The organism is Streptomyces sp. NPDC051109, assembly GCF_044455885.1.
Lineage (GTDB): Bacteria > Actinomycetota > Actinomycetes > Streptomycetales > Streptomycetaceae > Streptomyces.
The window spans coordinates 1-57,671 of the sequence record NZ_JBITFF010000029.1; the positions used below are offsets into that span (position 1 = coordinate 1).

The following is a 57,671-nucleotide window of genomic DNA, read 5'->3' on the forward strand; positions in this document are numbered from 1 at the left end:
GTCGCAATCCACACCAGGCCAGAAGGCCCTCACCCATTTCAAGATCCCTCAGCGGAGACCTACATCACCCGTCCACAACCTCCCTGGACAGAACATCTAGGCCTCGCCCGGAGCGCGCAGCTCTCCTGTCCGGGCCACGCGGGAGTACCAGTGCGCACTCGATTTGGGTGTGCGCTCCAGGGTGTCGTAGTCGACGTGGATGGCGCCGAACCGCTTGGCGTAGCCGTAGGACCACTCGAAGTTGTCGAGCAGCGACCAGAGGAAGTAGCCGCGCACGTCCGCCCCGTCCGTGATCGCCCGGTGCACCGCGTCGAGGTGGGCGTGGACGTAGGCGGCGCGCTGCGGGTCGTGGACCGTGCCGTCGGGGCCGACCTCGTCCTCGTACGCCGCCCCGTTCTCGCTGACCAGGAGCGGCAGCCCGGGGTACCGGGCGGCGGTGCGGGTCAGCAGGTCGTACAGGGCGCTCGCGTCGACCGGCCAGCCCATCGCCGTACGTTCACCCGGCGCCCGGTGGAACGCCACGCCCTCCGCTCCGGGCCACGGCGAGTGCTCGCTGTTGCCGTGCCCGTCGTCCTGCGGCACGGCTTCGCCCTCCGCCGCCTGCGAGACGACCGTCGGGGTGTAGTAGTTCACGGCGAGCAGGTCCAGGGGCTGGTGCACCGTCGCGGTGTCGCCGTCCCGGACGAAGGGCCAGTCGGTCAGGTGTGCGGTGTCCGCGAGGAGGTCCTCGGGGTATTCGCCCTCCAGCATCGGTCCGAGCCAGATCCGGTTGCCGACGGCATCGACGCGCCGGGCCGCCTCCCGGTCGTCGGCTGTCGAGGTCAGCGGCCGCACCTCGTGGAGGTTGAGGGAGACCGCGACCCGACCGTCCCCGGGCAGCGCCGCCCGCAGGGCCTGGACGGCGAGGCCGTGACCGAGGTTGAGGTGATGGGCGGCGCGCAGGGCGGCGACCGGGTTCGTACGGCCGGGGGCGTGGACGCCGGAGGCGTAGCCGAGGAACGCGCTGCACCAGGGCTCGTTGAGGGTGATCCAATGCTTCACCCGGTCTCCGAGGGCGTCGGCCACCAGGCCCGTGTACTCGGCGAACCGCTCCGCGGTCGCGCGCTCGGGCCAGCCGCCCGCGTCCTCCAGATCCTGGGGGAGGTCCCAGTGGTAGAGGGTGAGGGCGGGTGTGACGCCGGTGGCGAGCAGTTCGTCGACGAGCCGGCGGTAGAAGTCCAGGCCCTTCTGGACGGCGGGGCCCCGGCCGGTCGGCTGAACGCGCGACCAGGAGACGGAGAACCGGTAGGCGCCCAGGCCGAGTTCCGACATGAGGCGGACGTCCTCGGGGAACCGGTGGTAGTGGTCCACGGCCACGTCACCGGTGTGGCCTTCGAAGACCTTGCCGGGGGTGTGGGAGAACGTGTCCCAGATGGACGGGGTCCGGCCGTCCTCTCGGGCGGCGCCCTCGATCTGGTACGCGGCGGTGGCCGTGCCCCACAGGAAGCCGGGAGGGAAGGTGCGGGTGGCCGTGAGTGGCCGGGTCTCGGACGCGGTCATGAGAGAGCGCTCCCAACGCGGGTTCGGATGAAGTGGTGCCGGAGAAATCGGGCCGGGCGAAGCGGTGGCGGAAGGCGGGGTGTGCGAACAGACCGGGGGGTCGGCCGTGCCCGACGGACGCCGTCAGTTCTTGACGGCGCCGGCGGTGATGCCGCCCACGATGTGCTTGCCGAGGACGGCGAAGACCAGCAGCAGCGGCAGCGTGGATATGAGCGCGCCGGTCAGAACGACGGCCTGGTCGACGGTGTGGTTTCCCGCGCCGAGGCCGGCCAGGGCGACCTGGAGGGTGGGGTTCCCGTCGGGGGTCAGTGCGATGAACGGCCAGAAGAAGTCGTTCCACGCCTGCACGAAGACGAGCATTCCCAGGACCGCCATCGCGGGCCGGGCGACCGGGAACACCACGTGCCAGATGATGCGCAGGCTGTGCGCGCCGTCCATCCGCGCCGCCTCCACCAGCTCCACGGGCAAGGCCTCGATGAGGTACTGGCGCATGAAGAACACGCCGAAGGCGGCGACCAGCGAGGGCAGGACGACCGACTGGAGCTGGTCGACCCAGCCGAGGTCGGTGATGATCTGGTAGAGCGGGATCACACTGAGCTGCGGCGGGATCGTCATGGTGGCCACCACGAGCGCCAGCAGCGCGCCCTTGCCCCTGAAGGCCAGTTTGGCGAAGGCGAAGCCGGCCAGGGTGGAGAACAGGACGGTGGACAGGGCCACGAGCCCGGCCACGATCGTCGTGTTGACCAGCGCCTCGCCCATGTCGACCTGGTTCCAGGCGAAGGAGAGGTTGTCGAACAGCCGGGGGCCGGGCAGGAGCGGGGCCGGAGCCTTGACCACGCGCTCGCCCGCATGGGAGGCGGCGACCAGGTTCCAGTACAGGGGGAAGAGGGAGACCAGGGCGGCGAGGCCGAGCAGGACGTAGGTCAGCGGTCCGGCGTGGTGCTGGCGGCCGGCCGACGGGCGAAGGCGCCTGGCACGCGGCGCCCCGGCGGCGGTCGTGTCGAGTGTGCGGCTCATGGGTTCAGCTCCCCGCCTTCGTGCGAATGCGCCCGGCGCGGTTGCGGTTGCGGTCGCCGTTGCGGCGGCTGCGGTTCGAGCGGGAGACCAGAGCTTGGAGGCCGCCGATGAGCAGGAGGAGCAGGAGCATGACCCAGGCGATGGCGGAGGCCTGGCCCAGCGCGCCGGTCACCCAGCCCTTCTCGTACATGAGCAGGCTCAGCGTCTGGAACTGGTTTCCGCTGCCGCCGCTGACGCCGACACTGCCGCCGAAGAGCATCGGCTCGCCGAAGAGCTGGGTGGCCCCGATGGTCGAGACGACGACCGTGAACAGGATCGTCGGCCGGATCGAGGGGATGGTCACGCTGAGGAACTGGCGCCAGCGCGAAGCCCCGTCCAACGCGGCCGCCTCGTAGAGGTCCTGGGGTACGGCCTGCATCGCGGCCAGGTAGATGAGGGCGTTGTAGCCGGTCCAGCGCCACGTCACGATCACCGAAATGGCGATCTGAGCAGGCCACTTGGAGGACTCCCAGGCGACCGGCTCGAAGCCGGCCCAGCCCAGCGCCGTGTTGATCAACCCGTAGTCGGTGTTGAACAGCTGCGCGAAGACGAGCGTCGCCGCCGCGATCGAGGTGGCGTACGGGGCGAGCACCGCCACGCGGAAGAAACCGCGGCCGTGGAGTTTGTAGTTGAGCAGGTGGGCCAGGCCGAGGGCCATCAGCAGCTGGGGAACGGTGGAGATCACGCCGATGGTGAAGGTGTTGGCGAGGGCGTTCCAGAAGAACTCGCTGCTCGCCAGGGAGGTGTAGTTCTCCAGACCCTTCCACTGCGCGCTGCCGCCGAGTTCCACCCGGTGGAGCGAGAGCCAGCCCGTGTAGATCAGGGGGAAGAGTCCGAAGGCCGCGAAGGTGAGGAAGAAGGGGGCGAGGAAGACGTAGGGGACCGCCTTCAGGTCCAGGCGGTAGAGCGTGCTGCGCAGTCCGCCCCGGCCGGAGGGCCGCTGCTCGCGGGAGCCGGGGCTGGGGGCCGGGGGCTGTGCGGCGGGCGGCGGGGAGCCGCCACTGGTCGCCCGTACGGAGGTGGCCACGGGGGCGTCCTTCCAGGTCGATGCGTGCGGTGGTGCGGTGGAGCGGTCGGCGACGGCCCGCCGCCACCCGCGGGGAGGCGGGTGGGAGGCGGGTGGGGGCGGGCCGCCGCGTGCCCCGCTACTTGTCGATCTTGTCGGCGACCAGCTTCCTGACGTTCTCCCAGGCCTTCGCCGGGTCGGTGCCGCGCTGCTCGATGTCGAGGATGCCGTTGTCGGTGAGGAAGGTCTTCACCTGGCCGTCCCAGCGGCTGATCGGGGCGGGCGTGATGCCGGCCGCGGCTTCCGAGTAGATCTTGCCGACCGGGGTGTCTCCGAAGTACGGCAGCTTCGCGTCCTGCACCGCCGGAGAGCTGAGGGTGTCCTTGGAGGAGGGGATGTTGCCGTTCACGGCGAAGACCTTGGCGTGCTGGGCCGGAGCGGTGAGCCAGGCGGCGAGTTCGGCCGCCTCCTTGGTGTGCTTCCCCGACTTCGGGACGGTGAGGAAGGAGCCGCCCCAGTTCCCGGCCACGGGCGGTGCGGCGATGTCCCACCTGCCCTGGTTCTCCGGGCCCGCCTGCTCCTTGATGATGCCCGTCATCCAGCTCGGGCAGGCCACGGTGGCGAACTTCGAGTTCTTGAAGGCCGCGTTCCAAGTGCCCTTCTCGTCGAACTGGCGCAGCTTCGCGGTCAGTTCGCCCTTCGCCGCCGCCACGGCGGTGTCCCAGGCCTTCTTCACGCCAGGACTGTTCTCGTAATCCAGCTCGCCCTTGGCGTTGGCGTACTGCACCGGCTCGCTGGAGATCACGGCGTTGAACAGGCCGCTCGCGGAGTCGTGGAAGGAGGTCCCCTCGGGAGCGCTCTTCTTGTACGCCTCGCCGGCCTGGATGAACTTCGCCCAGTCGCCCGCCCAGAGCTTGGCGACCTCCGTGCGATCGGTCGGCAGTCCGGCCTTGGCGAAGAGGTCCTTGTTGTAGCAGATGGCCATCGGGCCGATGTCCGTGCCGAGGCCGATGACCTTGCCGTCGCCCGTCGTGGCCTGCTTGACCTTCCAGTCCAGGAACGCGCCGAGGTCCGCGCCGCCCGTCTTGCCGAGGTCGGCCCACTTGCCGGCCATGGCGGGCCCGGTCGCCTCCGCGATGTAGCCGACCTCCAGGGCCTGGATGTCCGCGAGACCGCTGTCGCGGGAGAGTCGCAGCTTGAGGGTGTCCCAGTACTTCTGCCCGTCCGCGACGTTCGATTCTTCGATCTTGATGTTCGGGTGGGCCTTCTCGTACTCGGCGTAGAGCTTGGCCCCGGTCGCGTCGTCGTAGCCGAAGGAACCGAAGGTACCGATCCGCAGCGTGATCTGCTCGCCGCCGGCCGCGCCGTCGCCCTTGCTCTTGTTGCTGTCGCCGTCACCGCCGCAGCCGGTGAGCAGGGCCGTACCGGTCGCCAAGACGGCGACCGCGGCGACCGCGTTGATCACGGTGCGGCGTCCGCGTCCGCGTCTGCTGCTGGAAGTGCGCATTCCACTCTCCTCGTCCAAGGTGGTGCTCGTTGTGCGCCATGGGGTCCGGCGGGCTGTTCGCGGCTCGGCCAGGGCCCGCCCGGACCCTGATGTGAGGGCCGTTGTCGCACCCCTTGATGGGAGCGCTCCCACGTCGATGCCGGAAGGTTGCTGCCTGGCGGGTGCGGGTGTCAAGAGATGAACGCGAATTCATTACACGGGGCCTCGGACCCGGACTGCTTCCTTCTCCGGCGCGCTGCCCGCGTCAGGTGGTGAACGCGACGGTGGTGGCAGGAGGGGATGGGGAGTACTGTGGGAGCGCTCCCACCCCGAGTCGGCGTAACGTGTCCCACGGCTGCGGGGCGGGTGCACCGTCCTGCTTGCCTGATCAGCAAGCCGGGCCCGCGCCCGGTGCGGAGTGCGATGGCACACGAGGGGAGTTCAAGAGCGTGAGCGGACGGCAGAGCGGCAGCAGGCCCACTCTGGAAGAGGTCGCGGCCCTGGCCGGTGTCGGCCGGGGCACGGTCTCCCGGGTCATCAACGGTTCGCCGCGGGTGAGCGAGCGGGCCAAGGACGCCGTGGCCCGGGCCGTCGCAGAGCTGGGGTACGTGCCCAATCAGGCGGCCAGGGCGCTCGCCGGCAGTCGTACCGACGCGGTGGCCCTGGTCATTCCGGAGGCCGAGGCCCGGCTGTTCTCGGAGCCGTACTTCCTCGACCTGATCCGCGGGGTCAGCGCCGAGCTGGCCGAGGCGGACAAGCAGCTGCTGCTCACCCTCGTCCGGACCGAGGCCGAGCGGCAGCGGTTCGAGCACTACCTGGCGGCCCAGCGGGTCGACGGCGTGCTCCTGGCATCGGTCCACGGGAACGACCCGCTGCCCGACCGGATCGCGCGGCTGGGCCTGCCGGTCGTCATGAACGGGCGGCGTTCGGAGGCCGAGCCGGTGGCCTATGTGGACTCCGACAACATCGGTGCGGGACGGGCTGCCGTCGCCCACCTCGCGGGACGCGGCCGATCCAGGATCGCGACCATCAGCGGGCCGCTGGACATGTACGTGGCCCGCGCCCGTCTGGGCGGCTACCGCGCGGGTCTCGCCGAGGCCGGAATCAAGCCCGACGAGTCGCTCGTGGCGGCCGCGGACTTCACCGAGGAGGGCGGCCGGCTCGCGATGCGCGAGCTCCTGGAACGCGCCCCGGGCCTGGACGCCGTCTTCGCTGCCTCTGACGTGATGGCGGCCGGCGCGCGCGGCGTGCTGCGCGAGGCCGGCCGGCGGGTCCCCGAGGACGTCGCCCTCGTAGGGGTCGACGACTCCCCGGTGGCCCGTCTGATGGACCCGCCCCTGACCAGCGTGCGCCAGCCCATCGAGGAGATGGGCCGCACGATGACCCGGCTCCTGCTCCGGAAGATCGCGGAGGGGTCCCGAGCCGGTGCCGCCCCGAAGCAGGGCAACGGCGAGGAGCCGCGCCGTGTGCTCCCGACGGCACTGGTCGTGCGGGATTCCTCCTGAACCGCTTCGGGGGGCCGGCCGGGCAGCAGCCCCGCAGCACCTCGGTAGCAAGCGTCCTGCCCGAGCGGCGTCGTGGTGATCGACAAGGCGGTGTCCTCCGCGGCCGCGGTGACCTGGGCGGCCGGCCGGTCGTCCTGACGGCAGTTGGGCGTCAGAGGCGGACGAGGCCTCTCGGAGCCGGTTCCTTCCGAGGATGCCGAGGCCCGGAGCCCTGCGGAAGGGAACGCTTCCGCAGGGCTCCGGGCTCGTCAGCCGCCCTGCGTCACAGCGCCGGGTAGGCGTTCTTCATGAGCTCCTGGAACTGGGCGGAGAACCACTGGCCGGCGAGCGGTGCGTTCGGGAGGGCTCCCGACATGCTGTTGCCGTTGCGTACGTTGCCCGTGTAGGTGGGGTCGCACATCCGGTCGAAGCCCTTGCCCTCGTTGTTGGGGATCTCCTTGCTCGCCCCGTCGGACTCGCCCGGCGGCTTGATCCACACGTAGGCGTCGATGCCGGGGGCCGGGGCCGCCTGCGGTCGTTCGCCGAGTCCGGCGCCGGACTGGTTGCACCAGTTGCCGAGGTGGATGCGCCGGTCGTAGCGGCCGCCGTTGACGTAGGTGTCCACGCTCGTCAGCGCGCCGGGCCCGGTCGGCCGGGCCGTGCCGCCCCAGCCGTTGCGGGAGGTGTCGATGAGCATGCCGATGTTGGCGTCGAAGCCCAGGGAGACCAGCTTGGTCCGCATGCCCTGGGCATAGGACAGTTCGTCGGTGTAGCGGTTCCAGTCGACCCACTTCGACTGGCGCACGGAGGTGCCGTTGACGGAGTCGTCGATCTTGAAGTTGTCCTCCTTCAGGGCGCTGTAGTTGGCGGTGTTGACGACGAAGCCGTGCACGTTGGAGAGCGTGGAGCCCTCGGCGGTCGCGGCCTGCTTGAACATCTCGGCGGAGGCGCCGAGGTTGTCGTCCCAGCCGAGCCAGCCGTGATGGCCGGCGTCGACGTAGTTGTAGACGTTGGCGATCGACCCGAGCTTGTTCAGGGCGTAGCCGACGCCCTTGATGTAGTTGCCGTTGGTCTTCATGACGTCGCAGTTGGCGGTCGCGGTGGGGCGGCCGGAGACGTTGGTGACCAGGTTCGGCAGTGAGTCGATCTCGACGGTGGTGACGATGCGCAGCCCCGCATATTTGGGTTCGGCGAGGATCGCGGCGATCGGATCGATGTACTGGGTCTTGTACTTGTCGATCTCGGTGGGGCCCAGTTCGCCGTTGGAGGCGAGCGCGGAGCAGTCCCGTCCGGGCAGGTTGTAGATCACGAGCTGGACCACGAGTTCGCCGCTGCCCTTCTGTGTCAGGGCCGCGTTGAGGTGGTCGCGCAGGCCCATCGTGCCGCTCGTGCCCGTGACGAGGGCGATGCGGTCCAGCCATACGGCGGTGGGCTGGTTGGACACCCTGCTGCCGCCCGGCTCGGCGGCGGCATGGGCGGACCACTCGGGGTTCACGTACATCTTGGCGCCGGCGTAGGGGTTGTCGACCTTGCCGCCGGTGGGCGGAGGCGTGGTCGGCGGCGTCGTGGGCGGGGTCGTCGGGGGTGTGGTGGGGGGCTGGGTCGGGTCGGGGGCGCCGTTGCAGGTGACGCCGTTGAGCTTGAAGGTCGCTGGGACGGCGTTCGTGCCGGTGTGCGAACCGTTGAACCCGAAGGAGGTCGAACCGCCCGTGGCCAGCGACCCGTTGTAGGACATGCTCTTCGCGGTCACCGCGGCACCGGACTGGGTGATGGTGGCGTTCCAGCCCTGGGTGACCTGCTGGCCGTTCGCGTAGGACCACTCCAGGGTCCAGGAGGCGACCGGGTCGCCGGTGTTGGTGACGATCACGTTGGCACCGAAGCCGGTGTTCCACTGGTTCGAGATCTGGTACTCGACCTTGCAGCCGGCGGTGGCGGCGCCGGCGCCGGCGCCGGTACCGAACGCCGTGGCGGTGGCGCCGGCGGCCGTGACGAGACTGAGGGCCGCCAGTAAGGCGGTGCGGGGGATGGTGCGGCTCATTTCGTGGGTGCCTTTCAGTTCAGGGTGCGCAGGCGGTCGCGCACCCGGTGCCGAATGGGGGAGTGCCGTGGTGCGGAGGGTGTCGCCGTACGGAGCGGGTGCGGTCGTCGGAACCGGGCCGTGGCGCGGTCGATGGTCGCGTGTCCGCAGGTGTGCTCGCCGCTCTCGCCCGCGACCGGGGCCCGGTCCGCGGCCGAGGCGAGGGTGGGGAACGGGTCAGCCCCTGGCTCGGGTCGTTGCAGGCGATCCCGGGGACCGGCTCGGGTCGTTGTGGCGATCCCGGGGACCGGCAGGAGACTGCGGGCCCCGGTCGCATGCACGGCCCCCACCAGGTCCTGCGTGCCGGTGACCCCGTGGCCGATGCCGGCAGGTACCGCCGTCGCGCGAGGTCAGCGCCGCTCCGCCGAGCAGTGCTGACAGGCGCGGGGGTGTCGAGGAGCGAGTCCTGCAGCGAGGTGCGCCCTGACGGCGCGCCGACAGATGGAACCGCTCCCACTGGTTGGGGCCAGACCGTAGCTCCAAGTGCCGCCAAGGAAAAGAGGAGTTGAGTAAATTCCTCGCAGATTGCTTTCGACTCTTCACGCGTCTTGACGTCGTCGCGACCCGTCTGCACAGTGGGAGCGCTCCCACTGGTTCAGTGCTTGTGCCCTGCCGCTCCTCCCATCCCGTCTCCCCCGAGCCGCGAGGAGAACCCTCCGCATGTCGTCGCATCCCCCACCCGGATTCCACTTACGACGCAAACTGCTGACCGCGTCCGCCGCGGCCGTGGCCCTCTCCCTCCCCCTGGGCCTCTCGGCCGTCGGCGCCACCACCGCCGCGGCCGCAGCGGTGCAGTGCAGCGTCGACTACAAGACCAACGACTGGGGTTCGGGCTTCACCGCCGAACTCACCCTCACCAACCGGTCCGCGACCGCTCTCGACGGCTGGAACATCACCTACGACTACTCCGGCAACCAGCAGCTGACCAACGGCTGGAACGGCGTTTGGACCCAGTCCGGCAAGAGCGTCCGCGTCGCGGCCCCGGACTGGAGCAAGACCGTCGCCGCCGGTGCGGCCGTCACGGCCGGCGCCCAGTTCAGCTACAGCGGGACCAACGCCGCCCCGACTTCCTTCGCCGTCAACGGCACCCCGTGCACCGGCGCCCACCAGCCCCCGGTCGCCGTTCTGACCAGCCCCACCGCGGGCGCCGTCTACACGGCGGGTACTCCCGTCCCGCTAGCCGCCACCGCCGCCGCGGCCGACGGCGCCACCGTGGGCAAGGTCGAGTTCTACAGCGACACGATGCTCCTGGGCACGGACACCACGGCGCCCTTCACCCTGGATGCCACCGGCCTCGCGGCCGGTTCCCACTCCCTCTACGCGAAGGCCTACGACAGCCTCGGGGCCTCCGCCGAGTCGGCGCCCGTCGGCATCACCGTCGCCGCCGGCCCCGCGCTCGTCGCCACCCCCGCGCAGCTCTCCGTGCGCCGCGGTCAGACGGGCACCTTCGACCTGAAGCTCTCCCAGCAGCCGACCGCGAACGTCACGGTGGGCGTGGCCCGTACCTCGGGCAACACCGACCTCACCGCAACACCCGCCGCCCTCACCTTCACCCCGGCCAACTGGAGCACCGCCCAGAGGGTGACGGTCACCGCCGGGACCACCGGCAGCGGTTCCGCCGTCTTCACCATGACCGCCCCCGGCCACACGAAGGCCGAGGTGACGGTCGCCGAGCTGGCCGCCGACTCCACGTACGACGCCCGTTTCCTCGACCTCCACGGGAAGATCACCAACCCGGCCAACGGCTACTTCTCGCCCGAGGGCATCCCGTACCACTCGGTCGAGACGCTCATCGTGGAGGCCCCGGACCAGGGGCACGAGACGACCTCGGAGGCCTACAGCTACCTGATCTGGCTGCAGGCGATGTACGGGAAGATCACCGGGGACTGGACCAAGTTCAACGGTGCGTGGGAGACCATGGAGAAGTTCATGATCCCCACCCATGCCGACCAGCCGACGACCGGCTCCTACAACGCCTCCAAGCCCGCCACCTACGCACCCGAGCACGACCTCCCCTCGCAGTACCCGGCCAAGCTCGACGGAGGAGTCGCCCCCGGCGCGGACCCGATCGCCGGCGAGCTGAAGAGCGCGTACGGCACGGACGACATCTACGGCATGCACTGGCTCCAGGACGTCGACAACGTCTACGGCTACGGCAACGAGCCCGGAAAGTGCTCCGCGGGCCCGACCGCGACCGGGCCCTCGTACATCAACACCTTCCAGCGCGGACCCGAGGAATCGGTCTGGGAGACGGTGCCGCACCCCACCTGCGACAGGTTCGCCTACGGCGGCAAGAACGGCTACCTCGACCTCTTCACCGGGGACGCCTCCTACGCCAAGCAGTGGAAGTTCACCGATGCCCCGGACGCCGACGCGCGGGCGATCCAGGCCGCCTACTGGGCCGACGTCTGGGCCAAGGAACAGGGCAAGGGAACGCAGGTCACCGCGACCGTCTCCAAGGCGGCGAAGATGGGCGACTACCTGCGGTACTCCATGTTCGACAAGTACTTCAAGAAGGCCGGGAACTGCGTCGGCCCGACCGCCTGCCCCGCCGGCACCGGCAAGGACAGCGCGCACTACCTGATGTCCTGGTACTACGCCTGGGGCGGCGCCACCGACACCTCGGCCGGCTGGTCCTGGCGGATCGGCTCCAGCCACGCGCACAGCGGCTACCAGAACCCCCTCGCCGCCTACGCGCTCAGCGAGTACGCCCCGCTGAAGCCCAAGTCGCCGACCGGCGCCACCGACTGGGCGACCAGCCTCGACCGGCAGCTGGAGTTCTACCGCTGGCTCCAGTCCGACGAGGGCGCCATCGCGGGCGGCGCCACCAACAGCTGGCAGGGGCGCTACGCACAGCCCCCGGCCGGGACCCCCACTTTCCACGGCCTCTTCTACGACGAGAAGCCGGTCTACCAGGACCCGCCGTCCAACCAGTGGTTCGGCTTCCAGGCCTGGTCCATGGAGCGGGTCGCCGAGCTCTACGAGCAGACGGGCGACGCGGGCGCGAAGGCCCTGCTCGACAAGTGGGTCGGCTGGGCCCTGTCGAAGACCACGATCAACCCCGACGGCACCTACCGGATCCCCTCCACCCTCAAGTGGTCCGGTGCCCCCGACACCTGGAACGCCTCGGCGCCCGGCGCCAACGCGGGCCTGCACGTCACCGTAGCCGACTACACCGACGACGTGGGCGTGGCCGCCGCATACGCCAAAACCCTGACCTACTACGCCGCGAAATCCGGGAACGCCGAGGCCAAGCGGGTCGCCAAGGCACTGCTCGACGGCATGTGGGCCCACCACCAGGACCCGCTGGGCCTCTCCGTCCAGGAGACCCGGACCGACTACAAGCGCTTCAACGACCCGGTATACGTCCCCGGTACGTGGACCGGGGTGATGCCGAACGGCGACAAGGTCAACTCCTCGTCCACCTTCGCCTCGCTCCGCTCCTTCTACAAGGACGACCCGGCCTGGCCGAAGGTCGAGGCCTACCTCGCCGGCGGCGCCGCGCCCGTCTTCACCTACCACCGGTTCTGGGCCCAGGCGGACATCGCCCTGGCCATGGGCTCGTACGCGGAGCTGCTCGAATAACAGAGCGCCCCGCCCGGAGACGGCTCCGCGTACGACGAGGCCGGGCAGGCCCTCAGGGCCCGCCCGGCCTCCACGCGTCGCCGTGACGACAGCGCCGGTGGTTGACGGGGCCGGGCGTGCCGGTACACGGCCAAGGCGCCGGCGGACGTCAGGGAGAGGCTGCCGGTGCGTGGGCGGGCGGGGATGCCGCGGCCGAAGAAGGAGCGTGAGGCGCGGCCTACGTCGAACTACACGCGGCGCGGTTTCCGTATCAAGGACGGCCGTCTCCATCTGGCCGGCGGGAACGTGTTGAGCGTGGTGTGGTCGAGGGACCTGCCCGCGCTCCCGTCCGGCGTCCGCGTGTACCGGGATGCCGTCGGCCACTGGTACGCCACCTTTGTGATGCCGGCCGGGACGGAGCCGCTGCCCGCCACCGGACGTGTGATCGGCGTCGACTGGGGTGGGCGGGAGACCGCGACCACGACATCCGATGGACTGCGCGCAGTGCGGAGCGGGAGCCAAGCACGCACTCTCCCTCTCGACGAGAACGTATACGTGCACCGCGTGCGGAGCGGTGTCCTCCAGAGACAGGCGCTCCGCCCGCGTGTTGCTCGTCCGGGCCGGTCTCAACCCGCCTAGCGCTGACCTTGTAAGCCACCTGCAAGGTGCCAGGCGAAGTGAGCTGGGAATCCCCCGCCTTCAGGCGGGGGAGGTTTCAAAGTCCCAGTGCGAGCCGGTGGTATGCCTGGTTCCAGCGGAGATCGCGCCGGAACGTCTTCGGGGTGGTGGTCTCGTCGATGAGTGCGAGTTCCGTGCGGAGCATCTCGGCCAGGTCGTCGAGGTGGTCGGAGGTGAGGGCGGTGCTGAGGACGGTGTGGTGCGGGCCTCCGGCCGTCAGCCAGGATTCGGTGGAGGTCCGCAGGTCGGGGCGGGGCCGCCAGACCGCGCGGGCGACGGGCAGGGCGGGCAGCGGGTGAGGGGGTGCCACCACGTCGATGTCATTGGCGATCAGGCGGAAGCGGTCGCCGAGGTCGGCGAGCCCGACCACCACGGCCGGCCCGGGGGCCGCGTCGAACACCAGGCGCACCGGGTCCTCCCGCCCGCCGATGCCGAGGGGGTGGATCTGACAGCTGGGCCTGGCGGTCGCGATGGTGGGGCAGACTTCCAGCATGTGCGCACCGAGGATGAGCTCGTTGCCGGGCGTCATGTCGTAGGTGTAGTCCTCCATGAAGGACGTGCCGCCCGGGAGACCGGTGGCGGCCACCTTGAGGGCGCGCAGCAGGGTGGCGGTCTTCCAGTCGCCCTCTCCTCCGAAGCCGTAGCCCTGGGCCATGAGCCGCTGGACCGCGAGCCCGGGCAGCTGGCGCAGTCCGCCCAAGTCCTCGAAGTTGGTGGTGAAGGCCCCGAAGCCGCCCGTTTCGAGGAAGGTGCGCAGGCCGGCTTCGATGCGGGCCCCGTAACGCAGCGAGTCGTGCCGTTCGCCGCCCGGTCGCAGTTCCGGCGCCAGGTGGTACAGGTCCGCGTACTCCTCGACGAGGGAAGCCACCTCGCTCTCGTCCGCGCTGTCGACGACCTCCACCAGGTCGTTGACGCCGTACGTGTTGACGGAGACGCCGAAGCGCAACTGGGCCTCGACCTTGTCGCCCTCGGTGACGGCCACGTCGCGCATGTTGTCGCCGAAGCGGGCGACCTTGAGGGTGGCCAGTTCGGATCGCGCGGCGGCCGCCCGCGCCCAGATCGCGACGCGTGCGGTCGTGACCGGATCGCTGACGTGGCCGGCCACGGTCTTGCGGGGGACGCCGAGACGGGCTTGGACGTGCCCGAACTCGCGGTCCCCGTGGGCGGCTTGGTTGAGGTTCATGAAGTCCATGTCGATGGTTTCCCAGGGCAGGGCCACGTTCGACTGGGTGTGGAGGTGCAGCAACGGCTTGCGCAGCGCGTCCAGTCCGGCGATCCACATCTTGGCCGGCGAGAAGGTGTGCATCCAGGCGATGAGGCCGATGCACCGCTCGTCGGCGTTGGCGTCGAGGCATATCCGGCGGATGGCGTCGGCGTCGGTCAGGACCGGCTTCCATACGACACGTGCGGGAATGCCGGAGACGTCGGCGAGGGTGGTGGCGATCTGCAGGGACTGTTCGGCGACCTGCTTCAGGGTCTCCTCCCCGTACAGTCCTTGGCTGCCCGTGAGGAACCAGATTTCCTGGGCGGGAGATGTTCGGCTGGGCACATGGACTCCTGAAGGTGACGTCCCGCGACGGGGGTGAAGGCGGCGGGCGGGTGGGGAAGTGGTTGCGAACAGCGGGGCGGGGTCAGCCCCCGGTGTGGGCCGTGTGGCGGATGCTCCTCAGCCGGTGCAGCAGGCCGCCGACGGCGAAGTGGTCGTGCAGGAGCCGGTATTCGGAGAAGAGGGCGTCGTAGGCGTCGGCCCGGGAGGCGTCGGGCGTGTAGACGGCGGGCAGGCGGCGGCCCATGGCGGCGGTGGCCGTGCGCACGTCCGCGTGCGCGCCGGCGGCTACGGCGGCGTGGATGGCCGACCCGAGGGCGGGGCCCTGGTCGGACGCGGCCAGGGAGACGGGGCGGCGCAGCACGTCGGAGTAGATCTGCATCAGCAGTTCGTTCTTGGCCAGTCCGCCGGCGACGATGAACTCGTGCACCGGCACGCCGCCGGTCTCCAGGGCCTCCACGATGACGCGGGTGCCGAAAGCGGTGGCTTCGAGCAGCGCGCGGTAGACGTCCTCGGGGCGGGTCGCGAGGGTGAGGCCCACGATGACGCCGGAGAGGTGGTGGTCGACGAGGACCGAACGGTTGCCGTTCAACCAGTCGAGGGCGACCAGTCCGTGTCCGCCGACCGGCTGGCCGGCGGCTTTGCGGGTCAGCAGGGTGTGCAGGTCCTCGCCGCGGTCGGAGGCCTCGGTGAGGTAGTCCGACGGGACGCCTTGGTCCAGTACCCAGGCGAAGATGTCGCCGACCGCGCTCTGGCCGGCCTCGTAGCCGTAGGTCCCCTCGACGATCCCACCGGCCACCACACCGCAGATGCCGGGTACATCGGCGAGGACGGGGGCGTTCACGACGTGGCAGGTGGAGGTCCCCATGATGGCGAGCAGCTGCCCGTCCTCGACGGCCTGGGCCGCCGCCGCGGTGACATGGGCGTCGACGTTGCCCGCGGCCACGGCGATGCCGGGGCGCAGCCCCGTCCACGCTGCCGCCTCCGTACTGAGCGAGCCCACTCGTGAGCCCAGCGCGGAGAGGGGGAATTCGAGGCGGGTGCGCGCGAAGTCGGCGAACCGGGGGTTCAGCGCGGCCAGGTACTCCTCGCTCGGGTAGGCGCCGTCCTGGTGGATGCCCTTGTAGCCGGCCGTGCAGGCGTTGCGGGACTCGGATCCGGTGAGCTGCCACACGATCCAGTCGGCGGCCTCGATCCACCGTGCGCAGGCTTCGTAGACGAGCGGATCCTCCTCCAGGACCTGCAGGGCCTTCGCGAACTGCCACTCGGCGGAGATCCGGCCGCCGTAGCGGGCGATCCATTTCTCCCCGCGGGCGTGGGCGAGTTCGTTGATGCGGTCGGCATGCGGCTGGGCCGAGTGGTGCTTCCACAGCTTGGGCCACGCGTGCGGCCGCCCGGCGAGCTCGGTCTCGGCGAGGGGGGTCCCGTCAGCCAGCGTGGGCAGGACGGTGCAGGCGGTGAAGTCGGTGGCGATGCCGATCACCGCGGCGGGGTCGATCCCGGCCGCCGCCACGGCTTGCGGGACGGCGTGTCGCAGTACGTCCCGCCAGTCCTGCGGGTGTTGCAGGGCCCAGTCCGGAGGCAGGAGCGCACCACCGTGCGGCAGGTGGCGGTCGATGACGCCGTGCCGGTAGACGTGGACCGCCGCGGCCAGCTCCTGACCGTCGCGAACCCGCACCACCACGGCGCGGCCCGACAGCGTGCCGAAGTCGACGCCGACCGTGTACTGCTCCGATTCCTCGGAATACGGGGTGGGCGCGAGGGGACGGGGTGAGGTCAACGGAGTGCCTTTCGAAGGAGCCGCGGGGCGGCAGGCGGCGGCCCGGCAGGCGGCGTTGCCGCCCGCGATCGCGGCGGTCGGCCGGGTGGCGGGTGGTCCAATGCAATACATTGTGAGCGCTAACAATGTCGATAGGCAAGGGGCCTGCGCGGATCACGTTGAGCTCCATCGGCGCACTGGCCTCCGTATACGGCGGCCCGGATCGATCTGCCGTCGATGTGGCGCGGGTTGCGCCTCCCATCCGGGTGGTGAGGCCGGTGGCATCGCGAACGGATTGAAGCCCGCCTCGCTGCCGCACCCGGGGGTAACGGGGAGGTAACGTGCGCAAGGGGGTTGAGAACCTGGCTTGTTAGCGCTCACAATGCCACGGTGCCCCCTCAAGGGGGTCCCTCTCCTGCCGACCCGGACGCCGGCCCCCCGGCAGCCGTGCACCGCGGCACTCCTGGGACTCCTGGTCGGCAAAAGCCCGGCCCCGGCCGTGCGGCGCCTCTTCCTGTACACCCTGAAAGGACACCCGACATGGCTCGCAGAGCAGTTCTCGTCCTCACCGCAGCCCTTCTCACCTCCTCGTTGACCGCCTGCTCGACCAGCAGCCCCGCCTCCAGCTCCCCCTCGGAGGCCAAGGCGGGAGCCGGCAAGACGATCACGCTCGGCTTCGCCCAGGTCGGCGCCGAGAGCGGTTGGCGCACCGCCAACACCAAGTCCGTCCAGGAGGCGGCGAAGAAGGCCGGGATCACCCTCAAGTTCTCCGACGCGCAGCAGAAGCAGGAGAACCAGATCAAGGCGATCCGCAACTTCATCCAGCAGAAGGTCGACGTCATCGCCTTCTCGCCGGTCGTGGAGTCCGGCTGGGACACGGTGCTGAAGGAGGCCAAGGACGCGGGCATCCCGGTCATCCTCACCGACCGCGCCGTGGACACCAAGGACACCTCCCTCTACAAGACCTTCCTGGGCTCGGACTTCGTCAAGGAGGGCAAGTCCGCGGGCGAGTGGCTGACCGCCGCTTACGCGAACCAGCAGGGCCCGGTCAACATCGTCGAGCTCCAGGGCACCACGGGCTCCGCACCCGCCAACGACCGCAAGGCCGGCTTCGCCGACGCCATCCGCGCCGACGGCAAGTTCAAGATCGTCGCCTCGCAGACGGGCGACTTCACCCGCGCCAAGGGCAAGGAGGTCATGCAGGCGTTCCTGAAGTCCCAGAAGGACATCGACGTCCTCTACGCCCACAACGACGACATGGCCCTCGGCGCCATCCAGGCCATCGAGGAGTCCGGCAAGAAGCCCGGTACGGACATCAAGGTGATCTCGGTGGACGGGATCAAGGACGCCTTCGTCGCGATGACCGAGGGCAAGATCAACGTCGTGGTGGAGTGCAACCCGATGCTCGGTGACCAGCTGATGGAGCTGACCAAGAAGGTCGCGGCAGGGGAGAGCGTGCCGCCTCGCATCGAGACCCAGGAGGGTGTCTTCCCGCAGGACAAGGCCGCGGCCGCGCTGCCGTCCCGGAGCTACTGACGCAGCGGGTTCCGGTGCGGGAGGAAGCCCGGCCCCGGCCGTCTCTGCCGGCTCGGCAGACAAGATCGGAAAGTGACGACCCAGGTGCCTCCACCGTCGGCAGCCCGCTCCACCACCCCACCCATGAGAGGAGGGCGGATGGCATCCCCGTCCACCACCCCGCGGCCCACGGACGCGGGCGGACCGCGACCCGTCCTGGAAGCCCAGGGCATCCGCAAGCAGTTCCCGGGCGTGCTCGCCCTCGACGGAGTCGCCCTGCGGCTCTTCCCCGGTGAGGTCCACGGCCTGATGGGCGAGAACGGCGCCGGGAAGTCCACCTTGATCAAGGTGCTCACCGGTGTCCACCCCGCCGACGGCGGCACCCTCGTGGTCGACGGCCGGCCCCACGCGTTCGCGGACCCCCTCCAGGCGCAGCAGGCCGGAATCAGCACCGTCTACCAGGAGGTGAACCTCTGCCCGAACATCTCGGTCGCCGAGAACATCCTCATCGGGCGCGAACCGCGCCGGTTCGGCCTCATCCACTGGTCCGCGATGCGGCAGCGGGCGGCCGAGCTGCTGACGGAACTGGACCTCGACCTGGACGTCACCAGTCTGCTCGATTCGCATTCGCTGGCGGTACAGCAACTGGTCGCCATCGTCCGGGCGGTGGACGTCTCGGCGAAGGTGCTCGTGCTGGACGAACCCACCTCCAGCCTGGACCGCGAGGAGGTCGCCCAGCTCTTCACACTGGTGCGGCGCCTGCGGGACCGCGGTGTGGCCATCCTGTTCGTCACACACTTCCTCGACCAGGTATTCGACCTCTGCGACCGCGTCACCATCCTGCGCAACGGCCGACTGGAAGGCGAGTACCCCATCGGGGAACTGACGCCGGTGACGCTGGTACAGCGCATGATCGGCGGAGAACTGGCCACCCTCGACCAGCTGTCCGGCCGTGCCCACGCGGAAGCGGCCGTACGGGCGGCCGGCGTGCCGTTCCTCCGGGCGCGACAACTGACCCGCACGGGCTCGATCGAACCGTACGACCTCGACATCCACGCCGGCGAGGTCATCGGGCTGGCGGGGCTCCTGGGTTCGGGCCGCACCGAGGTGGCGCGCCTCCTGTTCGGCGCGGACGGCGCGGACGCCGGAGAGGTGAGCATCGAGGGCGAGAAGGTGGTCCTGCGCACCCCCCGCCACGCCATCGCCCGGGGCATCGCGTTCTGCTCCGAGAACCGCAAGTCCGAGGGGCTGGTGGGCGAGCTCACGGTTCGCGAGAACATCATCCTCGCCCTGCAGGCCGCCCGCGGCTGGACCAGGCCGCTGGCCCGGGCGAAGCAGGACGAACTGGCGCGACACTGGATCGAAGCCCTGGACATCCGGCCCGCCGACCCCGAAGCGCAGGTGCGCCACCTCAGCGGAGGCAACCAGCAGAAGGTGCTGCTCGCGCGTTGGCTGCTGACCGCCCCCCGGCTCCTGATCCTCGACGAACCCACCCGGGGCATCGACATCGGGGCCAAGGCGGAGATCCAGAAACTCGTGGCCCGCCTGGCGGGCGACGGCACCTCCGTGCTGTTCATCTCGGCGGAACTCGAAGAGGTCCTGCGCCTGAGCCACCGCATCGCCGTGCTCCGCGACCACCGCATGGTGGCCACCCTCGCGAACGACGACACCGTCACGCCCGAACGCCTCCTCACGACCATCGCCACCGGAACGGACTCATGACCACCCAGCCCGCCAAGTCCGAGGCGGCCGGAGGAATCGGGAGACGCCTGGCCGGCCACCGCCTGCTGTGGCCCGTGCTCGTCCTGCTCGCCCTGCTCCTCGGCAACCTCGCGTTCCACCACGACTTCTTCTCCGTCCGCATACGCGACGGCCACCTCTACGGCAGCCTCATCGACATCCTGCAGTTCGGCGCGCCCCTCATCCTGGTGGCGCTCGGCATGACCCTGGTCATCGCCACCCGCGGGATCGACCTCTCGGTGGGTTCCACCGTCGCCATCGCCGGCGCCCTCGCCTGCGGGCACATCTCCACTGCCGCGGATCCCGGCAGTGTCACCACCATGCTCACGGCCGTCGCCCTCGCGCTCGGCGTCGCCCTCGTGCTGGGCCTGGCCAACGGGTTCCTGGTGTCCGGGCTGGGAGTGCAGCCCATCGTGGCCACCTTGATCCTGATGGTCGCGGGCCGCGGTGTCGCCCAGCTGATCACCGACGGCCAGATCATCACGGTGACCAGCGCCCCGTACAAGATGATCGGAGGCGGCTACTGGCTGACGTTCCCGTTCGCCGTCCTCCTGGCAGCCGTCCTCGTCGCGCTCACCGCCTTCGTCACCCGCCGCAGCGCACTCGGCATGCTGATCGAGTCCGTCGGCGGCAATCCCGCCGCCAGCCGCCTGGTCGGCATCCGGGCCGGCGGTCTGCTCGCCCTGGTCTACGTCTTCAGCGCGCTGTGCGCCGCCGTCGCCGGGCTGATGATCAGCTCCAACGTCTCCAGCGCCGACGGCAACAACGCCGGCCTGTGGATCGAACTCGACGCGATCCTCGCCGTCGTCGTCGGAGGCACGGCCCTCACCGGAGGACGCTTCTCCGTCGGCGGCACCGTCCTGGGCGCCCTGATCATCCAGACCCTGTCCACCACCGTCTACACCCTCGGTGTCCCACCCGAGACCACCCTCGTCTTCAAGGCCTTCGTCGTCATCGCCGTCTGCCTCGTGCAGTCCCCGGTCTTCCGGGCCAAGGTCCTGCGCCGCAGCAGGACGACCACTCCCCGACCCCACACCGCAGCGGGCGCCGCCCCGCAGCAGCAGCAGGAGGCAGGCGCATGAGTACCGGCATCGCGAGCGCCGCCGCTGGGCTCACCCGCCCCTTCGCGACCGTGTCGCCGCGCACCCGCACCCGTATCCCACTGATCGTCACGGCCGTCCTGCTGGTCGTCATGTTCAGCGTCGGATCGGTGCGCTACGAGGGCTTCCTCTCCGCCCAGGTCGTGCTGAACCTGCTGATCGACAACGGATTCCTCCTGGTCGTCGCGGTCGGGGCGACCTTCGTCATCCTCACCGGCGGCATCGACCTGTCCGTCGGCTCCATGGTGGCCCTGTCGACCATGCTCACCGCCTGGCTGGTCGAGTCGCACGGCTGGCCGCTGGCCGGCGTCATCCCCCTCGTCCTGCTGGTCGGCGCCGCGAGCGGGACGCTCATGGGCTGGATCATCCACACCTTCGAGATCCAGCCGTTCATCGTGACCCTGGCGGGCATGTTCCTCGCCCGCGGGCTCTGCTACACGATCAGCACCGAATCCATCACGATCAGCGACCCCACCACGACCGGAATCGCGCAGACCCGGCTGTACGGCCCGGGGGGCCTGTTCGTCTCGATCCCGGTGGTCGTCGCCCTGGCCGTGCTGGTGATCGCCTTCGTCGTACTGCACCACACGCGCTTCGGTCGAAACGTGTACGCGCTGGGCGGCAACGAGTCCTCCGCACGCCTGATGGGTCTTCCGACCGGCTCCACCAAGATCGCCGTATACGCCGTCAGCGGCCTGTGCTCCGCACTCGGCGGCCTGCTGCTGACCTTCTACATGCTCTCCGGCTACGCCCTCCACGCCATGGGCATGGAACTCGACGCGATCGCCGCCACCGTGATCGGCGGCACGCTGCTGACCGGCGGTTCCGGCTTCGTCCTGGGCACCGCCCTCGGCGTGCTCGTCCTCGGCATGATCCAGACGGTCGTCAACTTCCAGGGCACGCTCAGCTCCTGGTGGACCCGGATCGTCATCGGCGCCCTGCTGCTCGTGTTCATCGTGCTGCAACGTCTGATGAGCGGCCACCGCACCACCACCGACTGACTCCGGCCAGGCCATCAGCCCGTGCCACCGCGGTCGCGCGCCGCGATCACAGCTCGCTTCCCGGCGCGCCCCCCGGTGGACCGATTTCCAGGGACAACCGTCATGGAACACGCATACGAATCCGTCTCCCAGGCCACCGAGCCCAGGCCGACTGCCGCCTGTCCGCGGACGGTCCGCCCCCTGCGCCTGGACGATGAAGGACCGGGGGAGAGGTGGCGGTTCGGCTTCCCCGGACGGGCCTGCGCGGAGGTCCACACGCGCGGCGCCCGCCTCCATTCCCTGATCCTGCCGGACCGCTGGGGCCACACCGCCGACGTGGTGCTCGCCGCCGCCCGCGACCCCGGCGCCTGCGAGGGCTCCGCACGCTACTTCGGCGCGACGGTGGGCCGTTACGCCAACCGGATCGCGCGCGGCCGACTCGTCGTCGACGGCGTCACCCACCGGCTCGCCACGCAGGAGACCGGGCACACGCTGCACGGCGGTCCCGACGGGTTCGACCAGCGCGTGTGGCGGTGCGAACCCTTCCACTCCGTGCACCGTACGGGTGTCCGTCTGTTCTTGCACAGCCCCGACGGGGACCAGGGATTCCCCGGCGCCCTCAACGTCCGCGTCACCTACACGCTGGACCGGGACGACAACCTGACCCTGTCGTACCAGGCGGTCGCCGACGCGCCGACGACCGTCAACCTCACCAACCACGCCTACTGGAACCTCGAAGGGGAGGGGCGCGGCAACGTCCTGGCCCACCATCTCCAGGTCGAGGCCTCCCGCTACACCCCCGTCGACAGCGAGCTGATCCCCGACGGCCCCCACCGCTCGGTCGGCGGCACCCCGTTCGACCTTCGCAGGCCCCGGCGGCTCTCCGACGTACTGACCCGTGCGGATGCGCAACTGGCCCTCGCCGGTGGCGGCTTCGACCACAACTGGGTCCTCGACGGCGCCCGGCGAGCCCGTCCCCGCAAGGCCGCCGTGTTGTACGCCCCCGCATCCGGCCGCCGGATGGAGGTGCTCACCACGGAACCGGGCGTCCAGGTCTACACCGCCCAAGGCCTGACCGGTGACATCACGGGCAAGGCAGGCAAGCCCTACCAGGCCTACGCGGGGGTCGCGCTGGAAACCCAGCACTTCCCCGACTCGCCCAACCGCCCCGACTACCCGACGGTCCTGCTGCGCCCGGGCGAGCTGTACCGGTCCACCACGATCCACAGTTTCACCACGGTCCCCGCCTGAGAGGGGCGGCGCCGGCCGTCGCCGCCGTCCGGTGCCGCAGGAGCACCGGGCGGCGGTCTTCGTGCCCGCGGCGCCCTCCCCCGTACGAGGAGCCCCCGGGGCCCGGCTTCCCGTGAGAGGGGCCGACGGCCGGGCGGGCGGGGGTCATGTGGCGGTCATTTGCCGGAGGGAGTGATCCTGCGGGCGGTGCTGGCGCGCACGATGAGCTCGGGCGCCACCACCAGGTGCGTCGACTCGTCGGTCCGGCCTTCGATGTGGTCCAGGAGCAGCCCGATGCTGTCGCGGCCGATCGAGGCGAAGTCCTGACGGATCGTCGTGAGCGGGGGAGGGAAGAACTCGGCCTCGGGGATGTCGTCGAAGCCGGCGACCGCCACGTCCTCCGGCGTGCGCAGGCCCGCCTCCCGCAAGGCCCGTAGGACACCGAGGGCCATCTGGTCGTTGGCGACGAACACGGCGGTGAGGCCCGCGCCCCGCCCGCGTGACGCCCGGAACCGCCCCGCGAGCTGCTGGCCGGCCTGGTATCCCGACAGCGGGCTCCAGTCGCCGCGCAGCAAGGGCGGCACCTCGGCGCCGGCATCTCGGAGCGCGTCCTCCCATCCCTGAGTGCGGGCCTCGCTCTCAAGCCAGTCGGGAGGGCCCGCGACATGCCACACGGTGGCGTGGCCCGACGCGAGAAGATGTTCCGTGATCATGCGAGCGCCGAGGGTCTGGTCCAGCGACACCCCCGGCAGGTCGAGGGTGTGGCCGCCTTCCACGGTGACCACCGGGCACGGTGCTTCCAATGCCGCCAGGGCCCTCACCGCGGCGCGTTGGGGAGTGACGGCGACGATCCCCTCCACGCCCCACCCGGCGAGGTGCTGCATGGCTTCGGCGAGGGCTGTCTGCGTGGCGGTCCGAAGCGTGACGGCGGACGTCAGATAGCCGCGGTCCCGAGCCGCCTCTTGAACTCCCGCCACGGTGCTGGCGGGCCCGTGCAGAGTGGTGTTCACCGCGATGACGCCCAGCGTGTGGGTCCGGCGAGTGGCCAGGGCCCGGGCTGCCGAGTTGCGGCGGTACCCCAGCTGCTCGATGACCTGCGTCACGGCGGCCCGGGTCTTGGCGCTGACGTTCGGGTGGTCGCTGAGCACCCGCGAAACGGTCTGATGGGACACGCCGGCGACACGTGCGACGTCCGTCATGGTGGGCGCTCGCGAGACGTCTGGGAGCTGGGTCAACTCTCTTCCTTTCCTCATCGAGCGGCCTTCCCTCAAGGTACCGAACCAGCCGCGGCCCGCGCATATCTCGGACCGGCCGGGAGTTCGTCGATCAGGATCGATGTGGGCGTTCATATTATGCAGCGTTGGACGCATGGTGGGGGCATGAATCTTCTCGCACCTCTTGAGATTACCGCTTGTTAGCGTTAACAATTCGAGCGGGGTAGCTGGGTGGGTGGGATAGCTGCGACAGCGCAGCCGCGATGCCTGGTGCGGCCCCCGATCAGTCCAGCCCGCTCATGCGCGACCGCGGGGCCGGCGGGACGCCGGTCCGGAGAAACCGCCGCGCATGCCAGACAGACGGTGAGAGCGTAGTGAGCGAGACCATTCTCAAGGACCTCCGTCGCGAGGTCCTCGCGGCCAACCTGCGCATCCCGGAGGCCGGTCTGGCCACACTCACCTGGGGAAACGTCAGTGGCGTGGATCGAGACGCCGGTGTCTTCGTCATCAAGCCGTCCGGGGTCTCCTACGCCGACCTCACCGAGGATGACCTGGTGGTGGTGGCGCTGGAGGACGGGCGGGTCGTCGACGGACACCTCAGGCCGTCCACCGACACCGAAACCCACCGGTGCCTCTACCGGGCCTTCCCCTCCATCGGCGGCGTCACCCACACGCACTCGGCGCACGCCGTCGCCTTCGCCCAGGCGCGCCGCCCGATCCCCGTGCTCGGCACGACACACGCCGACACCTTCAACGGCCCCGTCCCCGTGACGGCGGACCTCACCGCCGAGCAGTGCGCGCAGGACTACGAGTACAACACCGGACAGGTGATCGTTGCCCGGCTCGACGGCGACCCCCGTCGGGCCGAGGAGGTCCCCGGAGCACTCGTCTCACGACACGGCCCCTTCACCTGGGGCGCCACCGCGAAGGCTGCGCTGGAGAACGCCATCGTCTGCGAGGCCGTGGCGGAGATGGCGCTGCACACGCTGGCGCTGGGCTCCCGCCTCGGAGACACCTGCGAACCGCCGAGGCATCTGCTGGAGCGGCACTTCACCCGCAAGCACGGACCGGATGCCTATTACGGCAACGCACCTCACGCCCCTCAAGCCCCTGGCGTCTGAGGCCGCGCACCGCCTCGCGACGCGGCGACCGCGGCAGGCGGGCGCCGATCCGCGGTGTCGGCGGGGGAGGGGGCGTCGGGCGGTCGGGAGGTGCGTCGCCCGCACCGCGTGACCTCGCGCCGGTGGGCGGATGCTTCGCGGTCGCCGAGGCCGTGGTGCCGGTCGAGTGCGGCCACCTTTGCATCGGTCGCCGACCCGTCCTCGTCACCTGCCGCGACGGCGCGGGCCGGATCACCCGGGTCGGCCCCGTGCCGGGGCGCGACCTTGCCCCGTCGCTGCCCGACTGGCGCCGACGCCCCGCAGGCCGGCACCGACGCCACGCAGCGGCAGGCGCGACCGGCCCGTGTCCGACACCGCCGCGAACCGGTACCGTCCGGGACGGACGTCGCCTCCACCCGGTGCACGACTGGCCGGCCCTCCGTGGATGCCCACGCATCCGCGTGGCCGACCGATGCGCTGGACGTACGGCCCCTAGGCAGTCTGACGCGCCCCGGTCCACTCCTGGAGCTCGACCAGGTTGCCCTCGGGGTCGGCGAGGTGGGCCACTCGGATCCGATCACCGAGCGGGGCCGGAGCGCCCAGGAACGTACCGCCCCGTGCGCTGATGTCGGCGTGCGCGGAGTCGAGGTCGTCCACCCGTAGCGCGATCAGTGCCCGGTGCCCGGTGGGCGCCCCGGCGAGGGCCGCCACCACGTCGGCCATCTCCCCACGGTCGTGCAGGGCTATCGCCGCGCCGCCGCCCGAGGGCGAGAGCTTCGCGTACGGCCCCCGCTCGTCGTCGACCTGCGGGGTGAGGCCGAGGACGTCCCGGTAGAAGCGGTAGCAGGCGGTGAAGTCCGTGACCAGCAACCGGATTTGAGTGAGTTCCATGGCTGTGCATCGTAGGCCGTCGCCCAGTGGCGGGGCGCGTCGGGCCGCGCCGTCCCGGGGGATCTTGACAGGACGCGGCATCCGGGCAGGAAACGAAACCGCCCAGTGCTGTGACCGGAGAGGTTCACCGGGTCGCGACGCCCCGGCACGGCACGGCACCTCGCCGCGTTGTCGGACCACGCACGTACGTCCAGTACGAGAGGTGGTCCTCCGCCTTGCGATGCACCGCACGAGACACCCCCGAGATCCCGGCCGGCGGCCGGTGTGGCTCGAGGGCGTACCGCGTCTCCTCCGCGGGGCCGACGCCGCCTCTGACCGTCGGCTTCGGGCCACCGGTTCACGTCCGCCGAAGCTGTGGTGGCAGTCGGCCGCTTCTCGGATCCGGTTCACTCAACTACCGGTTCGTACCCGTGACTTGACGGGTCCGTCAGGTCCCTGGCTTGATTGGGAGCGCTCCCACTACGCCCCTCATCCACCGAGGAAGGCTTCACCGTGCCTCCTGTCACCTCCGCCCGCGGCGTGCCACGTCGCGCGGTCGCCGTACTCGCCGGCTTCGCACTGGCCGTCGGCAGCCTGTCCGCGACCGCCCTGACCGTTCCGGTCGCGGCCGCCGCCACTGCGGCCACCGCGGTCGCCGCTGCCGACGCGTCCGTCCGGGTCAACCAGCTCGGCTACCTGCCCGACGGCCCCAAGCGGGCCACCGTGGCCAGCCCCGCGACAGCCCCGCTCGCCTGGCAACTGCGGGACGCCTCCGGTGCGGTGGCCGCCTCGGGCGCCACCACGGTGCGCGGCGCCGACCAGGCGTCCGGCCAGTCCACGCACCTGGTGGACTTCGGCGCGTACACCGGCACCGGCACTGGCTTCACCCTGGTCGTCGACGGCCGGGCCAGCCACCCCTTCGACATCTCCGCCTCGCTGTACGACGGACTGCGCGCCGACAGCATGTCGTTCTTCTACCAGCAGCGCAGCGGCATCGCGCTCGACGCCGCCCTGGTGGGCGGCAGCGCGTACGCCCGCCCCGCCGGGCACCTGGGCGTCGCCCCCAACAGGGGCGACACCGGCGTCCCCTGTCAGTCCGGGGTGTGCGACTACCAACTGGACGTGCGCGGCGGCTGGTACGACGCGGGCGACCAGGGCAAGTACGTGGTCAACGGCGGCATCTCGGTCTGGGAGTTGGTCAACTCCTTCGAGCGGGCACGCCGTTCGGGCGGCGATGCGGCGCTCGGCGACGCGACGTTGAGGGTGCCGGAGCGTGGGAACGGGACGCCGGACGTGCTGGACGAGGCCCGTTGGGAATTGGAGTTCCTGCTGCGGATGCAGGTCCCGGCCGGGAAGCCGATGGCCGGGATGGCCTTCCACAAGATGCACGACGCCAAGTGGACCGCCCTGCCGACCCGGCCCGAACTCGATTCCGAGCAGCGTGAGTTGCACAGGCCGTCGACCGCCGCGACGCTGAACCTGGCGGCCTCGGCCGCGCAGTGTGCCCGGGTCTACGCGCCGTACGATTCCGCGTTCTCCGCGCGCTGCCTGGATGCGGCCCGCCGGGCCTGGACGGCGGCCAAGGCCAACCCGAACGTGCTCGCCCCGGCGAGCGACAGCACCGGCGGCGGTGCGTACGAGGACGCCGACGTCTCCGACGAGTTCTACTGGGCGGCGGCGGAACTCCTGGCCACCACCGGCGAGGCCCAGTACCGGGACGCCGTCACCTCCTCCCCGCACCACACCGAGCCCGTCGACGCGTTCTGGTGGGGCGGCACCGCGACGCTCGGCCGCATCACCCTCGCCACCGTCCCCGGCGTGACCCTGCCCGCCGACGGCGTGACCCGACTGCGCGGCCTGCTGACCACGGCCGCCGATGGCCACCTGTCCACCATGGCCGGACAGGGCTACGCGGTGCCGCTCCCCGCCACCGGGTACGTGTGGGGCTCCAACAGTTCCGTCACCAACAACGCGATGGTGCTGGCCGTCGCGTACGAGATCACCGGACAACAGCGCTACCGGGCCGGAGCGTTGGAGTCCCTGGACTACCTGCTCGGCCGCAATGCGCTCGACCTCTCCTACGTCACCGGCTACGGCGACCGCTACTCCGAGAACCAGCACCACCGGTTCTGGGCCCATCAGAACGACGCCTCGCTGCCGCACCCGCCGGCCGGCTCCTTCGCGGGAGGGCCGAACGCCGGGCTGGAGGACCCGGTGGCCAAGGAGAAGCTGGCGGGCTGCGCACCGGCGGCGTGCTACGTGGACGACATCGGCTCGTACTCCACCAACGAGGTGGCCATCAACTGGAACGCCTCGCTGGCCTGGCTGGCGGCCTTCGCGGCTGAGCGGCGCGGCGCCCCGGCGGCGCCCGTGGTCCAGGTGGCCCCGGTAGCCGTGACGGTCCCGGAGGGCGGCTCGGCGCCGGTGGGCGTGCGGCTCTCGGCCGCGCCCGCGCAGAACGTGACGGTGACGGTGGCCCGGAATTCCGGCGACGAGGACCTCTCGGCAGCCGCGACCCTGGTGTTCACCCCGGCCAACTGGACGACGGTGCAACAGGTTTCGGTCCTCGCCGCGCAGGACGGCGACGCGTCGTCGGGCAGCGCGACCTTCACGGTCGGTGGTCCTGGCGTTCAGTCGGCGACGTTCACGGCGACGGAGGCGGACGACGACGCGTCGGCGGCCTCCTGCACGGTGTCGTACCGGGTCGACAATGCCTGGGGCAACGGATTCACCGCGACGGTGACCCTGAGGAACACCGGAACTTCGACGATCTCCGGCTGGACCCTCGGCTGGAGCTTCGCGGGTGATCAGCGGATCAGCAACGGCTGGAACGCCACGGTGACCCAGTCGGGCAGCACGGTCACGGCCCGGGACGCCGGGTGGAACGGCACGCTGGAGCCCGGCGGCAGCGTGGCCTTCGGCTTCCAGGCGACGTATTCGGGCACCAACGCGATCCCGGCGCGCTACACATTGGGCGGTGCGCTCTGCTCCTGAACGACCACCAGGCCCTGCCCGCCCGCCGCCCCGGAATCTCCGGTGCGGCGGGCCGCTCTCGGTGGGCTCAGCTCTGCCGGATGGGCGTCAGGGTGAACGCGAAGTCCGGCGGGCCGAGTTCGAGCCGGTGCTGAGGCAGGACACCGGGTTCCACGGCGGCGGTGCCGAGGCCCTGGACGGCGTGGTCGGTGGGGAGGTGATCAGCGGGCCCGGGACGAGATCGCCGTGGTGCCGTGCGGCGTCGAGCTGTTGGTCGGTCCAGCGGCGCGTGGCGAAATGGAACGGATCTTCGCCCGCGACGCGCAGTCCGTTGCCGGCTCCGTCGGTGAAGGTGGCCCAGCGGGTGTCCGCGCGGTTGCCGTTCTCCTGGGGGTGCACGTAGGGCGTCTGCAGCTATTCCACGGTCGCGCGGAACCGTCCGACGCGTACTGCCTGACGCGAGTCGGGGTAGGCCTCGCCCGGGCCGGTGCCGAACCACTCCACCTGGGACCGGTCGGCGGGAAGCTCGCAGTCGAGTCCGATGCGGGCCAGTGAGCGGGAGCTGTCCCTGCGGACCAGCTCCTGGTACTCCTCCGGCGGGAGTGCCGGGTCCACCATGATGTCGGGGAAGTCGTCGCCCCGCTCCGGCCAGTGGCCGACGGGTTCGGCGTGCACCCGCAGGCGCAGGCACAGGTCCTCACCGTCGCTGTCCCAGCGGTAGGTGGTGAGGTAGCCGGAGTTGCCCGCGGCGGCGGCGCTGCGGACGACGACGGTCAGGCCGTGTGCGTCCGGAGTGACGGAGACGGTGCGCTGCCGCAGCCGGTCAACACCGCGGCCCTTCCAGTAGGCGGCGTCGCGCTGGTGCCAGCCGCGGTCGTTGTCGGTGGGGCGCGCCATGTGTTCAGCCGTGGCCCGCGGAGCGGAAGTTCGCCGATGGCCAGCAGAGCTCCGGTGTTCCTGTCGAAGCGGCCGCGGCCGAGCAGAATGTGCCCCCGCTGCGGGCCGGGCCGGGCGGTCCGATCGGCCCGCGGCGGCCCGCGGCGGAGAGCCGGAGCTGTCCCCAGGCGACCACGTGACCTTCGGGGGGCCCAGCGGGCGGACTCGGCCAGCTCCGCCCGGACGGTGAGCCGGCGCTCGCCCCCGCCGTCCTCCCCGTCCGGAGGATCCAGCCGAGGCAGCGGCAGCCGGCCGTGCTCCCCGGCCGCGAGCTGCGGGGTGGGCAGCACGCCCCGGGCCAGCTCGACCCCGTCGCGGGCCTGAAACCAGGTGCACCGCAGATGGGACAGGTCCAGCACCGTAGCCACCCCGGACCCGCGGGTACTCGTCGCACAGCTCCAGGTGTTCGGCGAGCCCGCCGGGCCCGTTCCCCATGGCGTGGGCGAACTCGGTGAGCAGGAAGGGCTTGCCGTTGCGCGGGTCGTCCGCCGGGACGCCCGAGCCTGCGCGGGCCGGGTAGGACACCTCGTCGGGCAGCAGCTCCCCCCGTCCGATCCGGGCGACGGCGGCGGGCGGGCGGCACATCTCGCCGTGGAACGTGGTGTACTCGCCGAGCCGGTCGCCCTCGTAGTGGATCGGGCGGGAGGGGTCGCGCCGGCGAACCCCCTCGGACATGGCCCGAGGGTTGCGGCCGTCCCCGGCCTCGTTGCCGAGCGACCACAAGATGACGCTCGGGTGGTTCTCGTCCCTTTCCACGGTCCGCTCGATGTGGTCCAGGTAGGCGTGGTGCCAGCGAGGGTCGTCGGAGGGGTTGCGCTGCCAGCGCTCGGGGTCGAACTCGTGCCGGTTCACGCCGCGCAGCACCACCCGGCGGCCGCTGACCCGGAGCACCCCGGCCCCGTCGACGGCCACGCTGCGGAACCCGAACCGGATCCGGACCCGCTCGCTTCCGGTGGCCAGGTACGCCTCGTAGAGCTGCGGATCCTCCGCACTCCAGGGCCGTACCGGCGCGAAGGCGAACTCGGCCCCGGCCGACTGGTCTTGGATCCCGAGGGCGGGGATGTCGATCCGCACCGGCGCGTCCGCGTCGGCCTCCACCCGGAGACGGCCCGCGGCGGTGTCCGCGTCGTAGTCGGCGTGCACGAAGACGTCCCGGATGCCGCCCACGGGGCGGGCCACCAGGGACACGTCGCGGAAGATGCCCGACAGGCGCCAGCTGTCCTGGTCCTCCAGGTAGGTGCCCGCGGAGAACTGGCGAACCCGCACCGCCAGCACGTTGCGCCCGGCCCGCAACTGCTGGGTCACCTCGAACTCGGTCGCCAGGCGGCTGCCGTAGGTGACGCCCAGCTCGTGGCCGTTGAGCCAGACCCCGGCGTTACGGTCGCGCGCACCCCCTACGACCGCCGGCCGCGGCAGGGCGGCCCGCGGAGGACGACGACGGAGTGGAGCCAGGATGATCCTGACTCCACTCCATGGTGCGGGCGTGTCACCGGAACTGTGTCATTTGGAACGGTGTCACTGGAACTGTGCGAAGAACCTCCAGATCTCTCCCTTGGTCCAGGTGGTGACACCGCTCTCGTTGGGGGAGCCGTCGACCGGACCGGGCAGGTGGCCTCCGTCGAACGCGGCCCATTGGACCGGGTACCCGGCACGGCAGCCCGAGTAGGTGGTGGTGAAGTGCGTACGGCTGCCCGGCGCGGGTTCGCGCGGGCTCTGTGAAGTGCAGCCGTTGGTGCTGACGAACTTGTCGCGCAGGGCCCGTCCTTGTGCGATGTTGAGGACGGAGTCGCTGACGCCGTGGATTCCGAAGTAGGCGATGGGCTGGGTGCCGCCGCTGCACCCGCTGATCTCGCCGCCGGACATGACCGCGACGGCCCTGAAGACGTTCGCCCGGGTGCAGGCGAGTGCGTAGCTCATTCCGCCGCCCCAGCTGAAACCGGTGGCGAAACGCTGCGCCGGGTTGACGCAGAGGCCGCCCTCGATCCGCCGGATCATGTCGTCGACGAAGGTGACGTCCTCACCGCCCGGATTGGCCCAGCCGTTGTCGAGGCCCTGGGGGGCGACGAGGATCGCGCTGTTCTTGGACTGCTCCTGTTGGCCGTAGTAGGACCAGGCGCTCCCGCTCGTTCCGCCCGAGGCGACGTCGCCGGCGGTCCCGCCCCGCCAGTGGAAAGCGAAGATCAGGCGGTAGGGCTGGCTGTTGGAGTAGTGGTCGGGAACCCTGAGGATGAAGCTGCGGCTCTTGCCGCCGCTCTGGATCGTGTGCGTACCGCTCGTCAGCGTCGGGGCGCTGCCGCATCCGCCGCCGGTCGACAGCTTGAGCAGCTGCCATTGCTGGTTGGCGCCGCCCCAGTCGCCGTACTGGACGACGTTGCCGCCGTCGGCGGTGGAAGCGCCCTGCACCTCTAAGGCCTTGCTGCTGTTGCGGTTGATCAGCCGGACGTGGCCCGCGTCCGAGTCGGCCAGTCGGAACTGCTGGTTGGCCGCGTTGGCGTCGGTCCGCTGCGCGATCGCGGCGCCGTCGGCGGTCGAGGCGCCGGCCACGTCGAGGACCTTGCCCGAATGCCGGGCCTTGAGCCGGTAGAAGCCGCCGCCGGAGTCCACGAACTGCCACTGCTGGTTGGCCCCGTCGTTGCGCGTCCACTGACTGACCCGCGCGCCGTCGGCGGTGGACGCGCCGTAGACGTCCAAAGCCTTGCCGCTGTTGCGATTGACCAGGACGTACCAGGCGTTGCCGTCCACCGTCGCCGCCTCGGCGGGCGCCGGCTTCACCGCGAAGAGCATGCCGATCGCGAGCGTCGCCGCCACCACGGCGGCCAACCGGGAGCACCAGCGATGCCTTCGTGGAGGGGCGGGGGAGGCCGCACCGTAGGTCTTCATCGGTTCACCCTTTCGCCGTGGCAGGTCGTCAGGTGCGGGTCCAGCGCTGGTTGCTGCCGCCCGAGCAGGAGTAGAGCTGGATCAGGGTGCCGTTGGCGGTGCCGGTGCCGACGGCGTCCAGGCAGAGGCCCGACTGGACTCCGACGATCGATCCGTCGGAGTTGAGGCGCCACTTCTGGTTGTCGCCGCCCCAGCAGCTGTAGATCTGGACCTTGGTGCCGTTACCGGTGCCGGCGGCGTCCAGGCACTTGTCGCCGTAGACCCTGAGCTCGCCCCCGGCGGTGTACGACCACTGCTGGTTGGTGCGGTTGTTGCAGTCCCACAGGTTGAGCTGGGTGCCGTCGGTGGTGCTGGCGCCGGGTACGTCCAGGCAGCGGCCCGAACCGACGCCCTTGACCTGTCCGGAACCGGGCGTGGGGGTCGGAGTGGGGGTGGAGGAGCCGGCGTTGAGCGCGTTGAGCACGGAGGTGTAGGCGGGCTTCTTGTTGCCGTTGCCGTCGAACAGCAGCGGAGATTGCTCCGACCGCCAGGAGTCGGTGTCGCGCACGCCCCAGACGGTGATGCCGAGGCAGCGCGGGACGGCCAGGCAGTCGTTGGCCACGTTGGCGTAGGTCGTGGCCGACGCGCCCTGGATGTCGAGTTCGGTGACGGCCACGTCGACGCCGAGGGCTGCGAAGCTCTGCAGGGTGGTGCGGAAGTTGCTGTTGTACGGGCTGTCGTTGTTGAAGTGGGACTGGAAGCCGACGCAGTCGATCGGCACGCCGCGCTGCTTGAAGTCACGGACCATGGCGTACATGGCCTGGGTCTTGGCCCAACTCCAGTTCTCGACGTTGTAGTCGTTGTAGCAGAGCTTGGCGGCCGGGTCGGCGGCGCGCGCGGTGCGGAAGGCGACCTCGATCCAGTCGTTGCCGGTGCGCTGCAGGTTGGAGTCGCGCCGGGCCCCGGAACTGCCGTCGGCGAACGCCTCGTTCACGACGTCCCACTGGACGAGCTTGCCCTTGTAGTGGGCCATCACGCCGTTGATGTGGTTGGTCATCGCCTGGCGCAGCGTGCTGCCGCTGAGGTTCTGCATCCAGCCGGGCTGCTGCGAGTGCCAGGCCAGGGTGTGGCCGCGTACCTGCTTGCCGTTCTGCACCGCCCAGTTGTAGACGCGGTCACCTGCGGCGAAGTTGAACTGGCCCTGCTGGGGCTCGGTGGCGTCGATCTTCATCTCGTTCTCGGGCGTCACCATGTTGAACTCGCGGCCGGCGATCGTCGTGTACGCCGAGTCGCCCAGCCTGCCCGAGGCGACGGCGGTACCGAAGTATCGGCTGCTCTGCGCCGCCGCGCCACCGAGCGTGCTCTCGGCGGCGTGTGAGGCCGGCGGAGCCACCAGCATGGCGGCCGAAGCGAGGACGCCGGCGACCAGCGCCGTACGAAGAACGCCGATCTTCCGGCGGACGGTGGATGGGGGAATGGCATTTGAGCCCATGAAAGAGCCTCCAGGACAGAAAACACGGAAGGATTGGAGCGCGGCAGAGTGAATCCGCTTGAACGACGCCCGCGTCCATCGACAAAGGTCGCGCACCATCAGGGCGTAAAGCTCCAAGGCCGGCACCCGGCACCCGGACACGGGCGGGGGGTGCCGCCTCGGGCTTCAGTCTGGAAACACGACAGAAACATGTCAAGAGTTTCGAAAGGCTTTCGAGAATTCGGCCCTTCGAATACCCAAATCGCCGCTTTCCATAGAGCGATCCTCATCGAAAATATTTCGATGAGGATCGCTCGACTGGGCATCTGCTGAAGCTCAGGCGAAATGAGAACAGCGGCCGCCTGGGACGAGATCCCGCCATGCGAGATTCCGCCATGAACGGGTATTTCCTTCAGTCCGCGTCTCCGGTCAGCGCAGGCCCGTGTTGAACTCCAGTGCGGGGGCGGCGTTCCGAACGAGGGACTTGGCCTGCTCCGGCCACCACACGCCGGCCGCGGGATCGACGACGCCGTACTCCGGGTCGATGGTGCCGCCCGGGATGCTGCGGTTGCACTCGCCGTCGGACTGGCCGACGGTCTTGATCCACAGGTAGGCGTCCACGAGCGGGACGCGGGTGTTCGCGGTCGGCCGGGCCCCGATACCGCGACCGGGAGCGTTGCACCAGGTCTGCGGGTCGCCGCTGTACTTGCCCGCGGGCGGGGTCCAGGCGCCCCGGCCGTCACGGCCGGTGTCCACGACGAGGTGGGTGAGCACCTGCGCGGGCGGAGTGCCGACGTTCTGCCGGAACCACAGGTCGGTCCAGTGCCAGGTGGCCGGGTCGTCCACGTTCACGGCGTTCCCCGGCTGCCCGTCGTTCGGAGCCGCGGGGGAGTAGTACTGGCTCGCGCACCAATCGGGGTGCCCCTTGGCCCAGTCCGGACCCTTGGTGGCGAACCACAGGCACTGTGAGACCCAGGTGCCGTAGTGGGTGGACAGATCGGTGGCCAGATAGTTGGAGACGTTCAGGGAGAAGCCCTGGGTGCGGGTGACACCTGCCTGGAGGAGGCGTTGCGCGGCGTCGCCGACGCTGCGCCAGTGGCTGTTCCCGGCGTCCAGGTAGACCACGCTGTTCGGCTGCCGCTCCAGGGCGTCGATCGCGTGGTTGAGATCGGCGTAGCGTCTGGTGGTGATCGCGCCGGTGGGGTCGCTGCCGGGCCCGCAGTCGGAGGGGAGGTTGGCCAACCCGTCCGGTTCGAGGATGACGACGGCCTTGCTGCGGCCGATCCCCCGGGCGAAGGCGCTGATCCAGGCCTGGTACTCGGCGTCCGACCGCGCGCCGCCGGAGGAGTACTGGGAGCAGTCGCGCAGCGGGATGTCGTAGGCCACCAGGACGGGAACAGTCCGGGTCCGCTCCGCCCGGCGCACCAGGTCGCGTACGCGGGATTCGACCTGCTCCGGGGTGCCGTTGGTGAACCAGGCGGCCTCCGGCCAACTGGCCAGCTTCGCCATGGACTCGGCCCCCTCGAAGTCCCGGTGGAGGAGGTCGGTGACGGCTTGGCGGGCCGCGTCGCCGTAGGGGTCGACATAGAAGCGGGTGCTGGCGGGAAGCGTGTGGGAGGCCGGCGCGGGGCTCGCCTCGGCGGAGGCGGAGGCGGAGGCCGGTGCGACGGCGCCGAGGAGCAGCGTGAGCGCGCTCGCTGCCAGGACTAATCGGTGCAGGGGGATGCGCACGGGGTTCCTTCGGTAGGGGTGCTCGGGTGCCGGGCCCTGGCCTGGGACCGCGGGGCTCGCCCCGGTGCCGGGGCCCGGCCTTCGGGGAGGGGAGGGGAGGGGAGGGAGGCGGGGCGGGTCAGTAGCCGTAGATCATCTTGTATGCGAGTGCGACCTCCGGCAGGAACTGTCCGGCCGAAGAACCGGCCCCGACGCCGCAGTTGCCGTCGGACTCGCCGGGGACCTTGATCCACAGCAGCATCTCGGCACCGCCGCCGCGCTGGGTGGGAGTACCGATCCGGCGGCCGGCGGGGTTGCACCACTGGCCGTTGGAGCCGTTGCCGTTGCGGCTGGTGTCGATGACGAACGGCTTGGTGTAGCCGTACGGGGCCAGGGCGGAGTTGACCGCGTTGCCGTAGGAGGTGTTCTGGTCGGTGGTGAAGTAGTTGGAGACGTTCAGCACGAAGCCGTGCGCCCCGCCGACCCCGGCGGCGGCGAGCTGCTGCGCCATGGTCGAGGCGCCGATCCAGCCGGAGTTCCCGGCGTCGAGGTAGACCCAGGTGTTGGGCGCCTTGGCATTGAACTGGGCGATCGCGTTCCTCAACATGGCGTTGCGCTCGGCGATCTGAGTTACCGTCATGCAGCTTTCGTGGCCGAGCGCGTCGGGTTCGAGGACGACGACGGCCGGGCGGCTGCCGATGCCACTGGCGAAGGCGGCAATCCAGGCGTCGTACGCGGCGCGGCTCCCGGCGCCCCCGCCGGACTGACCGGCGCAGATGTCCCGGTTGGGGATGTTGTACGCGACCAGGACCGGCAACTTGTCGTAGGAGTCCGCGCGGCCGGCGTAGGCCCCGGTGGCGGCGCCGATGTCGCCGCTCCAGTTGCCGAACCAGCGGGCCGCCGGGGTGTTGGCTATGGACGTCCGGATCGCCGCCGCCCGCCCGTCGCCGGGATTCGCGTTGGTCCACCGCAGGGCGGAGTTGTCGGGGTCGGTGTAGAAGCCGCTGGTCATGGTGGTCGGGTCGGCGGCGTACGCCGGGCCGGCGTTGATCAGGGCGAGACCGGCGGTGAGGGCGCCGGCCAGTAGGGCGGATGCGGCTCGGACGGACTTGCGCATGGTTCTTCCTCCGGTGGGGGTGGGGAAGTGGAAGCGCTTCCAGTTTTGGGGTGGGGGCGGATCGCGCTGATGGGATGATTGGGCCGTCGCCGGGGTGTGTCAAGTGGTTGAACACGGAAGTAGCGTCGATGGCTGGTATGGCGTCATTCGTTGGAAGCGCTACCAGATCGAGACCACGGACGACATCCGAGTACCGGTCCGAAGCCGGGCGGAGCATGGAATCATGGCCGCTGTTCGACCTCCGCCCGTTCGTTGTTCGTCGTCCGCTGTTCGCCGTCCGCGTGAGCCCGAGGAGCAGTTCTGCCATGGAGCCGTCACCCAAGCGCATGCCGACCCTCGACGAGGTGGCCGCTCGCGCCGGTGTGTCGCGCACGGCGGCCTCCCGGGTGATCAACAACGCCCCGCACGTCAGCCGTGCCAAGCGAGAGGCTGTCCAACGGGCGGTGCGCGAGCTGGACTTCGTGCCCAATCCGTCCGCGCAGGCCCTCGCGACCCGCAGGGTCGGAGCGGTGGTGCTGGCGCTCTCCAGCGACGAACCGGGGCTGTTCGCGGACCCGTTCTTCGCGGAGGTCATCGTCGGGGTGAGCGCGGCGCTGGAGCAGACCGAACTGGAACTGATCCTGCTGCTGGCCAACACCCCGCGCGGCCGGGAGAGGTTCGAGCGGCTGTTGCGCTCCCGCCGTGCCGACGGCGTCATGCTGATGGCGCTGCGGGGCAACGATCCGCTGGGCCGCCTGGGCGAGGAGGTCGATCTGCCCGTCGTCTTCGGCGGGCTCCCGCTCATCGGGGAGCCCACGTGGTACGTGGACGCCGACAACCGGGGCGGTGCCCGCCTGGCCGCCGAGCACTTCGCACGCACGGGCCGCCGACGGCCCGTCATGATCACCGGCCAGGTGGACGCCAGGGCCGCGGTCGCGCGTGAGCAGGGGTTCACCGACGGTCTGACCCTGTCCGGCCTGCCCCTGCTCGGGGTCGAGCCCGGGCAGTTCACCGAGGAGGGCGGCGCCGAGGCGATGGAGCGGCTGCTCCGGGCGCACCCCTATCCCGACGCGGTGTTCGCGGCTTCCGACGCGATGGCCATCGGCGCGCTGCGCACCTTGCGGGAACGGGGGCTCCGGGTGCCCGAGGACGTCGCGGTGATCGGCTTCAACGACCTGGCGAGCGCCCGGCACACCAGCCCGCCGCTGACCACGGTCCATCAGCCGGTACGGGCGCTGGGGCAGGAGATGGCCAGGATGCTGCTCAGTGCCATCGAGGGACACCGCCCCAGCCCGTTGATCCTCCCGACCCGCCTGACCGTGCGCGAGTCCGCCCCCGACCTGCCCGCGTCCGCCTGACCGGTGGGCACCTCCGGCAGGGGCGGCCCGATCGGACACCCCCGGCGCGGGGTCAGATGAATCGCCACAGGTGGTCGTTGGTGCCGTTGTCGTCCCAGAGGACGGCCTGTGCTCCCTGGGCGTTGGAGGCGCCGGAGAGGCCGAGGACGCGGCCGCTGTTGGCGCACTGGATCTTGAAGGTGTCGCCGCCGCCGTGGCGCAGGCGCCACCGGTGGTCGGCGGTGCCGTTGTCCGCCCACTGGACGATCCGGGCGCCGTTGGCGGTGCCGCCGTTCTCCACGGCGAGGACCTTGCCGCTGTGGGAGTTGCGCAGGCGCAGGTGGCCGCCGGTGTCGACGACGGCCGTCCAGAGGTGGTCGGCGGTGCCGTTGTCGTCCCACTGGACCGCAAGGCCGCCATCGGCGGTGGACATGTCCCGCACACCGAGTACCCGCCCGCTGGCGACGTTCTGGATGCGCCTGGCGCCGTCGGGGACGAACTGCCACTGGCTGGCGGCGGCTCCGGTGTCGGGCACCTGTACGGCTGCGGCGCCGTTGGCGGTGGCGCCGCCTTCGATGCCGAGCAGCTTGCCGGTGTGCACGTTTCGAAGCTTGTGGTAGCCGTTGCCGGCGTCGACGACGGTCCACCGGTGGTCGGCGGTGCCGGTGTCGGACCACTGGAGGATCGGGGCGTTGTCGGCGGTGGACATGTCCTTCACGCCGAGGACCTTGCCGCTGTTGAGGTTGCGCAGCCGCAGTGCGGTGCCGTCGACGAGGAGGAGCCAGTCGTGGTCGGCGGTGCCGGAGTCGGCCCACTGCAGAGCCAGGCCCCCGTCGGCGGTGGACATGTCACGGATGCCGAGGACGAGTCCGCTGGCCGCGTTGACGAGACGGAAGCCGGGGGTGTCGGTCCGCCAGTAGACGGTGTAGTTGAAGCCCTGGGCGTCGTGGAAGGGGCCGAGGTCGACCTTCGTCCCGTCGGCGGTGGCCGTGAAGGCGAGGGCGGTGCTGCTGGTCCGGGTGATCGACGAGGGGTCCAGGGCCGGGAGGGAGGACGGTTTGGCGCTGCCGTAGTTGCCGGCGAGGACGGCGGGGCCGTAGGTGACCGCCGCGACACCGGGGCTGTCGTTGGCGGCCTGGAGGGCCACGCGCATGGGGAGCTTCACGGTGACGGTATCGCCGGAGGCCCAGGACCGGGTGAGCGTGGCGTAGGTGCCCGGACTGGCTGTGACGCTCTGGGCGACGCCGTTGACGCTGAGGGTGGCGCCCGAAGTCCATCCGGGGATGCGGACGCGCATCGACCAGGTCCCGCCGACGCCGCCGGTGACCTTCAGCGTCGTGGTGTCGTCGGCCGGGTAGGCGGTGGTCTGGGTGACGGTGATGCCTCGCCGGGTCCAGTCCAGGACGGAGGGCAGGAACAGGTTCACGGTGAGGGTGGTGCCGCCGTCGTGGAAGTAGACGGAGTCCATCAGCTTCGTGTGGGACTCGATGCCCGTTCCCTGGCAGCACCAGAACGTGTCGTAGTCGGTGCTCCAGGTGCCGCCGCCCCACGCGGGGCCCTTGCCTCGGCGGCCGCCCGGGTTGAGGGGGGTGAAGTAGGTGACGTGCCCGTGCGGGTCGGCCGGGTTCTGGGCGCCGATGACGTGGTTGAGCAGGGCCTTCTCGTAGAAGTCGAAGTACGACGCCCGGCTGGGGTCCAGCTGCCACAGTTCTCGGGTCAGCTTGAGCATGTTGTACGAGTTGCAGAGCTCGCAGGTGTCGGCGACGAGGAAGCCTGAGATGGCGTTGGGGGCCCTGAAGTGTTCCGCCTGGCTGTTGCCGCCGATGGCGTAGGTGTGCGAGGTGGTGCAGATCGTCCACGCGTTGGCGGCGATGTCGCGGTAGCGGGTCGTCCCGGTGGCCTTGTACTCGCGGACGGCTCCGACCCACTTGGGCACCTGCGTATTGGCGTGCAGACCGTTCAGTTGGTCCAGGTTCGCGGCGAGGGGGTCGAAGACCGCCGCATGGTCGAACCGCTGGGCGGCGGTCAACCAGCGTGGATCGCCGGTCTGTTGGTGGAGGTCGGCCAAAACCTCGTTCATGCCGCCGAACTCGACGCCCATCAACGACTGCATCGTGCTCCGGCTGAGCGCGGCGGTGCGCCGGTCGACCCAGTCGGCGAGTGCGAGGAGCACGTCGCGGGCCTGGGTGTTGCCGATGAGGCGCCACACGTCGAGCAGACCGGCCATGGTCTTGTGGACGCAGTAGTACGGGACGTTCCCGTTCTTCAGCGTGCCTGCTTCGAGATGGGTGAAATCGGCCTCGGGAAAGCCCGACAGGTAGCCGGCGGAGAAGCCCGCGGTGGCGTTGTTGGCTTGGCACTTGGCGAGTTCGGCCACCATGCGGTCGGCCTTGTCGCGGCAGGTGGTGTCCCCGACCGCGGCGTAGGCCTGGGCCCATGCCGTGAGGAAGTGGCCCTGCACATGGGTGCGGAAGGGGAACGCCGGGTCGTCCCATCCTCCGGTCGGGGCCGCGGCGTTGGTGGAGAGCCGGTGGTTGGAGCGGAAGTTGTACAGCAGGCGGTCGACGTCGATGAAGCGGAGATAGGCCAGGGTGCGGTTCTGATTGTCGAGCCAGCGGCTGCTGGTGAGCCGGACCTGGCCCAGGTCGAACGGGAACGCCGACACTCCGATGTCGGATCTGACCGGAGGCGTCTGCGCCGCCGCGGAGACGGTGTTCAGTACGGGGCCGACAGCTGCGGCTACGGCCGCGACACCGGTCGCCTTGATCACGGAGCGGCGACTGAAGGGCGGAACCGGCATGGCGAACTCCATGGTCCGTGGGGGGATGCGGGTGCCGCGCACAAGGGCTCGGGCTTCGGCAGGCAGCAGCGAGGTCGGTGCGGCGGCCGCCCGCTGCGCACGAGTGTTAACGCTAACAATTGACGTGTCAATACTTTCGACGGGCGGCGGCGACAAGGCCGTCCCGCACACGGCGCGCAGCTGGTCCAGCCAGCCGATCCGCTCCGGCGAGGTGCATCGCGACCACGAAAACCGAGGTCAACGGGGTCGGCCGGGCGGGAGGCGGAGTGCGAACTGGCAGGCGGCGGAAGCTGACTGCCACCTGCCCGCGAGCATCGGCGGTGTCAGCGCCCGCCCGGCGTTTCCTGTGGGCTCGGGTACGTGATCTCGAACCGCGTGAAGTGGGCCTGGTTGCTGGAGGGGTGGCCGTTGGAGGTGGCGTAGAGGCCGAGCTGGACGCTGGTGAACAGCGGGGTGAGGAAGGTGGCTTCGACGGTGGTCAGGTCCTGCCACGCTCCGTCGGGTGCCGCGTGGGCGAAGGTGTGGCTGAATCCGCGGACGCGGACCCCGAGGCGAATGGGGCCCGGGGGGACGGGAACGCCGGCCAGGACCTCGGGCCCGCGGCGGAGGCTGAGTCCGTCCGCGGTGCGGAGGAAGAGGAGATGGGTGTCGTCGTCGAGGACCACGGCGAGGCCCGCCTGTTCCTCCGGTGCGGCGGGGGTGAAGTGCAGCTCGGTGGAGACGTCGCAGTCGGGTTGTTCCTGGGGGCGGGCCAGGAGGGACGGGGTGGTGCGCTCGCTGAGGCGTTCAGGGCGGAGCTGGAGGCGGAGCCCGTCGCCGGCGGTCCAGAACCGCCCGGGTGGGGTGCGCAGGCTGCTCCAATCCGCGGAGAGCGTGGCGAAGTCGTCGTGGACGGGGCGGCGGAGGTCGGTGTGGTCGACGGGGGAGAAGACCGGCCAGCCGTCGCCCCAGGTGATCCGGCTGAGGAAGGTCTCGCGGCCGAGGGCGGAGCCGGGGCGGACGCCCAGGAGGACGGCCCGCCAGTCGCCGTTCGGGGTTTGGACGAGGTCGGCGTGCCCGGTGCAGGTGACCGGGCCCTTGGCGGGCGGTAGCACCGGGTTGCCGGGGGCGCCCTCGTAGGGGCCGGTCACGCGGTCGGCGCGGGCGGCCACCACGCTGTGGTCCACATCGGTTCCGCCCTCGGCGGTGAGCAGCAGATAGGTGCCGCCGGTCTTGTAGAGGTGCGGGGCCTCCGACCACCGGGCACCGGGGTGGCTTCCCGACCACAGGACGTACTCCGGTCCCGTGAGACGTCGTTCGCGGGGAAGGTATTCGCGCATCCAGATCTCGGTGCGGCCCGCGGCTTCGTCCACGACTCGTGCGGCGGTGAACCAGGCCCGGCCGTCGCCGTCCTCGGCCCGGTAACCCTCGCCCTCGCCGTCGCCGTCGCCGTCGCCATGGCCGTCCTCCAGCCCGTCGTCGAAGAACAGGGACGGATCGAAGCCCTCACCGTCCAACCAGTGGGGCTCCGACCACGGCCCCGCCGGGTCGGTCGCCGTGACGACGAAATGGCCGGGGCCGTCCATCAGCGTGCAGACGAGATGGAAGACCCCGTCATGGTGCCGGATCGTCGGTGCGAACAGACCCCGAGAGGGCTCGCACCCGCCGAGGTCGAGCTGGGACGGCCGGTCGAGCGCGGAGCCGATGCGCCGCCAGGTCACGAGATCGTGGCTGTGGAACACGGGAAGGCCGGGGAACCATTCGAAGCTGGACGTCACCAGGTAGTAGTCCGCCCCCACTCGGCAGACGGACGGGTCGGGCCGGAACCCGGGCAGCACGGGATCGCCGAAGAACCTGCTCATGGAACCGGGACGATCTCGACCGGCACGGACAGCACCCGGTCGGCCGCAGGGTGGCGTACGGGGCCCTCCAGAGTGAAGGAGCCCTGGAGCGGAAGATCGCCGCTGGACCGGCCGACGGCCACGCCGATCTCCCCGGGCTCCACTCTTCTGCGCAGGTCGAGCCCGGTGAAGGAGGTCCGGTCGGCATGGACGGAGAAGGTGATCCGGGCGGCCGCGCCCGGCCGCAGTTCGACCCTGGCGAATCCGGCGAGCCACCGCTGCGGCCGGACGACGGACGCCACGGGGTCGGAGAGGTACAGCTGGACCACCTCGGTCCCGGTCACCTCGCCGACGTTGCGTGCGGTGACCGAAACGGCGACGGCCCCGTCCGTCGCGGCGACGGGATCCACCGACAGCTCCGAGCAGGTGAAGCTGGTCCAGCTCAGGCCGTGACCGAAGGGGAACAGCGGGGTCGGGTCCACCGAGCTCCAGTCGGTGTGCCCGCCGAGCCTGGCGTGCAGGTAGGTGCCGGGCTGGCCGCCGACCCGGCGTGGGATGGAGACGGGCAGTCGCCCGGACGGTTCCGCGGCACCGCTGATGATCCGGGCCAGCGCCGTCCCGCCCTCCTCGCCGGGGAAGAAGGACTGCACCACGGCGGATGCGCGCTCGGCCAGCGTGCCGAGCGCGTAGGGCCGTCCGGAGACGAGGACCAGGACGGTCGGCACCTCGGAGTCCAGGACGGCGGAGGCGAGTGCGGCCTGGCCGCCGGGCAGGTCGAGGGTCTCGGCGTCGCAGCCCTCTCCGGAGGTGCCCCGGCCGAACATGCCGGCCCGGTCCCCGAGCAGGAGCAGGTTCACGTCCGGATCGTCCGCGGTGACCGTGAACCCGGCAGCGGTGAGCGCCTCGCCGAGCGTCGGGATCTCCAGCCCGAGGTCGCCGGGCAGCGCGACGTGGTTGGGGAAGGAGTAGCAGCCGAGGAAGAACTGGGGGTCGTCGGCGTAAGGCCCACTGATCGCGACCCGGCACGGCCGCAGCGGCAGGATGCCGTCGTTGGCGAGCAGCACGGTGGACCGTTCGGCCAGGAGCCTGGCCAGTGCCCGGTTCTCCGGCGGGTCGAGGTCGACGTGCTCGGGTTTGACGGGTTCCCAATCGGGATCGAGCAGGCCGAGCTCGGCCTTCTGGAGCAGGACCCGTTCCGCGGCCCGGTCGACGAGCTCCTCGGGTACGCTTCCCGCCCGCACGAGTTCGGTCAGCGGCTCGCCGTAGCAGCGGGCCGTGGGCAGCTCGACGTCGATTCCGGCGGTCAGCGCCAGCGCTCCGGCCGCGCCCCGCGATCCGGTGACGCCGTGCCGGGTCTCCAGGAAGGAGACGGCGTAGTAATCGGCGACGACCACACCGCCGAACCCCAGCTCACCCCGGAGCAGCTCGGTCAGAAGCCGTTCGTCGGCGGCCACGGGGACGCCGTCCACGTCGGTGTAACTGTTCATCACCGACCGGGCGCCTCCCTCGCGCAGTGCCCGTACGAAAGGCTCGATCAGTACGTCCGCGAACTCGCGCGGTCCCGCGGCGACGGGGGCCATGTTCCGGCCGCCGCGCGAGGCCGAGTACCCGGCGAAGTGCTTGAGCGTCGCCACGATCCCGGCGCCCTCCAAGCCCTGCACATAGGCGGTGCCGATCGCTCCGACGAGATAGGGATCCTCGCCGATGCACTCCTCGGTCCTGCCCCACCGGTAGTCGCGGACCACGTCGAGCACCGGAGCCAGCCCCTGGTGTACGCCGACCCGTCGCATACCCGCGCCGATGGCGGCGGCCATCTGGCGCACGAGTCCGGGATCGAAGGAGGCGCCCCAGGCCAGCGGCCCGGGGAAGACCGTCGCCCCGAACGTCATGAACCCGGTCAGGCACTCCTCGTGAGCGACCGCCGGTATCCCGAACCGGCCGGATCCGGTCACCTTCCGCTGGAGCGAGGCGAGCCGCTCCATCCCGGCTTCCGCGGTGGTCGGCGCGGTGCCGTACACCCGGGTGAGCTGGCCGAGGCCGTGGGCGGCGATGTCGTCGAGGCCGGGCGCGGACTCGCCGGAATCGTCCTCCATCGGCGCGACCGGGGCGCCCGGCTCCGAGGGCAGCGCCCAGAAGCCGGCGAGCTGACCCGCCTTCTCCTCCAGCGTCATCCGTTTCAGCAGATCGGCGACCCGTATGGACACGGGCATGAGGGGGTCACGCCAGGGCTCGGTCAAGGAGTTCTCCTAGGAACGGGGCGGGGCGGTGGAGAGGCGGACCTTGAGCTCGGTCGAGAGCTCCATACGGGGGCTGACCAGGGGCTGGCCGTCCAGGAGCTGGAAGAGCGTTCGGGCGGCGAGCCGGCCCATCTCCTCCAGCGGCTGGCGCACCGTCGTCAGTGGCGGGGACAGCCACTCGCACATCGGCAGGTCGTCGAAGCCGACCACGCTGAGGTCCTGCGGGATGCTCAGTCCGCCCTGCCGGGCGGCTTCGTAGACGCCCATCGCCTGCTGGTCGCTGCCGGCGAAGACGGCGGTCGGCGGCTCGGGGAGGGAGAGCAGTTCCCGGGCGCGCTGGAACCCGCCCTCGTGCTGGAAGTCGCCGAACCGGATCAGGTCGCGGTCGACCTCGATCCCGGCCCGCTCCAGCGCGGCGCGGTACCCGTCGATGCGGGCCTGGCTGCAGAGCATCTCCTTGCGCCCGCCGATCGCGGCGATCCGGCGGTGCCCCAGCTCCAGCAGGTGCTCCGTGGCGGCGAGGCCCCCCGCCCAGTTGGTCGCGCCGATGCTCGGCACACCGTTGCCCGGCAGGTCGATCGGGTCGATGACGACGAGTGCCACCCCGGCCTGTTCGACCTGGGCGCGCTGGGCCTGGGTGACCGAGGCGGTGACGAGGATGACGCCGTCGCTGTGGTGCAGGACCGGCAGGGCGGCCCAGCTCGAAGGCGTGGCCTCGCCCGGCGGGACGAGCGACACGACGGTGCCGACGCTCCGCTGGGCGCACTCGGCCTCGACGCCCCGCAGTATCTCCACCGCCCACGCGCTGTCCAGGCCGCCGATGATCAGGTCTACCAGGCCGGACCTGCGGGCCCTGGCCTGCGCGCCGGGGTGGAGGTAGTTGTGGGAGCGCAGCAGGCCCTCGATCCGTTCGCGTGTCGCGGGTGCGACGTCGGAGCGGCCGTTGACCACCTTGGACACGGTGGCCTGGGAGACCCCTGCCTCAGCGGCGATGACGGCCAGGGTCGGGCGCTGCTCGCTCAACTTCTCTCCTCCGCGCGGATGCCTTGGGTTGGCGATGGATATCGCAAACTTTCGAAGAGTTTCCGGTCGTCGCGACCTGGTTGTCAAGCTCCAAGAGGACTGCTGTCAAAGGGAATTCGGTGAGAAGGGTTGACCGGGGGGCTTCACGTTCCTAGTTTGTGGCAGCACGAATTCGAGAAAGTTACGAAAGATTTTCGAACCGAACCGCACCGAACCGAGCCGGCATTCACCACCCCGGAGGTCCCATGGCCAGCACACCCCCGAGTCGACGAAGCTTCCTCGCGCTCTCGGGCCTGACCGTTCTGTCCGTCTCTCTGACCGCCGCCTGCGGCGGCGGGGACTCCGGCTCGGGGCCGGCGGCCGACGGCAAGGTGACCTTCGCGTGGTGGAACATCGCCACGACGGAACCGGGCAAGTCCCTGTTCCCGCAGATCTCCTCGGCGTTCACGGCCGCCCACCCGAACATCGCGATCAAGACGACCTCGTTGGAGAACGAGGCGTTCAAGTCCAAGCTGACGGCCAACACTTCGTCGGGCAAGCTCCCGGACGTGTTCCAGACCTGGGGCGGCGGCGTCCTGCGGCAGCAGGTCGACGCGGGGCTGGTCGAGGACCTCACCGAGGCGTTCGGCTGGTCGTCCGACCTGACCCCGGTCTCGCTGCAGGCCTATCAGTTCGACGGCCGGACCTACGGGGTGCCCTACGACGTCGGCATGGTCGGCTTCTGGTACAACAAGAAGCTCTTCGCCGAGGCCGGGATCACCGCCCCGCCGGCCACCTGGGCCGAGCTTCTCGAAGACGTCAAGAAGCTCAAGGCCGCGGGCATCACCCCGATCGCCCTCGCGGGCAAGGAGAAATGGCCGGGCCACTACTACTGGGCCTACCTCGCGATGCGCGTCGCAGGCCTCCCCGCGCTGCAGCAGGCCGCGACGACCAAGGACTTCACCGGCGCCGGCTTCGTCCGGGCGGGCACCCACCTCAAGGAGCTGGTCGACCTCCAGCCCTTCCAGACGGGCTTCCTCGGCGCCGGCTACTCCACCCCCGGAGGTCAGGCCGCGACCATGGGCAGCGGCAAGGCCGCCATGGAGCTGATGGGGCAGTGGGCACCGTCGGTACAGAAGGACGCGGGCGCTGACCTCGGAGCGGACCTGGGCTTCTTCCCCTTCCCGACGGTCGACGGCGGCGTCGGCCAGGCCACCGAGGTGTTCGGCGGTGGCGGCGGCTTCGCGCTGCGCAAGGGCGCCCCGAAAGAGGCGCTGGACTTCCTGAAGTTCTTCGTACTGGAGAACGAGTCCGAGCTGCTGGCCTCCAACGGCTACCTGCCGGTGGTCAAGGGCGCCGAGAGCCAGCTCACCGACGCCAACCGGAAGGTGGTGGCCGACAGCCTGGTCAAGGCGACGGGCTTCCAGCTCTTCCTCGACCAGGCCTACCCGCCTGCGGTCGGCCAGGAGGTCAACGACAGCGTCGCCGACCTCATAGCGGGCAAGAAGACGCCCGAGCAGGTCACCAAGTCGATCACCGAGGCTGCGAAGGGTGCCTAGCTCTGTGCCCACCCTGACCAAGGAGCGGACGCGGGACGCCCTGCCGGTGGGCCCGCCCGCCCCGGCGCGGACGCTCCTGCGCGGGTTGGGAGGCTGGGCGTCGCTCGCCTGGTTCCTCCTCCCGGCTCTGGTCCTCTTCCTCGTCTTCGTCCTCGCCCCGATCGCCGTCGCCGTCTACACGGGCTTCTTCAAGTGGGGCGGGACCGGCCCCATGGACGACTTCGTCGGCTTCGAGAACTACGCCAAGCTGTTCGACGACCAGGTCTTCCTCGGCGATCTGGAGCGCGGGCTGTACCTGATCGCCCTGTCGATCACGGTGCAGTTGCCGTTCGCGCTGTTCACCGCGGTCCTGCTCAACCAGCGGCTGCGCGGCCGGGCCGTCTACCGGATGCTGTTCTTCGCGCCGTACGTCCTGTCCGAGGTGGTCACGGCGGTCCTCTTCACGATGATCTTCCTTCCCGGTGCCGGCATGGCCGACCACCTCGCCGGCGCCCTCGGCCTGGAGGGGCTGCGGGGCAAGTGGCTGGCCGATCCCTCGACCGTCATGCCGACCCTGTTCGTGGTCATGACCTGGAAGTACTTCGGCTTCCACATGATGCTCTTCCTCGCCGGACTGCAGAGCATCCCGGGCGAGATCCTCGAAGCCGCCTCCATCGACGGCGCCGGCGTATGGCAGCGCTTCCGGCACGTGACGCTTCCGCTGCTCGGCCCGACGATCCGGATCAGCGCCTTCCTTTCGATCATCGGGGCCATCCAGCTCTTCGACCTGGTGTGGGTCATGACGGCGGGCGGGCCCAACCACTCCTCCGAGACGATGGCGATCTCGATGTTCCAGTTCGGGTTCAAGCGCTACCAGGTCGGCTATGCCAGTGCGATCAGCGTGGTGCTGTTCATGATCAGCCTGGTCTTCTCCCTCTTCTACCAGCGTTACGTGCTCCGCCGTGACCTGAGCGGGGCCGTCACCTCCGGAGGTGGCCGATGAACGCCCGCAGGACGGCACGCGGCCTGTCGCTGCACGCCGTGGTCTGGCTGATCGGCGCGTTCGTCGTCGTGCCGCTGGTCTACGCGGTGATCTCCGGGTTCAAGAACACCGGCGAGCTGACGACCAACCCGTTCGGGCTGCCGGAGCACTGGAAGACCGGCAACTACACCGGCATTCTCGGCGACGGCATGTTCTGGCGGCAGATCGCCAACAGCGCGGGCATCGCGATCGGCACGACGTGCTGCACCGTGGCGGCGTCCGCGATGGCGGCGTTCGTGCTGGCCCGCTACGCCTTCCGGGGCAGGGAGCTGTTCTACACGCTGTTCACGATCGGGCTGATGTTCCCGTTCGCCGTGGCCGTCCTGCCGTTGTTCCTGCTGCTGCGCAACTTCGACCTGCTCGACAACCCGCTCGGTGTGATCCTCCCGCAGGCGGCCTTCGGGCTCCCCATGACGATCATCATCCTGCGCGGCTTCTTCCGGACCATCCCGGCGGAGGTCGAGGAGGCGGCCATCATGGACGGCTGCGGCAAGTTCCGCTTCTTCTGGAAGATCCTCCTGCCGATGGCGCGTCCGGCGCTCGGCACGGTGTCGGTGCTGGCGATCGTGGCGAGCTGGAACAACTTCTTCCTGCCGCTGCTGGTGTTCAACGACCCGAAATGGCAGACCATCCCGGTCGGAGTCCAGCAGTTCCAGGGCCAGTACTCGACCGACTACGCGCTCGTCCTCGCCTACATCGTGCTCGCCATGGTCCCCGCCCTCGCGTTCTACGCCGTCGCCGAGCGGCAGCTGATCGGCGGCCTCACCGCGGGCGCCACCAAGGGCTGACCCGTCCCGCGCGACCTCCACCCCCGAGGAGTGAATGTGAAACGCCTGATCGCACTGGCAGTCCCCATTTTGTTAGCGCTAACATCGCAGGCTGTGGCCGCCCCCGCGCGAAACGGCGTCGACTTCCGCACAGCGCTCCAGCCCATCGACGGGTTCGGCTTCTCGATGGCCTTCCAGCGGGCCGACCTGCTGCACGGCGCGCGCGGCCTCAGCCCGGCCAAGCAGCGCGAAGTGCTCGACCTGCTGCTCAGCAGGGACAAGGGCGCGGGCCTTTCGATCCTGCGCCTGGGCATCGGGTCGTCGACCGACAGGGTCTACGACCACATGCCGACGATCCTGCCGGCCGATCCCGGCGGGCCGGACGCCACGCCGAAGTACGTCTGGGATGGATGGGACGGCGGCCAGGTGTGGCTCGCCAAGGAGGCCAAGGCCTACGGCGTCAAACGGTTCTACGCCGACGCCTGGAGCGCCCCGGCCTTCATGAAGACCAACGGAAGCGAGAACGGCGGCGGCGAGCTACTGCCCGAATGGCGTCAGGCCTACGCCAACTACCTCGTCCAGTATGCGAAGTTCTACCGGCAGGAAGGCATCGGGATCACCGACCTGGGATTCACCAACGAACCCGACTGGACGGCGACCTACGCCTCGATGCGGTTCACCCCGCAGCAGGCCGTCGACTTCCTCAAAGTGCTCGGGCCGACCGTTCGCGCAACCGGATTGAAGACCGAGCTGGCCTGCTGCGACGCCGCGGGCTGGGACCGGCAGGTGGCCTACACCGAGGCCGTCGAGGCCGACCCCGCCGCCGGCAAGTCCGTGCGGACCATCACCGGCCACCGCTACAGCGGTCCGACCGCGGTCCCGCAGCCGACCGACAAGCGCGTGTGGATGTCGGAATGGTCGCCGGACGGCGCCACCTGGAACGAGAACTGGGACGACGGCAGCGGCTACGACGGTCTCGCCGTCGCGGCCGACATCCAGAACACCCTGACCGTCGGCAACGCCAGTGCCTACGTCTACTGGACCGGAGCGTCCCTCGGCGCGACCCGGGGGCTCATCCAGCTCGCCAATCCCGGTGACGACTACCGGGTGTCCAAGCGGTACTGGGCCCTGGCCGCCTTCAGCCGCTTCATCCGCCCCGGTGCCGTCCGCGTGCCGGTCACGAACGCGGAACCGGCACTGCAGATCACGGCCTTCCGCAACACCGACGGCAGCCGCGTGATCGAAATCCTCAACACCGCGACCACCGCAAGCTCCGCCCAATTCTCCCTTCACGGCGGGCATGACCGGAACCCCGACGGCTACGTCACCGACGGGACCCGCTCGATCACCCCGGCCGACATCGTCTCCACACATGGCACGACCCTCACGGCGACGCTCGCCCCGCGCGCGCTGACCACGATCGTCCTCGACTGAACCGCCCGCACCCCGAGGAGCAGCCCGCCATGTCCCTTCCCATGTCCGTTCGCATACCCCGGATCCTCACCACTCTGGCCGCAGCCCTCTGCCTCTCGGCCGGTCTCGCCGCAGCGCCCGCAGCGGCCGAGCCCCGTCCCAGGACGCTCGGCGAACTGGCCGCGAAGCACCACAAGTACTTCGGCTCCGCCACCGACAACCCCGAGTTCACCGACGCCGCCTACCTGAAGCTCCTCGGCAGCGAATTCGGCCAGACCACCCCCGGCAACGCCATGAAGTGGTACGCCACCGAGCCCGAGCGCGGCGTCTTCGACTTCACCGACGCCGACAAGGTCGTCGCGTTCGCCAAGGCCCACCACCAGAAGGTCCGCGGCCACACCCTCATCTGGCACAACCAGCTCCCCGCATGGCTCACCGAGGGCACCTGGAGCGCCGACGAGCTGCGCGCCATCCTCAAGAACCACATCCAGACGGAGGTCCGGCACTTCAAGGGCCAGGTGATCCACTGGGACGTCGTCAACGAGGCCTTCAACGAGGACGGCACCTACCGCGAATCGCTCTTCTACAAGACGCTCGGCCCCGGCTACATCGCCGACGCCCTGCGCTGGGCCCACGAGGCCGACCGGCACGCCAAGCTGTACCTCAATGACTACAACGTCGACGGCACAGGCCCCAAGAGCGACGCCTACTACACCCTGATCAAGCAGTTGAAGGCCGACGGGGTCCCGGTGGAGGGCTTCGGCATCCAGGGCCACCTGGCGCTCCAGTACGGCTTCCCCCGCGACGTCCAGCAGAACATGCAGCGCTTCGCCGACCTCGGGGTCGACGTCGCGGTCACCGAGCTCGACATCCGGATGACCCTCCCCGCGACCCCGGGAAAGCTCGCCACCCAGGCCGCCTGGTACGCCGACTACGTCAAGGCCTGCCTGGCGGTCAAGAAGTGCGTCGGCGTCACCATCTGGGACTACACGGACAAGTACTCGTGGATCCCCTCCGTCTTCCCCGGCGAGGGCGCAGCGCTGCCCTACGACGAGAACCTGCTGCCCAAGCCCGCCTACCACTCGATCAAGGAGGTGCTGGGCGGATGATCAGGACGGCGATCGTCGGAACGGGCGGGATCGCGGGCATCTGCCACGTTCCGGCCCTCCGCGCGCAGGCGCACCGGGTCCGGATCGTGGCAGCCGTCGACGTGGACGCCGTGCGCGCCGAGGCGTTCGCGGCCGAACACGGCATCCCCGCGGTCTACACCGACCTGCACACGATGCTCAAGGAGCAGAGTCCGGACCTCGTGCACCTGTGCACGCCTCCGTTCCTGCACGCCGAACAGGCCGTGGCCTGCCTGGAGTCGCAGGCGTGGGTATGGTGCGAGAAGCCGGTGGCCCGGTCGCTGGCCGAGCTCGACCGGATCCGCCGCGCCGAGGGGCCCGCCCTCGCGGGCGCGGTGTTCCAGCACAGGTACGGCTCGGGGGCCCGGTACCTGCGCGACCGGATCACGGCCGGGACCCTGGGCCGTCCGCTCGTCGCGCAGTGCGTCACGGCGTGGTACCGCGACGACGCCTACTACGAGGTGCCCTGGCGCGGCACCTGGGAGAGCGAGGGCGGCGGCCCGACCCTGGGCCACGGCATCCACCAGATGGACCTGATGCTCGCGGTGCTCGGCGAATGGACCGAGGTACGCGCGATGGCCGGCCGCCTCGCGCGCGAAGTCCAGACCGAGGACGTGTCCGCGGCCCTGGTCCGGTTCGACAACGGAGCCATTGCGACGGTCGTCAACAGCGTCCTCTCCCCCCGCGAGGAGAGCTACCTGCGCTTCGATCTCACCGACGCCACGGTCGAGCTGCGACACCTGTACGGCTACTCCAACGCGGACTGGACCTTCACCGCGAGGTCGCCGGGCGCGGAGTGGGAGCCGCCGGACGACGTGCCCAGCTCGCACACCGCGCAGCTCGCGGCCTTCCTGGACGACTACGAGGCGGGGATCCGGCCCGGTCTCGGCAGGCCCACGATGGAACTGGTCACCGCCTTGTACAAGGCCGCGATCACCGGCCTGCCGGTCCGGCGTGGAGAGATCGACGCGGCCGACCCGTTCTACGGTTCGCTCAACGGAGGGCGCCCGGGGGTGTTCCGGTGACGTTCGAACTCCGCGAGAAGGAGGACTCGCTGACCGTCCGGGCTCGCGGCGTCGACCTCTTCCGGTACGTGCACCGGCCGGTCATGGACCCCTTCGAGGCGCCGAAGCCCTACCTGCATCCGGTACGCACGCTGGCCGGCGACGTGGTCACCGGGTACCGGCCGCACGACCATCGCTGGCACAAGGGCATCCAGCTCACGGCGTCGTGGGTGTCGGGGCAGAACTTCTGGGGCGGCGGCACGTACCTGCGGGGCCAGGGCTACGTGGACCTGCCGAACCTCGGCACGATGCGCAGCCTCACCGTGTCCGCCGAAACGGGCCCCGGCCGCGCCGTGGTCACCGAAGCGCTGGCCTGGATCACGATGGCGGGGGAGCACTGGATCAACGAGCGCCGCACGCTGACCGCACACGGCGTCGGGGCCGACTCCTGGACCCTGGACGTCACCACCTCGCTGACCAACGTCCGCGACACCGACCTGATGTTCGGCAGCCCCGGCACGCAGGGCAGAAAGCTCGCCGGATACTCCGGCCTGTTCTGGCGGGGCCCGCGCGACTTCACCGGCGGCGAAGTGATCGGCCCCGCGATGGGCGAACAGGGCGACTGGCTGGCCTTCACCGGCACGCACGACGAGGTCGACCGCTCCTCCACTCTCCTGTTCCTGGACGATCCCGACGCCCCCTGCCACTGGTTCGTCCGCAGTGAGCCCATTCCCGCCGTGAACCCGTCTCTGGCATTCGACGAGGAACTGCCGCTGGCCCCGGGCGACACCCTGTCGCGCCGCTACCGGATCGTCGTCGCCGACGGCGCATGGCCCCCCGGGCGCCTGTCCCGCCATATCGCGGAACACCCGTGGTGACCCCGCTCCCCGGCGGCGTGGGGATCTCCGGGTTGACGGTGTACGACTGGGAGGCCGCCGACGGGCTGTGCGGCGGCACGCCCCACATGCACCTCGTCTGCTCCGAGGCCTACGTCGTCATCGGCGGCGCGGGCAGCGTCCAGACCCTGACCACCTCCGCCTTCACCGACACTCCGCTGCTCCCCGGCGACGTCGTCTGGTTCACCCCCGGCACGATCCACCGCCTCGTCAACGACGGCGGCCTGCGCCTCGTGGTGCTCATGCAGAACAGCGGACTCCCCGAGGCGGGAGACGCCGTCTTCACCTTCCCTGCTCCTGTGCTGGCCGACCCCCACGCCTACCGGAAGGCGGCCGCGCTGTCCGGCGACCATTCCACGGCAGCGCGCCGCCGCCGCGACCTGGCAATCGAGGGTTTCCTGGCCTTGCGCGAAGGCGGGCTCAAGGAGTTCCACATCGCGGCCCACCGCCTGAAAAGTGAACTCCTGGACGCCTGGCGGCTCCGCTGGCGTGACGGCCCCCTGGCCGCGGCCGTCACGACCGGCCGTCAGCTGGAGCGGCTGAAGGCCGGAGACCTCTCTCACCTGGCCCACGGCGAAGTGGCACGACTGGAGTGCCCGCAGCACCAACGCTTCGGCATGTGCGGCCGCCTTCACACCTATCCCGTCCCCGACCCCCTGGCGCGGCCGCTCGGCGGTTCGTCGGGGTCACCTCACCCCCGTCCCCCAAAGGAGCTCTTCTGATGTGGTTTCGCCATCCGCCACGGGTCCTGAGACTCGTCCTCGCGGTCCTTTCGTCCTTGCTGCTCGGGGCTGCTCTCCTCGGTACCCAGCCCGCCGTCGCCGCCGCCGCGGCCACCGTCGACCCCAACGCGTCGTACGTGCTGGTCAACCGCAACAGCGGTAAGGCCCTGGACGTCTACAACCTGGCGACCAACGACGGCGCGCGCATCACCCAGTGGACCAGGAACGACCAGAACCAGCAGCTGTGGCAGTTCGTCGACTCCGGAGACGGTTACTACCGCATCAAGTCCCGCCACTCCGGCAAGGTGCTGGACGTCTCCGGCCGGTCCACCGCCAACGGTGCCTCGATCGTCCAGTGGTCCGATGCGAACGGCACCAACCAGCAGTGGCGGCTGGCCGACAGCTCGGACGGCTACGTGAGGTTCATCGCGCGCCACAGCAACAAGGCCCTCGAAGTCCAAGGCGCCTCCACCGCCGACAACGCGAACATCGTCCAGTACGACGACTGGGGCGGCACCAACCAGCAGTGGCAGCTCGTGCCGGTCGGCGCCGGCAACCCCGGCACGTGCGATCTTCCGTCGACGTACCGCTGGACCTCCACGGGCCCGCTGGCGCAGCCCAAGGCCGGGTGGGCCTCGCTCAAGGACTTCACCGTCGCCCCCTACAACGGCAAGAACCTCGTCTATGCGACGACGCACGGCTCGGGACCGGACTCGGGCTGGGGCTCGATGAACTTCGGCCCGTTCACCAACTGGTCCGATATGGCCTCGGCCAGCCAGAACACGATGTCGAACTCCGCCGTCGCTCCCACGCTCTTCTACTTCGCGCCGAAGAACATCTGGGTGCTCGCCTACCAGTGGGGGGGTGGGGGCGCCTTCTCCTACCGGACGTCGAGCGACCCCTCCAACCCCAATGGCTGGTCCTCGCAGCAGGTGCTCTTCTCCGGAGCCATCACCGGCTCCGGAACAGGTCCCATCGATCAGACGCTCATCGCTGACGGCACGAACATGTACCTGTTCTTCGCCGGTGACAACGGCAAGATCTACCGGGCCAGCATGCCGATCGGGAACTTCCCGAGCAGTTTCGGCTCGACCTACACAACGATCATGAGCGATACGACGAACAACCTGTTCGAAGCGCCTCAGGTCTACAAGCTCCAGGGCCAGGACCGCTACCTCATGATCGTCGAGGCGATCGGCGCGCAGGGCCGCTACTTCCGCTCGTTCACGGCCACCGCTCTGAACGGCTCATGGACACCCCAGGCCGCGACCGAGAGCAACCCCTTCGCCGGCAAGGCCAACAGTGGCGCCACCTGGACCAACGACATCAGCCATGGCGAACTGATCCGCACCAGCGCCGATCAGACCTTCACCGTCGATCCCTGCAACCTGCAATTCCTCTACCAGGGACGCAACCCCAACATCGGCGGCGACTACGGCCAATGGCCGTACCGGCCGGCGCTACTGACACGGCAGCGCTGACCACGTGACACCGCTCCGGCTCCGATGAGGAGCCGGCCCTGAGCACCGGGTTCACGGGGTGGCCGGCGGTGGCCGGCCCACCCCGTGAACGATCCGGGGCGTGGGGCCGGCCTGAGCGGCGAGGGTGGCCCGGAGGTTGCCCGGATAGCAGCGCTCCTTGCCCCGGCACCCGCAGAGTCCAGCGGAGCACAGCCGCAAGCCGACCCGTTGGATGGGAGTCCGACTGAGCGAGTCACTCCATTGCTGTTCAGCACGCATGGTGGTGAGGCGTCCCGGATGCCGTACGGGTTGGCCCGCCGCACCCTGGACGTATGGCGGATCAGACGGAGATAGTGGTCCACCCGGTGTCGCCGCAGGGCGGGCGCAAGGTCACGGTGCATGCGCTCGGTGTGGACGCGGACCTCGGCCGGGCGTTTACGCCCGGGGATGTGTCGGAGTTCCTGCGCCGGGCCGGTCTGGAGGATGTGGATCTGTCCGAGGACGGGCCGATCCGGTGGGAGGGGGGCGGCCCCGAGGCGTGGACCGGCGGCATCTGACCGCGCCGGGCACCTGCCCCCTGCACACCCTGGAACCTGCCGGCGGCCGCCGCGGATGCACGGACGGCGTCCGCCGAAAATAGTAGCCATAGACATAGTAGCTATGTACTCTATTCGCATGAGCGAGATGTCCCCGGGCCCAACGCCCGGCTCCCTGGTGTGGCGGCTGGCCAACAAGTGGCGCGTCGCAGTCGATCGTGCGGTGGCTCCGCTGGGTCTCACCCACGCGCAGTACGTACTGGTCGCGTCGCTGCACGGCATGCAGCACACCGGTGAGAGGCCCAGCCAGCGCCGACTCGCCGACCACACCGGCCTGGAGGCGCTGTACGTCTCGAAACTGGCGCGCGCCCTGGAGTCGGCCGGCCTGATCGAGCGCACGCGCGACCCCCGCGACCCGCGCGCCGTGCAGCTCACCCTCACCGAGCAGGGCCAAGCCGTCACACGGCAGGCCATCGTGGTGGTCCAGGAACTGCTTCAGCAGTTGCTGGAGCCGCTCGGCGGCCTCGACGCGCCGCGTACGCGCGCGTTCACCGACGACCTGACGACCCTGCTCGACGTACCTCTCACTCCAGCCGTACCGGACGACAAGAGCACTCAGGGGGCAACACCATGACCACCACCGCATCCTTCGCCGACGCCCGCGCCCTCGGCCTGGCCCACTACGCCGCCCGCGGCGTGCTGGAGCACGTCCTGGCCCGGCACGGCATCACGTTCCAGCAGCAGATCGCCCTGCGCGCCGCCATCACCGCCGACACCCCGAAGGCCGCGGAGGACCTCGTCGTCGAGGTCCAGGGCTCCCTCAAGGCCGACCCGGCCGACATCCGCGCCACTCTCGACGAGCTGCTGGCCAAGCAGCTGCTCGTCGTGGACGGTGCGCACCTTCGCCCCACGGATGCGGGGCGCGAGCTGATCGCGGTCGTCGGCGCGGAGACCGCCCCCATCAGCGCTCGCATCTGGGGA

At 70.4% G+C, this 57,671-nt stretch carries 40 protein-coding genes and 3 pseudogenes (1 of these 43 running past the window's edge); 23 read left to right on the forward strand and 20 right to left on the reverse strand.

Translation table 11 applies throughout. The features are described 5' to 3' along the window. Positions 1-96 precede the first annotated feature (96 nt). The 4 genes from ACIBAD_RS33530 to ACIBAD_RS33545 form a co-directional block, all read right to left on the reverse strand. Positions 97-1,539, reverse strand: coding sequence for a GH1 family beta-glucosidase (locus ACIBAD_RS33530; protein WP_398910549.1), 1,443 nt, complete (start codon positions 1,537-1,539; stop codon positions 97-99). Positions 1,540-1,662: 123 nt separating this feature from the next. Then, a complete protein-coding gene (locus ACIBAD_RS33535) occupies positions 1,663-2,556 on the reverse strand; it encodes a carbohydrate ABC transporter permease (protein WP_398910551.1) in 894 nt (297 codons plus the stop codon). A 4-nt stretch (positions 2,557-2,560) separates the two neighbouring features. Next, positions 2,561-3,622 carry a carbohydrate ABC transporter permease gene (locus tag ACIBAD_RS33540; RefSeq protein WP_398910553.1) on the reverse strand — a complete coding sequence of 354 codons (1,062 nt, stop codon included), beginning with the start codon at positions 3,620-3,622 and terminating at the stop codon, positions 2,561-2,563. A gap of 118 nt (positions 3,623-3,740) precedes the next feature. Continuing rightward, entirely contained in the window at positions 3,741-5,108 is a 1,368-nt protein-coding gene (locus ACIBAD_RS33545; RefSeq protein ID WP_398910555.1) for an ABC transporter substrate-binding protein, read from the reverse strand. A gap of 428 nt (positions 5,109-5,536) precedes the next feature. Here ACIBAD_RS33545 and ACIBAD_RS33550 point away from each other — a divergent pair, with 428 nt between their 5' ends. After that, positions 5,537-6,592, forward strand: a complete 1,056-nt coding sequence (locus ACIBAD_RS33550) for a LacI family DNA-binding transcriptional regulator (protein WP_398910557.1) — start codon at positions 5,537-5,539, stop codon at positions 6,590-6,592. Positions 6,593-6,854: 262 nt separating this feature from the next. Here ACIBAD_RS33550 and ACIBAD_RS33555 read toward each other — a convergent pair whose 3' ends face one another. Beyond that, a complete protein-coding gene (locus tag ACIBAD_RS33555) occupies positions 6,855-8,609 on the reverse strand; it encodes a glycoside hydrolase family 6 protein (RefSeq protein ID WP_134067459.1) in 1,755 nt (584 codons plus the stop codon). Positions 8,610-9,308: 699 nt separating this feature from the next. Between ACIBAD_RS33555 and ACIBAD_RS33560 the strand changes: the two genes are divergently transcribed. Together ACIBAD_RS33560 and ACIBAD_RS33565 are read left to right on the forward strand one after the other, a co-directional pair. After that, positions 9,309-12,233, forward strand: a complete 2,925-nt coding sequence (locus ACIBAD_RS33560) for a glycoside hydrolase family 48 protein (protein ID WP_134067457.1) — start codon at positions 9,309-9,311, stop codon at positions 12,231-12,233. Between the two features lie 129 nt (positions 12,234-12,362). Beyond that, positions 12,363-12,864: pseudogene (locus ACIBAD_RS33565) on the forward strand (zinc ribbon domain-containing protein); the annotation flags it as partial. Between the two features lie 63 nt (positions 12,865-12,927). Here the strand turns inward: ACIBAD_RS33565 and araA are convergent. Together araA and araB are read right to left on the reverse strand one after the other, a co-directional pair. After that, positions 12,928-14,439 carry an L-arabinose isomerase gene (gene araA / locus ACIBAD_RS33570; protein WP_134067455.1) on the reverse strand — a complete coding sequence of 504 codons (1,512 nt, stop codon included), beginning with the start codon at positions 14,437-14,439 and terminating at the stop codon, positions 12,928-12,930. 82 nt (positions 14,440-14,521) lie between these two features. Then, on the reverse strand, positions 14,522-16,216 hold the full coding sequence (gene araB / locus ACIBAD_RS33575) for a ribulokinase (protein WP_398910561.1): 1,695 nt from the start codon (positions 16,214-16,216) through the stop codon (positions 14,522-14,524). 519 nt (positions 16,217-16,735) lie between these two features. Between araB and ACIBAD_RS33580 the strand changes: the two genes are divergently transcribed. The 5 genes from ACIBAD_RS33580 to ACIBAD_RS33600 all read left to right on the forward strand — a co-directional run bounded on the left by ACIBAD_RS33580 (position 16,736) and on the right by ACIBAD_RS33600 (position 22,781). Then, positions 16,736-17,731 (forward strand): ABC transporter substrate-binding protein, encoded by a 996-nt coding sequence (locus ACIBAD_RS33580; RefSeq protein WP_134067451.1) that lies wholly within the window; start codon positions 16,736-16,738, stop codon positions 17,729-17,731. Between the two features lie 138 nt (positions 17,732-17,869). Continuing rightward, complete coding sequence (locus ACIBAD_RS33585) at positions 17,870-19,432, forward strand: sugar ABC transporter ATP-binding protein (protein ID WP_398910563.1); 1,563 nt, start codon at positions 17,870-17,872, stop codon at positions 19,430-19,432. Continuing rightward, entirely contained in the window at positions 19,429-20,532 is a 1,104-nt protein-coding gene (locus tag ACIBAD_RS33590; RefSeq protein ID WP_398910565.1) for an ABC transporter permease, read from the forward strand. Before ACIBAD_RS33585 ends, ACIBAD_RS33590 begins: the two co-directional genes overlap by 4 nt. After that, positions 20,529-21,551: a galactofuranose ABC transporter, permease protein YjfF gene (yjfF, locus tag ACIBAD_RS33595; protein ID WP_398910567.1), complete on the forward strand. Its 1,023-nt coding sequence runs from the start codon at positions 20,529-20,531 to the stop codon at positions 21,549-21,551. Before ACIBAD_RS33590 ends, yjfF begins: the two co-directional genes overlap by 4 nt. Before the next feature lie 102 nt (positions 21,552-21,653). Beyond that, positions 21,654-22,781, forward strand: a complete 1,128-nt coding sequence (locus ACIBAD_RS33600) for an aldose epimerase family protein (RefSeq protein ID WP_398910569.1) — start codon at positions 21,654-21,656, stop codon at positions 22,779-22,781. 155 nt (positions 22,782-22,936) lie between these two features. Here the strand turns inward: ACIBAD_RS33600 and ACIBAD_RS33605 are convergent, their stop codons facing one another. After that, complete coding sequence (locus ACIBAD_RS33605; RefSeq protein ID WP_398910571.1) at positions 22,937-24,013, reverse strand: LacI family DNA-binding transcriptional regulator; 1,077 nt, start codon at positions 24,011-24,013, stop codon at positions 22,937-22,939. A gap of 335 nt (positions 24,014-24,348) precedes the next feature. On the opposite strand from ACIBAD_RS33605, the gene araD reads away from it, so the two are divergent. Then, positions 24,349-25,095 carry an L-ribulose-5-phosphate 4-epimerase AraD gene (araD, locus tag ACIBAD_RS33610; RefSeq protein WP_134067441.1) on the forward strand — a complete coding sequence of 249 codons (747 nt, stop codon included), beginning with the start codon at positions 24,349-24,351 and terminating at the stop codon, positions 25,093-25,095. A gap of 471 nt (positions 25,096-25,566) precedes the next feature. On the opposite strand, the gene ACIBAD_RS33615 is transcribed toward araD, so the two are convergent. Further along, the gene (locus ACIBAD_RS33615) at positions 25,567-25,965 is read right to left on the reverse strand and encodes a VOC family protein (RefSeq protein ID WP_398910573.1); all 399 of its coding nucleotides are present in this window, start codon (positions 25,963-25,965) and stop codon (positions 25,567-25,569) included. 492 nt (positions 25,966-26,457) lie between these two features. On the opposite strand from ACIBAD_RS33615, the gene ACIBAD_RS33620 reads away from it, so the two are divergent. Beyond that, positions 26,458-28,938: a glycoside hydrolase family 9 protein gene (locus ACIBAD_RS33620; RefSeq protein WP_398910575.1), complete on the forward strand. Its 2,481-nt coding sequence runs from the start codon at positions 26,458-26,460 to the stop codon at positions 28,936-28,938. 87 nt (positions 28,939-29,025) lie between these two features. On the opposite strand, the pseudogene ACIBAD_RS33625 reads toward ACIBAD_RS33620, so the two are convergent. From ACIBAD_RS33625 to ACIBAD_RS33655, 7 genes and pseudogenes are all read right to left on the reverse strand, one after another. Then, positions 29,026-29,748: pseudogene (locus ACIBAD_RS33625) on the reverse strand (hypothetical protein); the annotation flags it as partial. Then, on the reverse strand, positions 29,691-30,221 hold the full coding sequence (locus ACIBAD_RS33630) for a beta-galactosidase domain 4-containing protein (protein ID WP_398910577.1): 531 nt from the start codon (positions 30,219-30,221) through the stop codon (positions 29,691-29,693). The pseudogene ACIBAD_RS33625 and the gene ACIBAD_RS33630, both read right to left, overlap by 58 nt. A 52-nt stretch (positions 30,222-30,273) precedes the next feature. After that, a pseudogene (locus ACIBAD_RS33635) lies at positions 30,274-31,311 on the reverse strand (glycoside hydrolase family 2 TIM barrel-domain containing protein); the annotation flags it as partial. Positions 31,312-31,368: 57 nt separating this feature from the next. After that, complete coding sequence (locus ACIBAD_RS33640; RefSeq protein ID WP_398910608.1) at positions 31,369-32,664, reverse strand: RICIN domain-containing protein; 1,296 nt, start codon at positions 32,662-32,664, stop codon at positions 31,369-31,371. Positions 32,665-32,761: 97 nt separating this feature from the next. After that, positions 32,762-34,204, reverse strand: a complete 1,443-nt coding sequence (locus ACIBAD_RS33645) for an endo-1,4-beta-xylanase (protein ID WP_134067433.1) — start codon at positions 34,202-34,204, stop codon at positions 32,762-32,764. 408 nt (positions 34,205-34,612) lie between these two features. Then, complete coding sequence (locus tag ACIBAD_RS33650; RefSeq protein WP_398910579.1) at positions 34,613-35,914, reverse strand: glycoside hydrolase family 6 protein; 1,302 nt, start codon at positions 35,912-35,914, stop codon at positions 34,613-34,615. A 118-nt stretch (positions 35,915-36,032) separates the two neighbouring features. Next, the gene (locus ACIBAD_RS33655; protein WP_398910581.1) at positions 36,033-37,010 is read right to left on the reverse strand and encodes a glycoside hydrolase family 6 protein; all 978 of its coding nucleotides are present in this window, start codon (positions 37,008-37,010) and stop codon (positions 36,033-36,035) included. 305 nt (positions 37,011-37,315) lie between these two features. On the opposite strand from ACIBAD_RS33655, the gene ACIBAD_RS33660 reads away from it, so the two are divergent. Continuing rightward, positions 37,316-38,347 (forward strand): LacI family DNA-binding transcriptional regulator, encoded by a 1,032-nt coding sequence (locus ACIBAD_RS33660; RefSeq protein ID WP_398910583.1) that lies wholly within the window; start codon positions 37,316-37,318, stop codon positions 38,345-38,347. Positions 38,348-38,399: 52 nt separating this feature from the next. Here the strand turns inward: ACIBAD_RS33660 and ACIBAD_RS33665 are convergent, their stop codons facing one another. The 4 genes from ACIBAD_RS33665 to ACIBAD_RS33680 form a co-directional block, all read right to left on the reverse strand. Beyond that, the gene (locus tag ACIBAD_RS33665) at positions 38,400-41,126 is read right to left on the reverse strand and encodes a beta-L-arabinofuranosidase domain-containing protein (RefSeq protein ID WP_398910585.1); all 2,727 of its coding nucleotides are present in this window, start codon (positions 41,124-41,126) and stop codon (positions 38,400-38,402) included. Positions 41,127-41,449: 323 nt separating this feature from the next. Continuing rightward, on the reverse strand, positions 41,450-42,967 hold the full coding sequence (locus ACIBAD_RS33670) for a glycoside hydrolase family 43 protein (RefSeq protein ID WP_398910587.1): 1,518 nt from the start codon (positions 42,965-42,967) through the stop codon (positions 41,450-41,452). After that, positions 42,964-45,183, reverse strand: coding sequence for a glycoside hydrolase family 3 N-terminal domain-containing protein (locus ACIBAD_RS33675; RefSeq protein ID WP_398910589.1), 2,220 nt, complete (start codon positions 45,181-45,183; stop codon positions 42,964-42,966). Before ACIBAD_RS33675 ends, ACIBAD_RS33670 begins: the two co-directional genes overlap by 4 nt. A 9-nt stretch (positions 45,184-45,192) precedes the next feature. Next, a complete protein-coding gene (locus ACIBAD_RS33680; RefSeq protein ID WP_398910591.1) occupies positions 45,193-46,206 on the reverse strand; it encodes a LacI family DNA-binding transcriptional regulator in 1,014 nt (337 codons plus the stop codon). A 245-nt stretch (positions 46,207-46,451) separates the two neighbouring features. Between ACIBAD_RS33680 and ACIBAD_RS33685 the strand changes: the two genes are divergently transcribed. From ACIBAD_RS33685 to ACIBAD_RS33740, 12 genes are all read left to right on the forward strand, one after another. Beyond that, complete coding sequence (locus tag ACIBAD_RS33685) at positions 46,452-47,744, forward strand: extracellular solute-binding protein (protein ID WP_134067420.1); 1,293 nt, start codon at positions 46,452-46,454, stop codon at positions 47,742-47,744. Then, positions 47,737-48,726 carry a carbohydrate ABC transporter permease gene (locus tag ACIBAD_RS33690; protein WP_398910594.1) on the forward strand — a complete coding sequence of 330 codons (990 nt, stop codon included), beginning with the start codon at positions 47,737-47,739 and terminating at the stop codon, positions 48,724-48,726. The genes ACIBAD_RS33685 and ACIBAD_RS33690 overlap by 8 nt, the downstream gene beginning before the upstream one ends. Continuing rightward, positions 48,723-49,553, forward strand: coding sequence for a carbohydrate ABC transporter permease (locus ACIBAD_RS33695; RefSeq protein ID WP_398910596.1), 831 nt, complete (start codon positions 48,723-48,725; stop codon positions 49,551-49,553). The genes ACIBAD_RS33690 and ACIBAD_RS33695 overlap by 4 nt, the downstream gene beginning before the upstream one ends. A gap of 36 nt (positions 49,554-49,589) precedes the next feature. Beyond that, positions 49,590-50,966 (forward strand): glycoside hydrolase, encoded by a 1,377-nt coding sequence (locus ACIBAD_RS33700; RefSeq protein WP_134067414.1) that lies wholly within the window; start codon positions 49,590-49,592, stop codon positions 50,964-50,966. Between the two features lie 29 nt (positions 50,967-50,995). Continuing rightward, the gene (locus tag ACIBAD_RS33705) at positions 50,996-52,054 is read left to right on the forward strand and encodes an endo-1,4-beta-xylanase (RefSeq protein ID WP_398910598.1); all 1,059 of its coding nucleotides are present in this window, start codon (positions 50,996-50,998) and stop codon (positions 52,052-52,054) included. After that, positions 52,051-53,097, forward strand: a complete 1,047-nt coding sequence (locus ACIBAD_RS33710; RefSeq protein WP_398910600.1) for a Gfo/Idh/MocA family protein — start codon at positions 52,051-52,053, stop codon at positions 53,095-53,097. Before ACIBAD_RS33705 ends, ACIBAD_RS33710 begins: the two co-directional genes overlap by 4 nt. Further along, complete coding sequence (locus ACIBAD_RS33715) at positions 53,094-53,954, forward strand: PmoA family protein (protein ID WP_134067408.1); 861 nt, start codon at positions 53,094-53,096, stop codon at positions 53,952-53,954. Before ACIBAD_RS33710 ends, ACIBAD_RS33715 begins: the two co-directional genes overlap by 4 nt. Then, entirely contained in the window at positions 53,906-54,694 is a 789-nt protein-coding gene (locus tag ACIBAD_RS33720; protein WP_134067406.1) for a cupin domain-containing protein, read from the forward strand. Before ACIBAD_RS33715 ends, ACIBAD_RS33720 begins: the two co-directional genes overlap by 49 nt. Continuing rightward, on the forward strand, positions 54,694-56,175 hold the full coding sequence (locus ACIBAD_RS33725; protein WP_134067404.1) for a non-reducing end alpha-L-arabinofuranosidase family hydrolase: 1,482 nt from the start codon (positions 54,694-54,696) through the stop codon (positions 56,173-56,175). The genes ACIBAD_RS33720 and ACIBAD_RS33725 overlap by 1 nt, the downstream gene beginning before the upstream one ends. 311 nt (positions 56,176-56,486) lie before the next feature. Then, entirely contained in the window at positions 56,487-56,711 is a 225-nt protein-coding gene (locus ACIBAD_RS33730; RefSeq protein WP_134067402.1) for a hypothetical protein, read from the forward strand. Between the two features lie 118 nt (positions 56,712-56,829). Beyond that, complete coding sequence (locus ACIBAD_RS33735; protein ID WP_134067400.1) at positions 56,830-57,324, forward strand: MarR family transcriptional regulator; 495 nt, start codon at positions 56,830-56,832, stop codon at positions 57,322-57,324. Then, positions 57,321-57,671, forward strand: the 5' portion of a protein-coding gene (locus ACIBAD_RS33740) for a MarR family transcriptional regulator (RefSeq protein ID WP_398910604.1). It continues 93 nt past the right edge of the window; the window shows 351 of its 444 coding nt (coding positions 1-351); it begins with the start codon at positions 57,321-57,323; the stop codon falls past the right edge of the window. The genes ACIBAD_RS33735 and ACIBAD_RS33740 overlap by 4 nt, the downstream gene beginning before the upstream one ends.

Coding starts and splice junctions, on each gene's coding strand:
- ACIBAD_RS33530 (WP_398910549.1), bottom strand. CDS start 1,539: ATGACCGCGTCCGAGACCCGGCCACTCACGGCCACCCGCACCTTCCCT.
- ACIBAD_RS33535 (WP_398910551.1), bottom strand. CDS start 2,556: ATGAGCCGCACACTCGACACGACCGCCGCCGGGGCGCCGCGTGCCAGG.
- ACIBAD_RS33545 (WP_398910555.1), bottom strand. CDS start 5,108: ATGCGCACTTCCAGCAGCAGACGCGGACGCGGACGCCGCACCGTGATC.
- ACIBAD_RS33555 (WP_134067459.1), bottom strand. CDS start 8,609: ATGAGCCGCACCATCCCCCGCACCGCCTTACTGGCGGCCCTCAGTCTC.
- ACIBAD_RS33560 (WP_134067457.1), top strand. CDS start 9,309: ATGTCGTCGCATCCCCCACCCGGATTCCACTTACGACGCAAACTGCTG.
- ACIBAD_RS33580 (WP_134067451.1), top strand. CDS start 16,736: ATGGCTCGCAGAGCAGTTCTCGTCCTCACCGCAGCCCTTCTCACCTCC.
- ACIBAD_RS33585 (WP_398910563.1), top strand. CDS start 17,870: ATGGCATCCCCGTCCACCACCCCGCGGCCCACGGACGCGGGCGGACCG.
- ACIBAD_RS33590 (WP_398910565.1), top strand. CDS start 19,429: ATGACCACCCAGCCCGCCAAGTCCGAGGCGGCCGGAGGAATCGGGAGA.
- yjfF (WP_398910567.1), top strand. CDS start 20,529: ATGAGTACCGGCATCGCGAGCGCCGCCGCTGGGCTCACCCGCCCCTTC.
- ACIBAD_RS33600 (WP_398910569.1), top strand. CDS start 21,654: ATGGAACACGCATACGAATCCGTCTCCCAGGCCACCGAGCCCAGGCCG.
- ACIBAD_RS33605 (WP_398910571.1), bottom strand. CDS start 24,013: ATGAGGAAAGGAAGAGAGTTGACCCAGCTCCCAGACGTCTCGCGAGCG.
- ACIBAD_RS33615 (WP_398910573.1), bottom strand. CDS start 25,965: ATGGAACTCACTCAAATCCGGTTGCTGGTCACGGACTTCACCGCCTGC.
- ACIBAD_RS33645 (WP_134067433.1), bottom strand. CDS start 34,204: ATGGGCTCAAATGCCATTCCCCCATCCACCGTCCGCCGGAAGATCGGC.
- ACIBAD_RS33655 (WP_398910581.1), bottom strand. CDS start 37,010: ATGCGCAAGTCCGTCCGAGCCGCATCCGCCCTACTGGCCGGCGCCCTC.
- ACIBAD_RS33660 (WP_398910583.1), top strand. CDS start 37,316: ATGGAGCCGTCACCCAAGCGCATGCCGACCCTCGACGAGGTGGCCGCT.
- ACIBAD_RS33665 (WP_398910585.1), bottom strand. CDS start 41,126: ATGCCGGTTCCGCCCTTCAGTCGCCGCTCCGTGATCAAGGCGACCGGT.
- ACIBAD_RS33670 (WP_398910587.1), bottom strand. CDS start 42,967: ATGAGCAGGTTCTTCGGCGATCCCGTGCTGCCCGGGTTCCGGCCCGAC.
- ACIBAD_RS33685 (WP_134067420.1), top strand. CDS start 46,452: ATGGCCAGCACACCCCCGAGTCGACGAAGCTTCCTCGCGCTCTCGGGC.
- ACIBAD_RS33695 (WP_398910596.1), top strand. CDS start 48,723: ATGAACGCCCGCAGGACGGCACGCGGCCTGTCGCTGCACGCCGTGGTC.
- ACIBAD_RS33705 (WP_398910598.1), top strand. CDS start 50,996: ATGTCCCTTCCCATGTCCGTTCGCATACCCCGGATCCTCACCACTCTG.
- ACIBAD_RS33710 (WP_398910600.1), top strand. CDS start 52,051: ATGATCAGGACGGCGATCGTCGGAACGGGCGGGATCGCGGGCATCTGC.
- ACIBAD_RS33720 (WP_134067406.1), top strand. CDS start 53,906: ATGGCCCCCCGGGCGCCTGTCCCGCCATATCGCGGAACACCCGTGGTG.
- ACIBAD_RS33725 (WP_134067404.1), top strand. CDS start 54,694: ATGTGGTTTCGCCATCCGCCACGGGTCCTGAGACTCGTCCTCGCGGTC.
- ACIBAD_RS33730 (WP_134067402.1), top strand. CDS start 56,487: ATGGCGGATCAGACGGAGATAGTGGTCCACCCGGTGTCGCCGCAGGGC.
- ACIBAD_RS33735 (WP_134067400.1), top strand. CDS start 56,830: ATGAGCGAGATGTCCCCGGGCCCAACGCCCGGCTCCCTGGTGTGGCGG.